General features: G+C 66.2%; 52 protein-coding genes (1 of these 52 running past the window's edge). 30 read left to right on the top strand and 22 right to left on the bottom strand.

Going from position 1 to position 57,452, the window contains the following annotated elements; translation table 11 throughout:
- Positions 1–2,390 carry the 5' portion of a Lon protease family protein gene (locus tag EJE94_RS08525; RefSeq protein WP_243642569.1) on the bottom strand. The gene continues 28 nt to the left of window position 1, outside the view, so only the first 2,390 of its 2,418 coding nucleotides appear in the window; the start codon lies at positions 2,388–2,390; the stop codon falls past the left edge of the window.
- A gap of 102 nt (positions 2,391–2,492) precedes the next feature.
- On the opposite strand from EJE94_RS08525, the gene EJE94_RS08520 reads away from it, so the two are divergent.
- The 4 genes from EJE94_RS08520 to EJE94_RS08505 all read left to right on the top strand — a co-directional run bounded on the left by EJE94_RS08520 (position 2,493) and on the right by EJE94_RS08505 (position 6,695).
- Entirely contained in the window at positions 2,493–3,701 is a 1,209-nt protein-coding gene (locus tag EJE94_RS08520) for an ABC transporter permease (RefSeq protein WP_121243326.1), read from the top strand.
- A 124-nt stretch (positions 3,702–3,825) separates the two neighbouring features.
- On the top strand, positions 3,826–5,031 hold the full coding sequence (locus tag EJE94_RS08515) for an ABC transporter permease (protein ID WP_306307953.1): 1,206 nt from the start codon (positions 3,826–3,828) through the stop codon (positions 5,029–5,031).
- A 28-nt stretch (positions 5,032–5,059) separates the two neighbouring features.
- Positions 5,060–6,238: an MFS transporter gene (locus EJE94_RS08510; RefSeq protein WP_121243327.1), complete on the top strand. Its 1,179-nt coding sequence runs from the start codon at positions 5,060–5,062 to the stop codon at positions 6,236–6,238.
- A gap of 46 nt (positions 6,239–6,284) precedes the next feature.
- Positions 6,285–6,695, top strand: a complete 411-nt coding sequence (locus tag EJE94_RS08505; protein WP_121243328.1) for a hypothetical protein — start codon at positions 6,285–6,287, stop codon at positions 6,693–6,695.
- 1 nt (position 6,696) lies between these two features.
- Here the strand turns inward: EJE94_RS08505 and EJE94_RS08500 are convergent, their stop codons facing one another.
- Positions 6,697–7,485: a hypothetical protein gene (locus tag EJE94_RS08500; protein WP_121243329.1), complete on the bottom strand. Its 789-nt coding sequence runs from the start codon at positions 7,483–7,485 to the stop codon at positions 6,697–6,699.
- Positions 7,482–8,294 carry a HoxN/HupN/NixA family nickel/cobalt transporter gene (locus EJE94_RS08495; protein ID WP_121243330.1) on the bottom strand — a complete coding sequence of 271 codons (813 nt, stop codon included), beginning with the start codon at positions 8,292–8,294 and terminating at the stop codon, positions 7,482–7,484. The genes EJE94_RS08500 and EJE94_RS08495 overlap by 4 nt, the downstream gene beginning before the upstream one ends.
- A gap of 204 nt (positions 8,295–8,498) precedes the next feature.
- Here EJE94_RS08495 and EJE94_RS14595 point away from each other — a divergent pair, with 204 nt between their 5' ends.
- Together EJE94_RS14595 and EJE94_RS14590 are read left to right on the top strand one after the other, a co-directional pair.
- Positions 8,499–8,690 (top strand): hypothetical protein, encoded by a 192-nt coding sequence (locus tag EJE94_RS14595; protein WP_165904792.1) that lies wholly within the window; start codon positions 8,499–8,501, stop codon positions 8,688–8,690.
- Positions 8,691–8,785: 95 nt separating this feature from the next.
- Complete coding sequence (locus tag EJE94_RS14590) at positions 8,786–9,253, top strand: Fic family protein (RefSeq protein WP_165904791.1); 468 nt, start codon at positions 8,786–8,788, stop codon at positions 9,251–9,253.
- 6 nt (positions 9,254–9,259) lie between these two features.
- Here EJE94_RS14590 and nikR read toward each other — a convergent pair whose 3' ends face one another.
- From nikR to EJE94_RS08415, 15 genes are all read right to left on the bottom strand, one after another.
- Positions 9,260–9,733, bottom strand: coding sequence for a nickel-responsive transcriptional regulator NikR (nikR, locus tag EJE94_RS08485; RefSeq protein ID WP_121243332.1), 474 nt, complete (start codon positions 9,731–9,733; stop codon positions 9,260–9,262).
- A 5-nt stretch (positions 9,734–9,738) separates the two neighbouring features.
- Positions 9,739–10,119, bottom strand: coding sequence for a hypothetical protein (locus EJE94_RS08480; RefSeq protein ID WP_121243333.1), 381 nt, complete (start codon positions 10,117–10,119; stop codon positions 9,739–9,741).
- Between the two features lie 38 nt (positions 10,120–10,157).
- Positions 10,158–11,207, bottom strand: a complete 1,050-nt coding sequence (gene hypE, locus EJE94_RS08475; protein WP_121243334.1) for a hydrogenase expression/formation protein HypE — start codon at positions 11,205–11,207, stop codon at positions 10,158–10,160.
- Positions 11,204–12,316: a hydrogenase formation protein HypD gene (gene hypD / locus EJE94_RS08470; protein ID WP_121243335.1), complete on the bottom strand. Its 1,113-nt coding sequence runs from the start codon at positions 12,314–12,316 to the stop codon at positions 11,204–11,206. The genes hypE and hypD overlap by 4 nt, the downstream gene beginning before the upstream one ends.
- 216 nt (positions 12,317–12,532) lie before the next feature.
- On the bottom strand, positions 12,533–12,760 hold the full coding sequence (locus tag EJE94_RS08465) for a HypC/HybG/HupF family hydrogenase formation chaperone (RefSeq protein WP_121243336.1): 228 nt from the start codon (positions 12,758–12,760) through the stop codon (positions 12,533–12,535).
- 1 nt (position 12,761) lies between these two features.
- A complete protein-coding gene (gene hypF, locus EJE94_RS08460; protein WP_121243337.1) occupies positions 12,762–15,032 on the bottom strand; it encodes a carbamoyltransferase HypF in 2,271 nt (756 codons plus the stop codon).
- A complete protein-coding gene (hypB, locus tag EJE94_RS08455) occupies positions 15,029–15,886 on the bottom strand; it encodes a hydrogenase nickel incorporation protein HypB (protein ID WP_121243361.1) in 858 nt (285 codons plus the stop codon). Before hypB ends, hypF begins: the two co-directional genes overlap by 4 nt.
- Before the next feature lie 6 nt (positions 15,887–15,892).
- Positions 15,893–16,225, bottom strand: coding sequence for a hydrogenase maturation nickel metallochaperone HypA/HybF (locus EJE94_RS08450; RefSeq protein ID WP_243642568.1), 333 nt, complete (start codon positions 16,223–16,225; stop codon positions 15,893–15,895).
- 1 nt (position 16,226) lies between these two features.
- Positions 16,227–16,709 (bottom strand): [NiFe]-hydrogenase assembly chaperone HybE, encoded by a 483-nt coding sequence (hybE, locus tag EJE94_RS08445; protein WP_121243339.1) that lies wholly within the window; start codon positions 16,707–16,709, stop codon positions 16,227–16,229.
- The gene (locus EJE94_RS08440) at positions 16,693–16,962 is read right to left on the bottom strand and encodes a HypC/HybG/HupF family hydrogenase formation chaperone (RefSeq protein ID WP_121243340.1); all 270 of its coding nucleotides are present in this window, start codon (positions 16,960–16,962) and stop codon (positions 16,693–16,695) included. Before EJE94_RS08440 ends, hybE begins: the two co-directional genes overlap by 17 nt.
- Positions 16,963–16,964: 2 nt before the next feature.
- Positions 16,965–17,411, bottom strand: coding sequence for a HyaD/HybD family hydrogenase maturation endopeptidase (locus tag EJE94_RS08435; RefSeq protein ID WP_121243341.1), 447 nt, complete (start codon positions 17,409–17,411; stop codon positions 16,965–16,967).
- 318 nt (positions 17,412–17,729) lie between these two features.
- Positions 17,730–19,433 (bottom strand): nickel-dependent hydrogenase large subunit, encoded by a 1,704-nt coding sequence (locus EJE94_RS08430; RefSeq protein WP_121243342.1) that lies wholly within the window; start codon positions 19,431–19,433, stop codon positions 17,730–17,732.
- A gap of 13 nt (positions 19,434–19,446) precedes the next feature.
- Entirely contained in the window at positions 19,447–20,586 is a 1,140-nt protein-coding gene (gene hybB, locus EJE94_RS08425; RefSeq protein WP_121243343.1) for a Ni/Fe-hydrogenase cytochrome b subunit, read from the bottom strand.
- Between the two features lie 2 nt (positions 20,587–20,588).
- Positions 20,589–21,629 carry a hydrogenase 2 operon protein HybA gene (gene hybA, locus EJE94_RS08420; protein ID WP_121243344.1) on the bottom strand — a complete coding sequence of 347 codons (1,041 nt, stop codon included), beginning with the start codon at positions 21,627–21,629 and terminating at the stop codon, positions 20,589–20,591.
- 1 nt (position 21,630) lies between these two features.
- The gene (locus EJE94_RS08415) at positions 21,631–22,815 is read right to left on the bottom strand and encodes a hydrogenase small subunit (protein WP_121243362.1); all 1,185 of its coding nucleotides are present in this window, start codon (positions 22,813–22,815) and stop codon (positions 21,631–21,633) included.
- A gap of 198 nt (positions 22,816–23,013) precedes the next feature.
- Here EJE94_RS08415 and EJE94_RS08410 point away from each other — a divergent pair, with 198 nt between their 5' ends.
- Complete coding sequence (locus EJE94_RS08410; RefSeq protein ID WP_121243345.1) at positions 23,014–23,496, top strand: cyclic nucleotide-binding domain-containing protein; 483 nt, start codon at positions 23,014–23,016, stop codon at positions 23,494–23,496.
- A 12-nt stretch (positions 23,497–23,508) separates the two neighbouring features.
- On the opposite strand, the gene EJE94_RS08405 is transcribed toward EJE94_RS08410, so the two are convergent.
- Positions 23,509–24,354 carry an endonuclease/exonuclease/phosphatase family protein gene (locus tag EJE94_RS08405; RefSeq protein ID WP_121243346.1) on the bottom strand — a complete coding sequence of 282 codons (846 nt, stop codon included), beginning with the start codon at positions 24,352–24,354 and terminating at the stop codon, positions 23,509–23,511.
- A 102-nt stretch (positions 24,355–24,456) separates the two neighbouring features.
- Here EJE94_RS08405 and EJE94_RS08400 point away from each other — a divergent pair, with 102 nt between their 5' ends.
- The 12 genes from EJE94_RS08400 to EJE94_RS08345 all read left to right on the top strand — a co-directional run bounded on the left by EJE94_RS08400 (position 24,457) and on the right by EJE94_RS08345 (position 39,182).
- Positions 24,457–26,343, top strand: a complete 1,887-nt coding sequence (locus EJE94_RS08400) for an NAD(P)H-dependent oxidoreductase subunit E (protein WP_121243363.1) — start codon at positions 24,457–24,459, stop codon at positions 26,341–26,343.
- A 19-nt stretch (positions 26,344–26,362) separates the two neighbouring features.
- Entirely contained in the window at positions 26,363–27,070 is a 708-nt protein-coding gene (locus EJE94_RS08395; protein ID WP_121243347.1) for a 2Fe-2S iron-sulfur cluster-binding protein, read from the top strand.
- Entirely contained in the window at positions 27,067–27,630 is a 564-nt protein-coding gene (locus tag EJE94_RS08390) for an NADH-quinone oxidoreductase subunit B family protein (protein ID WP_121243348.1), read from the top strand. The genes EJE94_RS08395 and EJE94_RS08390 overlap by 4 nt, the downstream gene beginning before the upstream one ends.
- 12 nt (positions 27,631–27,642) lie before the next feature.
- Positions 27,643–29,148, top strand: coding sequence for a Ni/Fe hydrogenase subunit alpha (locus EJE94_RS08385; protein WP_121243349.1), 1,506 nt, complete (start codon positions 27,643–27,645; stop codon positions 29,146–29,148).
- The gene (locus EJE94_RS08380) at positions 29,145–29,591 is read left to right on the top strand and encodes a hydrogenase maturation protease (RefSeq protein WP_121243350.1); all 447 of its coding nucleotides are present in this window, start codon (positions 29,145–29,147) and stop codon (positions 29,589–29,591) included. Before EJE94_RS08385 ends, EJE94_RS08380 begins: the two co-directional genes overlap by 4 nt.
- On the top strand, positions 29,588–30,190 hold the full coding sequence (locus tag EJE94_RS08375; protein WP_121243351.1) for a hypothetical protein: 603 nt from the start codon (positions 29,588–29,590) through the stop codon (positions 30,188–30,190). Before EJE94_RS08380 ends, EJE94_RS08375 begins: the two co-directional genes overlap by 4 nt.
- A 94-nt stretch (positions 30,191–30,284) precedes the next feature.
- On the top strand, positions 30,285–31,694 hold the full coding sequence (locus tag EJE94_RS08370; protein WP_121243352.1) for a bifunctional enoyl-CoA hydratase/phosphate acetyltransferase: 1,410 nt from the start codon (positions 30,285–30,287) through the stop codon (positions 31,692–31,694).
- Positions 31,691–32,878 carry an acetate/propionate family kinase gene (locus EJE94_RS08365; protein ID WP_121243353.1) on the top strand — a complete coding sequence of 396 codons (1,188 nt, stop codon included), beginning with the start codon at positions 31,691–31,693 and terminating at the stop codon, positions 32,876–32,878. Before EJE94_RS08370 ends, EJE94_RS08365 begins: the two co-directional genes overlap by 4 nt.
- A gap of 307 nt (positions 32,879–33,185) precedes the next feature.
- Positions 33,186–36,065: an adenosylcobalamin-dependent ribonucleoside-diphosphate reductase gene (locus EJE94_RS08360; RefSeq protein ID WP_121243354.1), complete on the top strand. Its 2,880-nt coding sequence runs from the start codon at positions 33,186–33,188 to the stop codon at positions 36,063–36,065.
- Between the two features lie 168 nt (positions 36,066–36,233).
- Positions 36,234–36,512, top strand: coding sequence for a YlcI/YnfO family protein (locus tag EJE94_RS08355; RefSeq protein WP_121243355.1), 279 nt, complete (start codon positions 36,234–36,236; stop codon positions 36,510–36,512).
- On the top strand, positions 36,509–36,808 hold the full coding sequence (locus EJE94_RS08350; protein ID WP_121243356.1) for a type II toxin-antitoxin system RelE/ParE family toxin: 300 nt from the start codon (positions 36,509–36,511) through the stop codon (positions 36,806–36,808). Before EJE94_RS08355 ends, EJE94_RS08350 begins: the two co-directional genes overlap by 4 nt.
- A gap of 241 nt (positions 36,809–37,049) precedes the next feature.
- The gene (locus EJE94_RS08345) at positions 37,050–39,182 is read left to right on the top strand and encodes a peptidase domain-containing ABC transporter (protein WP_243642567.1); all 2,133 of its coding nucleotides are present in this window, start codon (positions 37,050–37,052) and stop codon (positions 39,180–39,182) included.
- 2 nt (positions 39,183–39,184) lie between these two features.
- Here the strand turns inward: EJE94_RS08345 and EJE94_RS08340 are convergent, their stop codons facing one another.
- Both EJE94_RS08340 and EJE94_RS08335 read right to left on the bottom strand, forming a co-directional pair.
- Complete coding sequence (locus EJE94_RS08340; protein ID WP_121243358.1) at positions 39,185–39,514, bottom strand: BrnA antitoxin family protein; 330 nt, start codon at positions 39,512–39,514, stop codon at positions 39,185–39,187.
- Positions 39,474–39,767 carry a BrnT family toxin gene (locus tag EJE94_RS08335; RefSeq protein WP_243642566.1) on the bottom strand — a complete coding sequence of 98 codons (294 nt, stop codon included), beginning with the start codon at positions 39,765–39,767 and terminating at the stop codon, positions 39,474–39,476. Before EJE94_RS08335 ends, EJE94_RS08340 begins: the two co-directional genes overlap by 41 nt.
- Before the next feature lie 60 nt (positions 39,768–39,827).
- On the opposite strand from EJE94_RS08335, the gene EJE94_RS14735 reads away from it, so the two are divergent.
- The 10 genes from EJE94_RS14735 to EJE94_RS08290 all read left to right on the top strand — a co-directional run bounded on the left by EJE94_RS14735 (position 39,828) and on the right by EJE94_RS08290 (position 54,874).
- Entirely contained in the window at positions 39,828–40,367 is a 540-nt protein-coding gene (locus EJE94_RS14735) for a hypothetical protein (protein WP_207855842.1), read from the top strand.
- 199 nt (positions 40,368–40,566) lie between these two features.
- Positions 40,567–41,055 (top strand): hypothetical protein, encoded by a 489-nt coding sequence (locus EJE94_RS14585; protein ID WP_147435845.1) that lies wholly within the window; start codon positions 40,567–40,569, stop codon positions 41,053–41,055.
- Between the two features lie 779 nt (positions 41,056–41,834).
- Positions 41,835–43,574 carry a calcium-binding protein gene (locus EJE94_RS08325; RefSeq protein ID WP_165904790.1) on the top strand — a complete coding sequence of 580 codons (1,740 nt, stop codon included), beginning with the start codon at positions 41,835–41,837 and terminating at the stop codon, positions 43,572–43,574.
- Positions 43,571–44,269, top strand: coding sequence for a hypothetical protein (locus EJE94_RS08320; protein ID WP_121243398.1), 699 nt, complete (start codon positions 43,571–43,573; stop codon positions 44,267–44,269). Before EJE94_RS08325 ends, EJE94_RS08320 begins: the two co-directional genes overlap by 4 nt.
- A gap of 10 nt (positions 44,270–44,279) precedes the next feature.
- Positions 44,280–46,874 carry a hypothetical protein gene (locus tag EJE94_RS08315; RefSeq protein ID WP_121243397.1) on the top strand — a complete coding sequence of 865 codons (2,595 nt, stop codon included), beginning with the start codon at positions 44,280–44,282 and terminating at the stop codon, positions 46,872–46,874.
- Positions 46,871–47,581 (top strand): hypothetical protein, encoded by a 711-nt coding sequence (locus EJE94_RS08310; RefSeq protein WP_121243396.1) that lies wholly within the window; start codon positions 46,871–46,873, stop codon positions 47,579–47,581. The genes EJE94_RS08315 and EJE94_RS08310 overlap by 4 nt, the downstream gene beginning before the upstream one ends.
- Before the next feature lie 9 nt (positions 47,582–47,590).
- A complete protein-coding gene (locus EJE94_RS08305; RefSeq protein WP_121243395.1) occupies positions 47,591–50,329 on the top strand; it encodes a hypothetical protein in 2,739 nt (912 codons plus the stop codon).
- On the top strand, positions 50,326–50,946 hold the full coding sequence (locus EJE94_RS08300; protein WP_124962422.1) for a hypothetical protein: 621 nt from the start codon (positions 50,326–50,328) through the stop codon (positions 50,944–50,946). Before EJE94_RS08305 ends, EJE94_RS08300 begins: the two co-directional genes overlap by 4 nt.
- Positions 50,943–54,272 (top strand): calcium-binding protein, encoded by a 3,330-nt coding sequence (locus EJE94_RS08295; protein WP_124962421.1) that lies wholly within the window; start codon positions 50,943–50,945, stop codon positions 54,270–54,272. The genes EJE94_RS08300 and EJE94_RS08295 overlap by 4 nt, the downstream gene beginning before the upstream one ends.
- On the top strand, positions 54,272–54,874 hold the full coding sequence (locus EJE94_RS08290) for a hypothetical protein (protein WP_121239458.1): 603 nt from the start codon (positions 54,272–54,274) through the stop codon (positions 54,872–54,874). The genes EJE94_RS08295 and EJE94_RS08290 overlap by 1 nt, the downstream gene beginning before the upstream one ends.
- A gap of 293 nt (positions 54,875–55,167) precedes the next feature.
- Here the strand turns inward: EJE94_RS08290 and EJE94_RS14730 are convergent, their stop codons facing one another.
- Positions 55,168–55,674: a hypothetical protein gene (locus EJE94_RS14730; RefSeq protein ID WP_207855840.1), complete on the bottom strand. Its 507-nt coding sequence runs from the start codon at positions 55,672–55,674 to the stop codon at positions 55,168–55,170.
- Positions 55,675–55,752: 78 nt separating this feature from the next.
- On the opposite strand from EJE94_RS14730, the gene EJE94_RS14950 reads away from it, so the two are divergent.
- Positions 55,753–57,452, top strand: a 1,700-nt coding sequence (locus EJE94_RS14950) for a calcium-binding protein (protein ID WP_275540521.1), incomplete at its 3' end; no start/stop codon positions are given.

The following is a 57,452-nucleotide window of genomic DNA, read 5'->3' as shown; positions in this document are numbered from 1 at the left end:
TTGCCGTGCGCCGCTGCGCCGTAGGCCTGGCGCAGCGCCGATAGCTCGGCCAGCTGGGTGGCGACGAGGTAGTTCATGCTGCCCTCGGGCACCTCGCCCTTGTCGTTGGGCACGCCCGCCGGCACGCCGGTGAGCAGTTCGATCGCCTCGTCGACATCGGCGACGGGCCAGATGCGGAAGCGTCCCTCGGCGCAGGCGGCGACGACGTCCTCGCGCAGCATCAGGTGCACGACGTTGGCGGCCGGAATGACGACGCCCTGCTCGCCGCTCAGGCCCTTGGCGGCGCAGATGTCGAAGTAGCCCTCGATCTTCTCGTTGACGCCGCCGATGGCCTGGACGCGGCCGAACTGGTTGACCGAGCCGGTCACCGCCAGCGACTGTTTGATCGGCACGCCCGACAGCGCCGAGAGCAGCGCGCACAGCTCGGCCAGCGAGGCCGAGTCGCCCTCGACCGGACCGTAGGACTGCTCGAACACCAGGCTAGCGGAAAGCGACAGCGGCAGCGCGCGGGCGTAGCGCGCGGCGAGGAAGGAGGTGAGGATGAGCACGCCCTTGGTGTGGATCTCGCCGCCCATTTCGGACTCGCGCTCGATGTCGACCACGTCGCCCTCGCCGATGCGCGCCGTGGCGGTGATGCGCACGGGATGGCCGAAGCGATACTCGCCGAGGTCGAAAACGGCCAGGCCGTTGACCTGGCCGGCGTGGCTGCCGGCGACGTCGATCAGCCGCACGCCGCGCAGGATCTGCTCGTCGCCGGCCTCGCGCAGGCGGTCGGCGCGATGGCGCCGTGCCGCCAGCGCCGACTTTATGTCGTCGGCCTCGACCGTGGCGCGCCCGGCCTCGCCGGCGCGGTGGTCGGCCTCGACCATCAGGTCGCGGATGCGCCGCGTCGCCGCCGACAGGCGCTCGGCATCATCGGCCAGACGCGCCGCGTGCTCGATCACCCGCGCCACTGCGGCGGCGGCGAACGGCCGCAGGCCGTCGGCATGCGCCAGGGTGGCGATGAAGCGGGCATAGCGCGCCGTGTTGTTGGCGTCGCGCACCACCTCGTCCTCGAAGTCGGCGGCGACCTTGAACAACTCGTCGAACTCGGGGTCGTATTCCTTCAGCAGGTAATACACCAGGCGCTCGCCGACCAGCACCACCTTGACCGCCAGCGGCATCGGCTCGGGCTCGAGCGACAGCGTGCTCATCAGGCCATAGACCTGGCCCAGCGACTCGATGCGCACCTGCGCCGATTTCAACGCCCGCTTCAGGCCCTCCCAGGCGTAGGGCTGGGTCAGCAGCTTGTCGGCGTCGAGCACCAGGTAGCCGCCGTTGGCGCGGTGCAGGGCCCCGGCCATGATCATGGTGAAGTTGGTGACCAGCGTGCCCATGTGGGCGATGTGATCGACGCGGCCGACCAGGTTGGGGTAGATCGGATTGTCCTCGGTCACCACCGGCGCCGCCGTCGTCGCCGCGTGATCGACCAGCAGGTTGACCTGGTAGCGCGCCAGCGGCAGGCTGCCGCTGATGACGACGCCACTGACATCGCCTTCGCTCTTCGGCGTCTCGCGCAGTTCCTCGGCGCTGTCGACGACGTCCTCCAGCACCTGGTCGAGGAACCCGGCGACGTTGGCGAGATCGGCGTAGTTCTCCTTGAGTTCCTCGACCAGGTGGCCGACGGCGAAGCGCATGGTGTCGCGGCTGACATCCTTCAGCCGCGCCTGCATCTCGCGGCGCCAGCGCGGAAACTGGTGCATCAGCTTCTGCAGCTTCTCGCCGTGCTCCTCCATGATCTTGCCGTAGCGCTCCTTCTCATCGTCCGGCAACGCCTGGAATTCCTCCGAGCTCATGGTCTCCTCGCCCTTGATCGGGGCGAAGACGAAGCCGTGCGGCGTGCGCAGCAGCGCGATGCCGACTTCAGACGAGGCCTGGCCCAGCGCGCGCAGCGCGCCCTCCTCCCGCTCCTTGAACTCCTCCTGGATGGCCTCGACGCGCGCCCGATACTCGTCGCTCTCGAAGGCCGCGGTGATGGCCTTGGCCAGCTCGGAGACGAACTGCTGCATGTCGGCCTTGAGCCGCGCACCGCGCCCCGCCGGCAATTGCAGCAGCCGCGGCCGGTTGGGCTCGGCGAAGTTGTTCACGTAGCAGAGGTCGCCGGGGATGGCTTCGGTGGCGGCACGGGCCTCGAGCAGGCGGCGCACGGCGGAGTGGCGGCCGCTGCCCGGCTCGCCCAGCACGAACAGGTTGAAGCCCGGCCGCTTGACGGCGATGCCGAACTTGACGGCATCGATGGCGCGCGTCTGGTCGACGATGTCGACGGTCTCCGTGACGTCGGCGGTGGTGGCGAAGCCGAGCGCTTGCGGATCGCAGCGGCGGCAGAGCTGTTCGGGCAGGAGCGGATTCATTGCACGAAGCCTAGCACCGGACGTCGCGCAGGATTTGACTTCCATCAAAGGTGGCGGCGCGGGACACACCGCGTTCGCGGCCGATGGCGCATACTTTCACCCATGCGCTTCCCCGATCTGCTCGACTTCGCCTGGCAGGTCGTGCGCGGCAACCGCGCGCGCACGCTGCTGATCCTGCTCGCCATGAGCATCGGCGTCGCCGCCGTGGTCGTGGTCAGCTCGCTCGGCGAGGGCGCGCGACGTTACGTGCTCGACCAGTTCGGCTCGCTCGGCACCAATCTCCTCATCGTGATCCCCGGGCGTACCGCCACCGGCGGCGTCTCGCCCGGCATCGTCGTCGGCAAGACCCCGCGCCCGCTGACCCTGGACGACGCCTACGCGCTGCTGCGGAGCCGCGCCGTGCGCAAGATCGCGCCGCTGATCGTCGGCGCGGGCGACGTGCGCTGGGGCTCGCGCATCCGCGAGTCGGTGGTGCTCGGCTCGACCGCCGAGCTGCTCGACGTCCGCCGCATGGAACTGGCCCAGGGCAAGTTCCTGCCGCCGGGCGACCCGCACCACGCCGAGCCGGTCTGCGTCATCGGCAGCACCGTGGCGCGCGAGATCTTCGGCGCGACGCAGCCGCTCGGCGAATGGCTGCGCATCGGCGACCGCCGCTTCCGCGTCATCGGCCTCATCGCCAGGCAGGGACAGTCGATGGGCTTCAATACCGACGAGGTGGTGATCGTGCCGGTGGCGTCGGCCGAGGCGCTGTTCAACACCGATTCGCTGTTCCGCATCCTGTTCGAGGCCAAGAGCCGCGAGCAGATCGAGCTGGCCAAGGAAGAGGCGATGACCATCCTCGCCGCGCGCCACGAGGGCGAGCACGACGTCACGGTCATCACCCAGGACGCCATCCTCGCCACCTTCGACCGCATTCTCACCGCGCTGACGCTGGCCGTGGGCGGCATCGCCGCCATCAGCCTCGCCGTCGCCGGCATCCTGATCATGAACGTGATGCTGATCGCGGTGTCGCAGCGGCGGCGCGAGATCGGCCTGCTCAAGGCGCTCGGCGCCAGCGGCGTGCAGGTCCGCGCCATCTTCTTCACCGAGGCCGTGCTGCTCGCGCTGGGCGGCGGCGCCGTCGGCCTCGTCGCCGGCAAGCTCGGCCAGCTGCTGATCGGCCAGCTCTATCCGACCATTCCGTTCACCGCGCCGTGGTGGGCGGTGATCGCCGCGCCACTCACCGCCATCGGTACCGCCGTGCTGTTCTCGGTGGCTCCGGCGCGGCAGGCCGCGAAGCTCGATCCGGTTCTCGCGTTGTCTCGCAGATGACCCATATGGCCCCCCACGCTCGCAAATCCGGCTTATTTCCCCGGCGCAGCCAGGGACGGTATCCCCTGCGGACGCTGCCCCCCACGGGGGGGCGCATGCCCTCTTGGGGCGGCCCGGCGAGGGCATGATGCGCACCGCCGACTTCGTCCGTTTCGCCTGGCTGTCGCTCAGCGCGCACCGGCTGCGCACCTTCCTCACGGCGCTGGGCATCGCCGTCGGCATCGCCGCCGTCATCCTGCTCACCAGCATCGGCGAAGGCCTGCACCGCTTCGTCATCGACGAGTTCACCCAGTTCGGCACCAACCTCATCGGCATCCAGCCGGGCAAGACCAGCACGCACGGCGGCGGCGGCCTCGGCGCCATCAACACCGTGCGGCCGCTGTCGATCGAGGACGCCATCGCCCTGCAACACGCGCCGCACATCCTGCTTTCCGACCCGATGGTGCAGGGCAACGCCGACGTCGAGCATGCCGGCCGCTCGCGCCGCGTGACCCTCTACGGCACGGGCCACACCTTCCACCAGACGCTGCGCATGAAGCTCGCCGTCGGCGACTTCCTCCCCGCCGACGATCCGCGCGCGGCGCGCGCCTTCGTCGTCCTCGGCGCCAAGGTGGCGCAGGAACTGTTCCCCGACGAAAATCCTCTCGGCGCACGCATGCGCGTAGGCGGCGAGCGCTACCGCGTCGTCGGCGTCATGGCGCCCAAGGGCCAGGTGCTCGGCTTCGACCTCGACGACACGGTTTACATCCCCGTCGGCCGCGCCCTGGAAATGTTCAACCGCGAGAGCCTCGCGGAAATCCACGTCACCTACGAGCCGACCGCGCCGCTGGCCGAGGTCGAGGAAGGCATCAAGCGCGTGCTGACCGCGCGCCACGGGCGCGAAGACTACACCGTCACGCCGCAGCAGAAGATGCTCGAGGTCTTCGGCACCGTGCTCGACGCCATCACCTTCGCCGTCGCCGCCATCGGCGGCATCTCGCTGCTGGTCGGCGGCGTCGGCATCCTCACCATCCTCACCATCGCCGTGTCCGAGCGCACCGCCGAGATCGGCCTGCTGCGTGCCATCGGCGCCACGCAACGCCGCATCATGCTGCTCTTCCTCGGCGAGGCCGCCGTGCTCGCCGCGCTCGGCGGTGCCGCCGGCCTCGCGCTCGGTTCGGGCATCGCCGCCATCCTCGCCGTCGCCGTGCCGGCGCTGCCGGTGCACACGCCCTGGAGCTATGCCGTGGTGGCCGAGATCAGCGCGATCGTCATCGGCCTCGTCGCCGGCGTCCTGCCGGCGCGCCATGCGGCCCAGCTCGACCCGCTCGAGGCGCTGCGCTCGGAATAACGGCCGCAGTCGACTAGACTGCGGGCCGATGAATCCCACCCACCGCAACATCCTCCTCCTCGCCGTCGCGCAGGGCTTCCTGCTCACCAACGGCGTCACCCTCGTCGCCGTCAACGGCCTGGTCGGCGTGTCGCTGGCGCCGACTTTGTGGCTGGCGACCTTCCCGGTCACCGCCTATGTCATCGGCGCGGCGCTGACCACCCTGCCGGCCGCCTTCTTCATGAAGCGCCACGGCCGCCGCGCCGGCTTCATGCTCGGCTCGACGCTGGGCATGGCCGGCGCGCTGACCAGCGCCTACGCCGTCTCCATCGGCAGCTTCTGGACGCTCTGCGCGGGCACCCTGCTCGCCGGCGCCTACAACGCCTTCGGCCAGCAATACCGTTTCGCCGCCGCCGACGCGGCCGAGCTGACGTGGAAGAGCCGCGCGATCTCGCTGACGCTCGCCGGCGGCATCCTCGGCGGCGTGATCGGGCCGGAACTCTCGAAGCACACGCGCACGCTGCTCGAGCCGACCTTCATGGCGAGCTACCTGGTGCTCGCGGTCTTCGCCTTCCTCTCGCTGCTGCTCGCCAGCCGCCTCGACATCCCGCCGCTGTCCGCCGCCGAACGGCAGGCCAGGGGCCGGCCGCTCGGCGAAATCGCGCGCCAGCCGAAGTTCCTCGTCGCCGTCCTCGCGGCCGCCTGCGGCTACGGCGTGATGAACCTGCTGATGACGGCGACGCCGATCGCCATGGATCTCTGCCGCTACCCCTTCGCCGAGGCCGCCTTCGTGCTCGAATGGCACGTCATCGGCATGTTCGCGCCCTCCTTCTTCACCGGCCACCTGATCAAGCGCTTCGGCACATTGCCGATCATGCTCATCGGGGCGCTGCTCAACTTCGCCTGCATCGCCGTCGCGCTGTCCGGTGCCTCGGTGATGCACTTCTGGTGGGCGCTGACCCTGCTCGGCGTCGGCTGGAACTTCCTCTACATCGGCGGCACCACCCTGCTCACCGAGACCTACCGCAGCGAAGAGAAGGCCAAGGCGCAAGGCTTCAACGACTTCCTCGTCTTCGCCGTGCAGGGCGTGACATCCCTTTCCAGCGGCGTGTTGATCACCGGCGAGGGCTGGAACACCCTGAACCTGATCGCCCTGCCGGCGGTGGCCGTCACGGCCATCGCCACCCTCGTGCTCTGGTGGCGCCAGCACGCCGCTGCGGCGACCTGACGCGAATCAAGGCAGCGGTGCCCGCCCTGCCCCATGCTCGCGGGCCATGAAAGCGTCCATCGCCCTGATCGCATTGCTTGCCATCGGCATCGCTCACGCCGATGACGCCCCGTCCGCAAGGGATACCGTCCCCGGCGCGGCCGGGAACATAAAGGAAGTCCCCTTGGGGGGTGTCGAGCTGGAGAAACTCTGCGCCGCGTCGGGCGGCCAGATAAAGCGCGCCGCGGTCAGCGGCGTGCAGCGCCTCGATTGCGCCGGCACCGGGGTCGCCTGGTTCCGCGTGCTCACCGGCGGCAACAGGATCGTCGGCCATTACGAGGCCACGCGCGAGGGCGCATGGCGTCCGGCGCTGGATGCCGGCTTGGCCGATATCGCGGTGATCTGCGGCGAATTGCCGCCGCAGCTGCAGTTCGACCGGCACAGGCTGATCGCCGACTGCGGCAGCGACCTGAAATAGTTCAGGCGATCTCCAGCTCCCAGGGGACGCAGGGATCGAGCGCCATCACCAGGCGCTCCGCCGTGGCGGCAGCGCCGTCCCCTTGGATACCGCTTCGCATAACTTTTCCCAGCCCCAGCAACAGCCCGGGCAGCGGGCCGTCCTGGCGGAACAGGCGGTCGGTGGGTGCCTCGATCGCGTAGCTCGCGATGCGATCGCCGTCGAGCGCGATCTCGTGGCGCAGCCCGCCGCGCGCCGTCATCACGTCGGCCATACCCCGCCCGGGCTCGAGCGCGGTTGCGGCGACGCTTCCGGCCGGCGTCGGCCTGCCTTCCAGCAGCGCCAGCAGTTCCGCCCCGCGCGCGGCGATGCGTTCCGCCAGCAGCGCGTCACCGCCGCCCGCGAACACGGGCTTCGCCCGAAGCTCCGCCGCCAGCGCGCCGCCCGTTCCCGGGGCGGTCCTGGCGACGCGCACGAACAGGGCTTCGTCGGGCGCCAGGCCCAGCGCCTTCGGCCAGTCGACCAGCAATTTCCAGGCATGCTCGCGCAGCGCCTCGGCGGCGACGCGGGCATCGACATGCGGCGCCGTCGCCTCGCCGCGCGCCGCAGCCAGCGCAAGGCGCGCGGCGATGCCCTGGGCCTGGCCGCAGAGGGAGTAGATCAGGGGGACCAGCGTCACCACCTCGTCGGCAGGCCGGCCGCGCAGCGCGGCGGCGACGTCGGGGCGCTCGCAGGCAACGTCGACCGCGGAGACGATGCCATCCGCCAGCGACAGCCGGACACGGACGCGCCCGGCATCGAAACCCGTCATGCCTTGACGGGCCGCCGCGCCAGGCGCAGCGCGGCGACGAAGGCCAGCGCGATGGTCAGCATCACGGCCGTGCCGAAGGCGAGTTCCTTGCCCTCGCCCCAGGCGTCGACCGCCGGCAGCGTCCATTTGGCAAGCCCGAATGCGGCGACGCCGAGGCTCAGCAGGGAGACCGCCACGCCCATCACGCGCGAGGCGATGCGCGCCACCTCGTCGCTGCGGCGGATCAGCCGCGAAATCCACAGGCCGTTGGCGCCATCGGTGACGAGCATGCCGAGCATGAACAGCAGGCCGAGCAGCGCCGCCTCGCGCCAGCCGCCGAAATGCTCGGCCGTGACCGCGAACAGCGCAGCCTGGCTGACGGTGTCGAAGGACAAGGCGAACAGGGCGCCGACGGTCATGATCAGCAGCGGATGCGAGCTTTGTGCGAGGCCGCCGAGCCAGCGCCCCTTCAGTCCGACCGGGCGCACCACCTCGTGCGGCGCCGCGCTCAGCACCGCGTGCAGGTTGAGCAGGCCCAGCGCGGTGAGGAACAGCACCGAGATCGCCATGCCCGAGGCCTCGAGCCATGCCGGCGCCTGCCAGTGGGCGGCGACGAGGCTGACCATCAGCGCGATCGCCACCACCACGATGCCGTGGCCGAGCGAAAACAGCATGCCGCACAGCCGCGCCAGCCGCGGCTTGCTGCGCGCGTTGAAGCGCGTGAGGCCGTCGATGGTGGCGAGGTGGTCGGCGTCGAAACCGTGCTTCATGCCGAGCACGAACACCAGCGCGCACAGCGCAGCCCAGTCGCGGGGAAGATCAATTTCCATGACGCCACCGCGTATGCAGAGTTTGCATATTCTTCACACGCGGCAGTGTGCCCGAGCTGCGGCGCACCGTGTTGAGGCAGATCAATCATTTGCCCCGGGCGCAAAGCGTTTGCTGCTACAACATGCGCCGTATAAGATCATGTCCTATGCCGCGATCTCGCTCACCGCTTGCACCCCCTTCCGCGCCATGCGACGATAATTGCCATGACACCTCGCCAAATCCAAAAAATCGAGCAACGTCTGAGCCAGTGGCGTGCCCGCCACGCGGACGCGGCCAGCCTGCGCGCCGCCTATCGGGCGAAAGTGCTGGACTTCACCCTGAGCTCGATGGCGCTGGAGAACGAGCCGGTGGATCGCACCCGAGTGGCGGCGCTGCGGACTCGACCCGGCCGCTAGACGCCACGCGCGAGCTGGCCAGCGCGGCCGGCACGCTCACTTACGGCGAAGTCGCCGAGCGCCTCGCGGCCAAGGTCGCCGACTGCCTCGACGAGGTGCTCGATACCGAACCCGCCGCCATCGAATTCTCGGCCGACTGGCTGCGAGACATTCACCGCTGCATCGCCGGCGAGCTGTTTCCGGACTGGGCCGGCGGCTTCCGCAGCACCGACGTGCAGGTAGGCGCCCACCTGCCGCCGCCGGCCTTCGAGGTGCCGGTACAGGTCCGCAATTTCTGCCTCGATCTCGAGGAACGCACGCGCCATGTCGCCGGCGTGGAATCCATCGCGGAATTGCTGGCCTGGGCCGACTGGCGTTTTCAGTGGATACACCCGTTCAAGGATTTCAACGGCCGCGTCGGCCGCATCCTGCTGGTGGCGCTGGCCTACCGCCTGGGACTGCCGCCGCTCGACCCGGCGGCAGGCAACGCCGAGCGCGCGGACTACTTCGCCGCGCTGAGGGCCGCCGATGCAGGCGACAGCGGTCCGCTCAAGGAGCTCTGGCTCGTGCGCCTGAGCGGCTAAGCGGCGTCAGCTCTTCGGCTTGAAATGGCTGTGCGCCGCCACCTTGCCGCGCGGCGCGTAGCCGTGGTCATGGCTGCCGCGGTCGACCTCGACGGCGACGACGTTGAGAATCCCGTGGCGCACGCCGCGCTCGGCCGTCAGCGCCGCGGCGAAGGCGCGCACCTGCGCGGCCGGCCCCTTGAGGATCACGCTCTCGAGACAGTTGTCGTGGTCGAGGTGGGCATGCATGGTGGCCACGGTGAGGTCGTGGTGGCCGTGCTGCAGGGCCGTCAGGCGCTCGGCCAGGTCGCGCTCGTGGTGGTTGTAGACATAGGAGAGGTTGGCGACGCAGTGGCCGGCGTCGGCCGGCCGCGCCGCCTCGAGCTGTCCGCGCAGCAGGTCGCGCACCGCCTCGGAGCGGTTCTGGTAGCCGCGCTCGGCGATCAGGCGGTCGAATTCACGGGCGAGATCGTCGTCGAGCGAGATGGTGAAGCGCTGCATCGCGGCTAGCCCTCGCGCAACCAGTTCAGCGCCGGATCGTAGTCGCTGAACAGCCGCATCAGCGGCAGTCCGTTGTTGAAGGCGACGTCCTCGAAGAAGCGGTAGTCCTGCGTCTTGGGATCGGTCGCGGCGATGACGATCGCCACGCGCATGCCCGCCTCGACGCCCATCGCCTTCAGTTGGCGCGGCCATTCGTAGATCTCGATGAAAGCGAAGTCCAGTTCCATCCGGCGGTGGTCGACGATGAACTTGCGGCAGCCACGCCGGCCGGCCTCGGCCAGCCCTTCGCGGATCCAGACCGCATGCTCCGCGGGACCTTGCCGACCCTCGGTGATGATGCGTACCACCCGATCGTCATCGAGGCAGTCGATGCGGTAGTTTCCCAAGTTCCTCCTCCTTGTCGCGGGAAATCATACCCGAGACGTCAGCAGATGCGCGGCAGCTGGTCGCCGGTGAGCCAGTCGACGATGCGGCGGCCGCCCAGGCCGGTGGTCATCTGCACGAAATGGTGGTCGTCGGCGACGACTTCGCCGATCAGGGCCGCGCGGCTGCCTTGCGGGTGCGCACGCATCGCCGCGAGCACCGTGTCGGCATCGGCGGCGGCGACGATGGCGACGAGCTTGCCTTCGTTGGCGACGTAGAGCGGGTCGAGGCCGAGGAACTCGCAGGCCGCGGCCACCTCGCCATTGACCGGGATCGCCGCCTCGTCGAGCATGACGCCGACGCCGGACTGCCGGGCGATCTCGTTGATCGTGGTCGCCAGCCCGCCGCGAGTCGGATCGCGCAGGCAGCGGATCTCGGCGTCGGTGGCCAGCATGGCCGCGATCAGGCCGTGCAGCGCGGCGGTGTCGGAGACGATGGGGGCGGCGAAGCCGAGGTTCTCGCGCGTGGCCATGATGGCCATGCCGTGGTCGCCGATGCTGCCAGAGAGCAGCACCACGTCGCCCGGGCGGGCGCGGTCGCCGGACAGCGTGAGGTCCTCGGGCACCATGCCCACGCCGGTGGTGGTGATGAAGACGCCGTCGGCCTTGCCGGCCTCGACCACCTTGGTGTCGCCGGTGACTATGGGCACCCCCGCCTCCTTCGACGCCCGCGCCATCGAAGCGACGATGCGATCGAGATCGGCCAGGGGAAAGCCCTCCTCGAGGATGAAGCTGGCGGACAGCCACAGCGGCGTCGCCCCCATCACCGCGACGTCGTTGATGGTGCCATGCACCGAGAGGCAGCCGATGTCGCCGCCGGGGAAGAACAGCGGCGAGACGACGTGGGCATCGGTAGCCATCACCAGCCGGCCGCCGGCCGGAGGCAGCAGTGCGCCGTCGTTGCCCTGGGCCAGCCACTCGTTGGCGAAATGTCGCGCGAACAGTTCCTCGATCAGCTGCACCATCGCCCGCCCGCCGGAGCCGTGGGTCAGATCGACGCGGCCGTTCTTGATGTCGAGTGGGCGGACGTAGCCTTCGCGAACTTTCGTCATTGCTTGTAGCGTCCGTAGGTGTAGTGCGCCGCGCAGGCGCCTTCGGACGACACCATGCACGAACCCATGGGGTTCTCGGGCGTGCACACGGTGCCGAAGATGGCGCAGTCCTGCGGCCGCTTGACGCCGCGCAGGATGGCGCCGCACTCGCAGGCCTTGTTGTCGGGAACGACGCTGTAGGCCAGCGGAAAGCGCCGCTCGGCGTCGAATTCGGCGTATTCGCGGCGCAGCGCCAGCGCCGACTTTTTCATGACGCCGAGGCCGCGCCACTCGAACTCGTCGCGCAGCTCCAGCACTTCGGCGACGATGGCCTGCGCCTTGGGGTTGCCGTCGCGCGTGACGGCGCGGGTGAATTCGTTCTCGATCTCGGCGCGGCCGTCATTCACCTGCTTGAGCAGCATCAGGATGGCCTGCATCACGTCGAGCGGCTCGAAGCCGGCGATGACCACCGGCTTGCGGTAGTCGCTGGCGAACACCTCGTAGGGCCGGCTGCCGATCACCGTCGACACGTGGGCCGGTCCGACGAAGCCGTCGATGGCGATGTCGCTCGGCTGGCGAGTGGCGAGGATGTGGTGCATGGCCGGCGGCGTCAGCACGTGGCAGCAGAGCACGCTGAAATTCTTCAAGCCGAGCGCGGCGGCCTGTTTGACCACCACCGCCGTCGGCGGCGTCGTCGTCTCGAAACCGATGGCGAAGAACGCCACCTGCCGCGCGGGATTGTCCTGCGCGGTCTTCAGCGCGTCGGCGGCCGAATAGACCATGCGGATGTCCCCACCCCGGGAGCGGGCCTTCATCAGCGACAGCCCGTCCGAAGCGGGCACGCGCAAACAATCGCCGTAGCTGCAGACGATGGCCTGGTGCCTGAGCGCCAGCTCGATCGCCATGTCGATGCGGCCGATGGGCAGCACGCACACCGGGCAGCCCGGGCCATGCACCATGCGCACGTTGGCGGGCAGCAGGTCGGTGACGCCGTAGCGCGAAATGGCGTGGGTGTGTCCGCCGCAGAACTCCATGAAGGCGTAGTGCCGCTCCGGCCGCGCTTCGCGCGCGATGGCGGCGGCGAGACCCTGCGCCAGCTTCCCGTCGCGAAACTCGTCGACGTATTTCATGCGGCCGCCTCCGAACCGTTATCGCGTACCGTCCCGCCGCGTTGTCGGCGGCAGGCCGCAATCGCGGGCGGTCGCATCCCCGCGCGGCGGGGCCCCTGCTTCCTGCTCATGCGGCCGCCTCCGGATCATCGTGGCAACTGGATCCACCGCGTTGTCGGCGGCAGGCCGCAATCGCGGGCGGTCGCATCCCCGCGCGGCGGGGCCCCTGCTTCCTGCTCATGCGGCCGCCACTTGCCCGATCTCGGCGAACAGCGCCAAAGTCTTCTCGGCCTCGTCCTGGTCGAGCTTGTTCAGCGCATAGCCGACATGGACGATGACGTAGTCGTTCACCGCGACATCGCTGACCAGGGCCAGCGAGATTTCCTTGCGCACACCGCCGAGATCGATCACGGCCTGGTCGTCCGGCAGCAGTTCGACGACTTTGGCGGGTATGGCGAGGCACATGTCAGTCTTTACCTTTCATTGCGATCCAGGCCTGGCCGAGGCTCAGGCCACCATCGTTGGGCGGCACCTGCCGCGCTTCCAGCACCTCGATGCCGGCATCCTCGAGCGCGCGGCGCACGCCGGCGGCCAGTATCCGGTTGAGGAAGCAGCCGCCGCCCAGCGCCACGCGCCTGATGCCGGTCGCCATCGCGGACTGCAGCGTCCATTTTGCCAGCGCCTGCGCCAGCGTGGCGTGGAAAAGTGCGGCGCCAAAGCCGGCGTCCTTTTCGTCGCATAGCCGCGCCAGCAGCGGCGCGAGATCGAGCGCCCCCGCCGCATCGATAGCGTAGCCATCCGCCAGCGGTGCCACCGCGCCATGAACCTCGGCCAGCCCCTCCAGCAGCATCGCCGCCTGCCCCTCGAAGGCGGCGACATCGCGCACGCCGAGCAGGCCTGCCGCCGCGTCGAACCAGCGGCCGCAGCTCGAGGTCGGCGGGGAGTTCACACCGCGTTCGAGCATCTGACGCAGCGACGCCTTGCCGGAGTAGCGTTGTTCGATCTCGTCGCCGCGACCGAGCAGATGCAGCGCCGCCGCCGCCATGCGCCAGGGTTCGCGCGCGGCGCGGTCGCCGCCGGGCAGGCGAATTTCGCGGAGGTGGCCGAGCCGTTCGAATTGCCTGCCATCGACGCGCAACAGTTCGCCGCCCCAGATGCCTTTGTCCGTCCCCAGTCCGACGCCGTCGAGCGCGAGGCCGAGCAGGGGTTGCCCGATGCCATGCTCGGCGGCGATGGCCGCGATATGGGCATGGTGGTGCTGCACGGGCACGAGCGGCAGCCCGCGCTCGGCCGCGAAGGTCGCGGCATAACGGCTGCTGAAGAAATCCGGATGCAGGTCGTGGGCGACGACCGTGGGCTCGATCTCGAGCAGGTCGATCAGGCGTTCGACCGTCTCCTCCAGCATGGCGCAGGACGGTGCGTTGTCGAGGTCGCCGATGTGCTGGGAAACGAAGGCTTCGTCGTCGCGGGTGAGGCAGACGGTATTCTTGAGATAGCCGCCGACCGCGAGCACCGACGGACCGGCGCTCGCCAGCCTGATCGCCCTGGGGGTGAAACCACGCGCCCTGCGAATGAACTGCGGACCGGGCAACCGCAGTACGCTGTCGTCGCAGCGCGTGACGATGGCGCGGTCGTGGGTGAGGAAGGCGTCGGCGATGCCGGCGAGCCGCCGCAGCGCTTCGTCGTCGTCGCGCACGATGGGCTCGCCACCCGGGTTGGCGCTGGTCATCACCAGCGCCAGCGGCTGCGGCGCGGCCACCCAGTCGATGCCCGCGGGCTGCCCGGCGGCCTCGTGGAACAGCAGCCACTGCAGCGGCGTGTAGGGCAGCATCACGCCGAGCCAGGCCAGCCCGGGGGCGATGCCGGCCAGTCGAGCATCGGCGCCGGCGGCCTTGTGCAGGAGCACGATGGGCCGCTCGGCCGATTCGAGCAGCGCACGCTCCGCTTCGCTCGCCGCGGCGTAGGGGGCGATGCTCGCGACATTGGCGAGCATGGCCGCGAAGGGCTTCTCCTCGCGCTGCTTGCGGCTGCGCAGGGCGGCGACGGCAGCCGCGTTGGTGGCGTCGCAGGCGAGGTGGTAGCCGCCGAGGCCCTTGATGGCGACGATCTTGCCATCCCGCAGCAGCCGCAGCGTCGCGGTGATCGCGTCGCCGGCGAGGGTGGCGCCGCCCGCCTCCACCAGCGCGAGCCGGGGCCCGCAAGCCGGACAGGCATTGGGCTGGGCGTGGAAGCGGCGGTCCGCCGGCGAGTCGTACTCGGCGCGGCAGTCCGGGCACATGACGAATCCCGCCATGCTGGTCTGCGGCCGGTCGTAGGGGAGATTGCGGGTGATGGTGTAGCGCGGGCCGCAGTGAGTGCAGTTGGTGAAGGCGTAGCGCCAGCGCCGATTTTCCGGCCCGAACATGTCGGCGAGGCAGTCGCCGCAGACGGCGCTGTCGGGGCCGATGGCGGTGGCGGCGCGGCCGCTGGCCTCGGTGTGGGCAATGAGGAAGTCGACATGGCCCTCGATCGCCGCCACGCTCGCCGTGACGCTGTCGACCCGCGCCAGCGGCGGCGCCTCGCTTTTCAGCCGTTCGACGAAGCGCTCGACGCCGTCGCCTTCGGCCGCGATCTCGACGCCCTGCGCGTCGTTGCGGACCCAGCCGAGGATGCCCAGTTCAGTGGCGAGACGCCAGACGAAGGGCCGGTAGCCGACGCCCTGGACGATGCCGCAAACCCGGATGCGGACCGCCGTCATTTGGCGGCGGCGTGGCTTTCGATCCAGTCCAGCCAGCCGGCCATGCCTTCGCCGCTGCGCGCCGAGACGCGCAGAACCTCGATCTCGGGATTGACGCGGCGGGCGTAGGCGATCGCCTGATCGACGTCGAAATCGAGATGCGGCAGCAGGTCGCACTTGTTGAGCAGCATCAGCGTCGCCGCGCGGAACATGTCGGGGTACTTGATCGGCTTGTCCTCGCCCTCGGTCACCGAGAGCACCACGACCTTGTGCGCCTCGCCGAGGTCGAAGGCCGCGGGGCAGACGAGGTTGCCGACGTTCTCGATCATCAGCAGCGATTGGGCCGCCGGATCGAGCTGCTGGATCGCGTGGCCGACCATGTGGGCGTCGAGATGGCAGCCCTTGCCGGTGTTGATTTGTATTGCGCTCGCGCCGGTGGCCCTGATCCGCTCGGCGTCCTGGCTGGTCTGCTGGTCGCCCTCGATCACCGCGACGGTCCTGCCGCCCTTGAGCGCCGCTATGGTCTTGACCAGCAGCGTGGTCTTGCCCGAGCCCGGACTGGAGACGAGGTTCAGCGCGAAGACGCGGCGGCCGGCGAGGAAGGCGCGGTTCTCGCGGGCGTAGGCGTCGTTCTTGGCGAGGATGTCCTGCTCGATCTGCACGCGGCGCGACTGCGGCACGCCCGGGGCATGGCTGTGGGCGGGAACGTAGGCATGCGCGTGGCCATGGTCGTGGCCTTCGCCGTGGGCATGGTCGTGGGGATGGCTGTGGATGGTGCCGTCGGCATGAGTGTGCTCGTGCCCATGCTCAGGATCAGGCACCGCCTGTCCGTCGATTTTCGTTTCACCCTGGCCGCAGCCGCACGTCGTGCACATCGTCATTCACTCCACATCGAGTTCGCGGACCCGCATCTCGGTGCCGCCGGTTACTCTGACCGGCGCGACGCCGCAATGTTCGCACGGATCGTACACCGCCTCGAGCATCGTTTCGCGGCCGCAGTCGAGACAGAAGCCCGTGCCCGGCACGGCGATGATTTCCAGCCGCGCGCCGGCCGCGATGCTGTCGCGCGCCACGGCGTCGAAGCAGAAGGCCATCGCCTCGGGCTCCACGCTGGAGAGACGGCCGATTTCCAGGAAGACCGTCCTTACCCTGCCGAACCCCTCGCGCCGCGCGGCATCCTCGATCAGGTCGAGGATGCCTTCGGCCAGACTCATTTCATGCATTGCCGGTCAGGAATTTGCGTCGAGCCGGAGAGGATAGCGCCTTTTGTGCCAGCTGCGAGGCAGGCTCCTCCGGAGCACGGATCAGCGCGAGCAGCGCCGCGTGCGCCGTCAGCACGGCATCGGACTGGCTGGCGAATTGCGACATCGGCGAGAACAGCGCGCAACTCTGGTATTCGCCGATCTCGGGTTCTTCACTGCCGAGGAAGGCGAAGTCGCCGGCGGGGAAGCGGTGGAAGATGCGTGCGTTTTCGGTCGCCGCGATCCAGGTGCCGGCGCTGCCCGGCAGCAGCAGCAGGCTCATGCACCAGGGGGCGATGACGATGCCGAGCCAGTGATCGGCCCAGCGCTGGAAGCCTACGGTCTCGACCGCGAGTTCCTCGTTGTGGACCGGCAGGCCCGCCATGCGCTCGCGCTCGATGCGACGATAGGCCGAGGCGACGAGCGCGGCCGGATCGCGCTCATGAATCAGCAGCATCTTGGTCAAGCCCCAGTTGCCGGGCGCTGTCCGGATGCTCGAGCAGGTCGCACATCAGCGCCAGCGACTCCTCGGCACGCTCCGGCTCGACGCGCTCGAAGGCAAAACCGCCGGCCTGGATCAGCAGGTAGTCGCCGACCGCCACGTCTTCTTCCATCAGCAGCAGGCTGACCTCGCGCTGCTGGCCGAAACACTCGGTCAGCGCGATGCCGTTGCGGACTTCGATGACCTTCGACGGGGCGGCGAGGCACATGATCAGATCTCGGCCAGCACCTGATTCACCAGGTCCGGCACGCGCGCCGCGACCAGCGGCGTCAGTTCCATGCCCAGTTCCATGGTCTGCGGCTGCACGCCGAGGATCACCATCTTCTTCGGCGCGGCGCCGAGAAACTCGAGGCTGGCCATGACATCGGGCAGCCCGATCTGGTGCGGCGACAAACGGGTGCGGAAAAAACTCGGCACGTCCTCGCCCTCGATGCGCAGCAGCGTGCCCGGCGGCTTGCCGGCGTTGATGGCATCGACCACGATCAGGTGATCGAGGTCGGACAGCTCGTCGAGCATTTCCATCGCCGAGGTGCCGCCGTCGACGACCGTCACGCCCTCGGGCATTTCATGGTCGCGCTGCAGCGCCTCGACCACGCGCACGCCGACGCCCTCGTCCTGCATGATGAGGTTGCCGATGCCGAGGACGACGGTTTTCATCTCGGATGCTTCCGCATGAAACATCTGGGGCTGGGAGACGCCAAGGGCGACGGGTGGCCGACGCCGCTCATGTCCCCCGGGCCGGGCTGCGCCCGCCCCTCCTCCTTTACTTCGCCGCGTCGGCCACCCGCCACCCTTGGCGGCATGCGCCGGTGCTGCCCGGCCGCCACACACCCGCGGCGTTCCCCGATCGGGACGGTGGGGTGCTCTGCGCAGCGAAGTAAAGGGGGAGGCGCCGGCCGAAGGCCGACGCCGGAGGACATGAGCAGCGCAGAGTACCCTGCCGGCCCGATCGTGTTCCGAACCCCGAATTGCATCTCAAACCACTTTCACCGTCACCACCTGATCGTTCTCTTCGTCGGTGAGATGGATCGCGCAGGCGATGCAGGGGTCGAAGGAATGGATGGTGCGCAATACCTCGAGCGGCTGCTCGGGATTGGCGATGGGGTTGTCAAGCAGCGAGGCCTCGTACGGGCCGGGCTCGTCCTTCTCGTTCCTCGGGCAGGCGTTCCAGGTCGAAGGCACGACGCACTGGTAGTTCTTGATCTTGCCGTTGTCGATGACGACCCAGTGGGAAAGCACGCCGCGTGGCGCCTCGTGGTAGCCGACGCCCATCTGCTCGCCTTTCGGGAATACCGGGCGGTTGAAGGTCTTGGTGTCGCCCTTGGCCATGTTATTCACCAGCGCCGTCCACTGTTCGCCCAGCATGTCGACCATCACGGCGCAACGCACCGCGCGCGCGGCATGGCGGCCGATGGTGGAATGCAGCGCATCGATGCCGACCTTGGTCTTGGCCAGCGCCGATACCGTGTCGAGCGCCAGCGTCGCGTATTTCTTGGTCGGCTCGTGGCCGGCGGCGTACATGCACAGCACGTTGGCCAGCGGCCCGACCTGTGCCACCTTGCCGTAGAAGGTCGGCGACTTGAGCCAGGAATACTTGCCGTCGGCCTGGAAGTCGGTGTAGTTGGGCTTGGTCTCGCCGGCATAGGGATGCAGCGGCTTCTTCTCGCCGTAGTCGTACCACGAATGCTTGACCGATTCCTCGACGCCCTTGGCCCAGTACTCGTCGTTGAAGCCCTTGATCGGCTTGAACTTGGAAATGTCGCCGCCCTCGATGTAGCCGCCGGGCAGCGCGAACTGCGTGCCCTTGGTATCCATCGGAATGTCCGGCACGCACAGGTAGTTGGTGACGCCCTTGCCGTACTTGGTCCAGTCGGCATAGAAGGCGCCGACCGCCGCGACGTCGATCAGATAGACGTTCTTGACGAAGTCGGCCAGTTCGTCGATCCAGCCCTTGACCGCCATCAGCCGCTCGACCGTCAGCACCGACTGCGAGTCGGTGGCGATGGGGTTGGCGACGCCGCCGACCGCGAGGTTCTGGATGTGCGGCGTCTTGGAGCCGAGGATGGAGACGATCTTGTTCGCCTTGCGCTGGATGTCCAGCGCCTGCAGGTAGTGCGCCGTGGCCAGCAGGTTGACCTCGGGCGAGAGCTTCATCGCCGGATGGCCCCAGTAGCCGTTGGTGAAGATGCCGAGCTGGCCGCCGCCGACGAAGTTCTTCAGCCGTTCCTGCACCGCCTTCATCTCGTGCTTGCCGTTGAGATGCCACGACGACAGGCTCTCGGCCAGGCTTGCGGTCTTGTCCGGGTCGGCCTTGAGCGCCGAGGTGACGTCGACCCAGTCGAGCGCCGAGAGGTGGTAGAAGTGCACGATGTGGTCATGCACCGCATGCGCCAGGATGATCAGGTTGCGGATGTACTGGGCGTTGAGCGGCACCTCGAGCTGCAGCGCGTTTTCGACCGCGCGCACCGAGGCGATGGCATGCACGGTGGTGCATACGCCGCAGATGCGCTGGGTGATGGTCCAGGCGTCGCGCGGGTCGCGGCCCTGCAGGATCAGCTCGATGCCGCGAAACATCTGTCCCGAGGACCAGGCCTTCTTCACCCGGCCGCCGTCGACATCGACGTCGATGCGCAAATGGCCTTCGATGCGGGTGATGGGATCAATGGTGATGCGTGCCATTTTTCTTCTCCTGTCAGGCTTCGCGCGGCAATACCGGGAAGCGGCGGGTAACCACAACGTAGATCAGCACTTCGGTGGCGAACATGCCCATCGTCACCAGGATCTCGGGCAGCGCCGGGAAGTAGCGGAAGCCAGGACCCGTGTCGTAAGCGATGAGGAAGCCGTTCATGCGCAGCAGCGAGCCGCCGAGCATCAGCAGGATGCCGGCGACGAAAAGCCGCGCCGGGTTGCGCCGCTGCGCCTCGGTGCCGATGATCAGGAAGGGCGCGACGAAGCAGGCCATCTCGAGCCAGAACATCAGGCCTTCGAGGCTGAGGTGGAAGGAGCGGCCGATGACGCCGCGGAAGATCACGTCGCCCAGCCGCACGGCCAGGTAGGCGGCGACGACGCCGAGCATGATCTTGGCCATGGGATTGAGCAGGCTGACCTCGATGCTGCGACGATAGGCGCTTGATGCGATGCAGGACTCGAACAGCACCACGGCGTAGCCCATGATGATGGCGGTGAGCAGGAACAGCGCCGGGACGAAGGGCGTCTGCCACAGCGGATGCACCTGCGGCCCCAGCACCACCCACAGCGTGCCGAGCGAGGACTGGTGCATCATCGGCAGCAGGGTGCCGAGCGCGACGATGACGAAGAGGAAGCGGTTGAGCTTCTTCTTGAGGTCCTTGAGGCCCAGCTTCTCGAGGAAGACCGGCGCGAACTCGATCCACATCACCACGATGTAGGCGGTGATGCAGACCGCCACCTCGAACATCACCGAGTTCGGGTTCGCCGACCACGGCCAGTACATGTTCCAGACGTTCCACCAGCGGCCGAGGTCGAAGATGACGCCGGCACCGGCCAGGGTGTAGCCGAGCAGGCTGGCCAGCAGGGCCGGGCGCACCAGCGGGTGATACTCGCCCTTGTTGAAGATGTAGACCAGCATCGCCACCGAGAAGCCGCCGCAGGCGAAGGCCGAACCGATCATGACGTCGACCACGATCCAGATGCCCCACGGATAGCCGTCGCTGAGGTCGGTGACGGCGCCGAGGCCGAAGATGAAACGGTAGAGCAGGATCGCCGCCATCAGCGCGATCAGCGCGCCGGCGATGAAGGTGGTCTTGTTGAGCAGCGGCCCGCCGACGGGCACGGGAGCAGTGTGAGTTGTCATGATCAGCCCTCCTCTCCGTCATCGGGTTTGACGTTGCGCTTGGCGACCCAGCTCAGCGCGCCGAGCACGGCGATCGGCATCAGCAGCCCGCCATAAAGGGTGTGCTGGATGGTCTCCGAGGTCGCCGCCGAGGAATAGGGCGGCAGATCGGGCATGCCGACCTTCTCGAAGGGCACGGCGGAGAGTTTGAGCACCTGGGTGCCGCCGTATTCCTTCTCGCCATAGACGTGCTGCACATACTTGCCGACGGTACCCTCGTAGATCTGGTCGGGCTCGTCGCGCCAGCCGTGGCGGCGTTTCTCGCCCTTGCCGTCGGCCTGGCCCTGCAGCATCTTCTCGGTCGCCGGGCGCAACCGGCCGCGCGGGAACTTGGCGACCGTGCCGGGCTTGAGCGCAAGGCGCCGTTTCGCTTCGGCCAGCAGGTCCTCGGTGCGGCCGAACAGCGTCGCGCCCGTCGGACAGACCTCGGCGCAGGCCGAGTAGTGACCGTCCTTGTGGCGATGGCGGCAGAGCTCGCACTTGCCGATGCGGCCGAGCGGATCGTCGAACTGGTATTTCGGGATGCCGAAGGGGCAGGCGACGACGCAGTAGCGGCAGCCGATGCACTTGTCCGGGTTGTAGCCGACGATGCCGGTGACCGGGTCCTTGGTCATCGCCGACACCGGGCAGGCCGAGACGCACGACGGGTCGGCGCAGTGCATGCAGGAAGTCTTCATGAAGGCGTAGCCGTTGATCTCGGCGTCCTTCTCCAGCATCGTGCCGTTGCGGTACATCTTGATGATGTTGAAGGTGTGGCCGCTGGTGTCGAGCGGCGTGTCCCACAGCTTGTCGACGGTGTTGAATTCCGGCGGGTTGTTGTTGGCCTCCTTGCACGCGGCCATGCAGGCCTTGCAGCCGACGCATAGCGTGGCATCGTAGAGCAGGCCCATCGCCTCGGGCGGACGCGTATAGGTGTCGCGCGCCTGGACCGGCGTGGCGCCGGCGCCGACCATCGCGCCGGTCGCGGCCAGCGCGCCTTTCAGGAAATCGCGTCGGGATGACATATCACACCTCCGCTTTGTTCTTGCCTGCCTTGTCCTGGGCCTTTTCGAGTTCCTCGGCCTTGTGCGACATGCCCAGGTTGCGGGTCAGCATCGCGGCACCGCCGGCGGCGGCACCCGCGATCGCCGCGAGTGCGGCAGCCGAGGCGAAAGTCGCGCCGCGACCCTGTTCCTCGACGATGCGCGCGTATTGCAGCGGCGGTGCGACATTGAGCATCTTGGCCACGGCATGGATGGGCTTGGCGAAGCCGACGCCCTTCTCGGTGCAGCCGATGCAGGGGTGGCCGCAACCGACCGGCCAGGACACCTCGCCGGCGTCGCCGAAGCCCAGCGTCGGGCAGTTGGCATAGGTCTCGGGACCCTTGCAGCCGAGCTTGTAGAGGCAGTAGCCCTTGCGATGGCCCTCGTCGCCGAACTCCATGGCGAAGCGGCCGGCATCGAAGTGGGCGCGCCGCTCGCAGTTTTCGTGGATCAGCCGCGAGTAGGCGAACAGCGGCCGGCCGAGCTTGTCGGTCGCCGGCAGCTTGCCGAAGGTGAGGAAATGCACCACCGTGGCGAGGAAGTTGTACGGGCTGGGCGGGCAGCCGGGAATCGTCACCACCGGTTTGCCCAGCACCTCGCCGACGCTGGAGGCACCGGTCGGGTTCGGATCGGTCGAAGGCATGCCGCCCCAGGAGGCGCAGGAGCCGATGGCGATCACCGCCGCCGCGTCGGCCGCGCATTCCTTGACCAGGTCGACCGCGGTGTGGCCGCCGACCTTGCAGTAGATGCCCTTGTCCTTGGTCGGGATCGCGCCCTCGACCACCAGCACGTACTTGCCCTTGTTGGCGGCCATCGCGTCCTTGCGCGACTTCTCGGCCTGGTGGCCGGCGGCGACCATCAGCGTCTCGTGATAGTCGAGCGAGATGATGTCGAGGATGAGTTTTTCGAGCGTCGGGTGTTCGGCGCGCAGCAGCGACTCGGAGCAGCCCGTGCATTCCTGGAAGTGCAGCCAGATCACCGAGGGCCGCTTGGCGGCCTCAACCGCCTGGGCGATGGCGGCCTCCGCCCCCGCCGGCAAGCCCAGCGTGGCGGCCACGCCGGAACAGAACTGCAGGAATTCGCGCCGGGAGATCTGCAGGCGACGCTCGATGACGGCAGCGGCGGCTTCGGCAGCCCGGTTCGTTTCTTGGTTGAAAGCCTGTTGCATGATGCCCTCCATACCTCGGCCCGGAATGCCGGCATTCAACGCCCCTATGGGAAAGTGGTTTTTGCGTTAGATCAATGAACCCTAATATTCCCGAAGCGTGCGCTGCGGACAGGGCGTGCGACGGCCGTCGCCGATTGCAACGGCGTCGCGCCTTCCTATACTGGGTGCAGTCTTCTTCAAAACGGAGTGAGGTTCACCATGGCAAACACATGCGCTGAAATGGTCGGCACGTCGCCGCTGGTCGCGGAATTGAACGAGGAGCAGAAGGCGATGCTGGCAGACCTGGTCACCTGCCGCACGCTCGCCGACGGCGAGGTTCTGATCCGCGAGGGCGAAGTCAGCAACGAGCTCCATGTCATCGCCGCCGGCGGCCTGGCCGTCACGCGCAACACCGGCAGCGGCGACTGGGTGACGCTGCACGTGCTGCGGCCGCGCGACATGGCGGGAGAACTCGGCTTCCTCGACAATCTCGAACACAGCGCCACGCTGCGCGCGGTGGGTCCGACGCAGGTGTTCAGCCTGCGCCGCGACAAGCTCGAGGAATTGCTGACGTCACAGCCGCTGATCGTCTACCGGGTCATGCGCGCCATCGTGCGCGAGGTACACGGCATCCTGCGGCGCATGAACGTCCAGTACGTCGAGCTGACCAACTACATCACCAAGCAGCACGGCCGCTACTGACACGCGCCGCGCTCACGCCAGCGTCAGCAGCACCGGCTGGTGATCCGACGCCGGCGTGAGGACGTCGACGTCGAGGCCGGCGACGCGCGGCGCCAGGTTGTCGCTGACGAAGCAGAAGTCGTAGGCTGCGGGCGCGGCGAGAAAACCGCGGTCGTGCACGCCAAATGTCGGCGCTGGCGACACGCCGGGGTGGGCGATGCTCCAGGCATCGACGAGGCGCGGCACGTCCGGGGCGATGGCGGCCTGCATGCGCGCGTGCTCCGATGATCCGGCCGGACAGTTGAAGTCGCCGCAGAAGACCGAGAATTCTCCGCGCGGCAGCACGGCGAAGGGCGGGTCGGTTTCCGCGTTCGACCGTGGCGCTACGGCGTGACGATGGGCAGTGGCCTGCAGATCGCGCAGGAACTCGACCTGCGCCGCGCGCTGCAACGCCGAGTAGTACTCGAGATGGGTCGTCACCACGCGCAGGGGACCGAACGGCGCATCGATGACCGCCTCCACGGCCACCCGCTGCATGCTCGGCACGGCCGGATCGGCCGGCCACGGCAGCAGATGGCGGAACACCTGCAGCAGTGGCAGCCGCGACAGGATCAACTCGCCGAAGAAGCGCCGGCCGCCCTTTCCATCAGGCAGGTCGCTGCCCGCGGCGAAGACCGCCGCATGGCCCGGCAGCAGCGCGCACAGCCGCGCCACCTGGTCCTCCCCTGCCCCACCCGGCAGGCCGGGGTGATTGACGGCCACTTCCTGCAGGCAGACCACGTCGGCGTCGCAGCCGCGGATCACCGCCGCGGTGCGCGCGAGGTCGACGCGGCCGTCGATGCCACGCCCCCATTGAATGTTCCAGCTCAGCACACGCATGTCCCGGCCACTCCGTGAAAAAATCGCCTTTGATCCAGCGCAAGAAACTGTAACGTTGTTGGACTATGCTGTGATCGTGTTGCAATGCAACAGGAGATCGGGATGCAAGCCTCTTCGTCGCCCCAGGAAATCTCGACCGCCCTGCCCGCCATTCTCGCGCGGCACGGCCATGACGGCACCCGGCTGATGCAGATTCTGCGCGAAGCGCAGGAAGCGGAGGGCTGGCTCTCGCCGGCCCTGCTGACCGAAATCGCCCGCGCCGTCGGCCGCCCCCGCGCCGAGGTGGAAGGCACCGCGGCCTTCTACAGCTTCTTCCACACGCGGCCGCGCGGCAAGTACTGCGTGCTGTGGTCGGACAACATCACCGACCGCATGCTCGGCAACCGCGAGCTGCTGAAAGCTCTGTGCAGCAAGCTGTGGCTCGAACCCGGCCGTCTGTCCGAGGACGGCCTGGTCAGCGTGAACACCACCTCCTGCACCGGCATGTGCGACCAAGGACCGGCCGTGCTGGTCAATTACCGCGCCATCACGCGCATGACCATGGAACGTGTCGACGCCATGGCCGAGTTGATCCGTAACCAGGTGCCGCTGGCCGAGTGGCCGGCCGAATGGTTCGCGGTCGAGGACAACGTCCGCCGCGCCGACATCCTGCTGTCCAGCCGATTCGAGCCCGGCTCGGCGCTGCGTGCCGCCGTCGCCCGCGCCTCCGCCGACGGCCTCGTGGCGTCCAACGACCGCTCGGTCAGGGAGTCGCTGCCGCATGGCCTCGTCGGGCCGACGGCGCTGCTCGACGAGATCCGCCTGTCGAACCTGCGCGGTCGCGGCGGCGCCGGCTTCTCGACCCGCCTGAAGTGGGAAGCCTGCCGCAACGCCCCCCTGAAGGAAGGGCAGACCCGCATCGTCATCTGCAACGCCGACGAAGGCGAGCCGGGCACCTTCAAGGACCGCGTGCTGCTGACATCCCACGCCGACCTGGTGTTCGAGGGCATGACCGTCGCCGCCTACGCGGTCGGCGCGACCCGCGGCTTCGTCTACCTGCGCGGAGAGTACCGCTACCTGCTCGAACCCCTGCAGGAGGTGCTCGCCCGCCGTCGCGCGGCCGGCCTGCTCGGCCGGAACATCCTCGGCATCCCCGGTGCCGACTTCGACATCGAGGTTCATCTCGGCGCCGGCGCCTACATCTGCGGCGAGGAATCGGCACTGATCGAGTCGCTCGAGGGCAAGCCGGGGCGTCCGCGCATCCGCCCGCCCTTCCCCGTCACCCACGGCTATCTCGAGCAGCCGACCATCGTCAACAACGTCGAGACCTTCGCCTGCGCGGCGTTGATCGCGCTCAAGGGCGGCGAGTGGTTCGCCACCATCGGCACCAGGCAATCGACGGGAACCAAGATCCTCTCGGTGTCGGGCGACGTCGAGCGGCCCGGCCTCTACGAGTACCCGTTCGGCGTCAGCGTCGCCGAGGTGCTGCAGGACTGCGGCGTCACCAACTGCATCCAGGCGGTGCAGGTTTCCGGCCCGTCGGGCGTGTGCATCGGCCAGGACGAGCTCGACCGCAAGATCGGCTTCGAGGACATCCCGACCGCCGGTGCCCTCATGGTGTTCGACTGCACCCGCGACATGTTCGATGTGGCGCACAACTTCGCCCACTTCTTCGCCCACGAATCCTGCGGCTTCTGCACGCCCTGCCGCGTCGGCACCCAGATCGTGGCGCGGCTGATGGACAAGCTCGCCAGCGGCCACGGTTCGCCCTACGACATCAACGAGATGTTCAAGATGCATCGCCTGATGCAGGGCGCCAGCCATTGCGGCCTCGGCAATACCGCCTGCAACCCGATGATCGATACGCTCACCAAGTTCAAGCCGGCCTACGAGCGGCGCCTCAAGTCGCTCGACTTCGTGCCGGGCTTCGACCTCGACGCCGCGCTGTCGCAGGCGCGGCAGATGACGGGACGCGACGACGCCGCGGCGCATCTGGCCGGGACCGACTGAGCGGAGGGACGACACCATCATGAGCGAACAGAACAGCTTCCTCCTCGACGGCGAGGAAATCCCCTTCAGCCCGGGCCAGACCGTGATCCAGGCGGCGAAGGCCGCGGGCAAGTACATCCCGCACCTGTGCTGGCATCCCGATTTCGCGCCGCACGGCTCGTGCAAGCTGTGCACCGTCAAGGTCAACGGCCGCTTCGGCTCGGCCTGCACCACCGCGGCGACGGCCGGCATGAACGTGGACAACCGCACGCCCGAGCTCGACGACAAGCGCCGCACCCTGCTGCAGTTGCTGTTCGTCGAGGGCAACCACTTCTGTCCCTCCTGCGAGAAGAGCGGCAACTGCCTGTTGCAGGCCACGGCCTACGACCTGGGCATGATGAGCCCGCACTTCGACCACTTCTTCCCCGATCGCCCGGTCGATGCCTCGCATCCCGACATGCTGCTCGACTTCAACCGCTGCATCATGTGCGCGCTCTGCGTTCAGGCCTCGCGCGAGGTCGACGGCAAGAACGTGTTCGCCATGGGCGGGCGCGGCATGCGCGGCCGCCGCGTCATCGTCAACAGCGAATCGGGCCGGCTGGCCGACACCGACTTCGCCGCGACCGACCGCGCCGCCAACGTCTGCCCGGTCGGCGTGATCCTGAAGAAGCGCGTCGGCTTCGCCGTGCCCATCGGCCAGCGCACCTACGACAAGGCGCCGGCATCCATCGTGGAGGTGGTCAAGTGAACGCGACGACTCCCCCGGCCAAGCCCAAGCTGCGCGTGGCGACGACCTCGCTGGCCGGCTGCTTCGGCTGCCACATGTCCTTCCTCGACATCGACGAGCGGCTGCTGCAGCTGCTCGAGCTGGTCGAGTTCGACCGCTCGCCGATCACCGACATCAAGCACTGCGGCCCCTGCGACCTCGGCATCATCGAAGGCGGCGTCTGCAACGCGGAGAACGTGCATGTGCTGCGCGAGTTCCGCAAGAACTGCAAGGTCCTCGTCGCCCTCGGCGCCTGCGCCGTGAACGGTGGCCTGCCGGCACAGCGCAACCACCTCGACCTGCGCGACATCCTCGAGGCGGTGTACGAGACCGAGGGCGGCCTGGCGCAGGGTGCCCACATTCCCAACGATCCCGAGCTGCCGCTGCCGCTCAACAAGGTGCACCCCATTCACGAGGTGGTCAAGGTCGACTACTTCCTGCCGGGCTGCCCGCCGCCGGCTGACGCCATCTGGAAGTTCCTCACCGACCTCCTCGCCGGGCGCACGCCGCATCTGGGCCACGGCCTGCTGCATTACGACTGAGAGACCACGATCATGCCTTTCGAACTCGAAACCGCCGCCCATCCCGAAAAGCTGAAGCGCGTCGCCATCGAGCCGGTGTCGCGTGTCGAGGGCCACGGCAAGGTCACCCTCCTCCTCGACGACGACAACCACGTCATGCAGGTGCGCCTGCACATCGTCGAATTCCGCGGCTTCGAGAAGTTCATCGAGGGCCGCCCCTACTGGGAAGTGCCGGTGATGGTGCAGCGTCTCTGCGGCATCTGCCCGGTCTCGCATCACCTCGCCGCCTCCAAGGCGATGGACCAGATCGTCGGGGCGACGCTGACGCCGACGGCCGAGAAGATCCGCCGCCTGATGCACTACGGCCAGATCCTGCAATCGCACGCCCTGCACTTCTTCCACCTGTCCTCGCCCGACCTGCTGTTCGGCTTCGGCGCCGACGTCGCAACGCGCAACATCGTCGGCGTCGTCGCCGCCGCACCGGAGATCGCCAGGCAGGGCGTGCTTCTGCGCAAATACGGCCAGGAAGTCATCCGCATGACCGCCGGCAAGCGCGTGCATGGCACCGGCTCGATCCCCGGCGGCGTCAACAAGTCGCTGTCGGCGGAAGAACGCGCGACGCTGCTCAAGGACATCTACCAGATGGTGGCGTGGTCTCGCTCCGCCGTGGAGATCATCAAGGGACTGTTCCAGAAGAACCTCGCGACCTACAACGCGTTCGGGCGTTTCAGCGCCCACACCATGGGCCTGGTCCGTGCCGACGGTGCCATGGATCTCTACCACGGCGGCCTGCGCGCGCGCCGTGCCGACGGCACGACGCTGTTCGACCACTACGACTACACCCACTACTGGGACGTGATCCTCGAAGACGTCAAGTCGTGGAGCTACATGAAGTTCCCCTACTTCCGCGAGATGGGCAATTCCGACGAGGGCTGGTACCGCGTCGGTCCGCTGACGCGCGTCACCCAGTGCGACTTCATCCCGACGCCGCTGGCCGACAAGGAGCGCGAGGAGTTCCTCGCCTTCGACAACGGCTCGGCCACGGGCGCAACGCTCGGCTACCACTGGGCGCGGATGATCGAGATGCTGCACGCGGCCGAGAGCATCAAGGACCTGCTGCACGACGACGACATCGTGGGCACGGATCTCGTCGCGACCGGCCAGCGCTGCGACCGCGGCGTCGGCGTGATCGAGGCGCCGCGCGGCACCCTGATCCACCACTATCGCGTCGACGACAACGACCAGGTGATCCGCGCCAACCTCATCGTTTCCACCACCCACAACAACCAGGCGATGAACGAGGCGATCCGCGTCGTGGCCAGGCAGTACCTCGACGGCCAGGAACTGACCGAGGGCCTGCTCAACCACATCGAGGTGGCGATCCGCTGCTTCGACCCCTGCCTCTCCTGCGCCACCCACGCGCTCGGGCGCATGCCGCTCGAGGTCGAAATAGTCGGCGCTGGCGGTACGGTGCTCGACCGCATGACGCGCGACAGCCACGGCGTCTGCCAGCGACCCGGCTTGCCCGAGCAACCTTGAGCGTCGCACCGATCCTGATCTTCGGCTGGGGCAATCCCTCGCGCGGGGACGATGCGCTGGGGCCCTTGTTCGTCGAGCGCATCGAGGCCCTTGGACTCGCCGGCGTCGAATGCCAGACCGACTTCCAGCTGCAGGTCGAGCATGCCCTCGACCTCGAGAATCGCCACCGCATCCTCTTCGTCGATGCCAGCATCGAGGCGCCCGCACCTTTCGCCGTCACGGCGCTCGAAGCCTCGCGCGATGCCAGCTTCAGCACCCACGCGATGACGCCGGAGGCCGTGATGCAGGTCTACGTGGAACTCCACGACGAGCCCCCGGCCCCCTGCACCCTGCTGGCGATCTGCGGCGAGCGCTTCGAACTCGGCGAACCGCTGTCTCCCGGCGCGGCGGCACATCTCGACGCCGCGCTGGCGTGGGCCCGGCAATGGCTGGTGGCGCCATGAGCAACGCGCGCAGCCTGCCGCCGGGCCTCGCCGCGCTGGCGCTGCTCGCGCTTTCGTCACCGCCGGCCGGCGCGCAGCCGCCCGCCTCGATCGCGACCATCGTCCAGTTCCACACCGTCTGCAGCAACTGCCACGAAGGCGAATGCAGCGGCCGCATGAGCTTCGATTCGGGCGCTGCGGCGACGCGCGCGCACATGGAGCGCCACCTCGGCACGGCGCACAACGTTCAGGTCGCCGCGCTGTTCGACATGCTGCGCCACGTCAAGGAGACCTGCGGCCACTACCCGGCGGTGCCGGTCCGGCCGGCGGTCGGGACCTGGGAGGCCGAGGAACTGGCTCCCTGGCGCAACGCGGTGGCCGGGGCCTATTTCATTCCGCTGGGCAGCCTCGCTGCGGGCCGGCGGCAACTGCAGCTCGAGTTCGACGGTCCGGCCGAGGGCAGCGCACGCATCGACGACGAGCGCATGGAGACCGTGGCGGACGAAAGGCTTTGCGGCGACACGGCGAAGTCCGTGGCGTTCGATGCCGCGACCGGCACGAGCTATTTCCTGCATCTGAAATCGGGCCCTGCGACCCTGAGGCGCATCGTATTCCGCTGACCGAGAATCGGGGCCGTGCAGCCCCCTGTCCAATACTTGTTGCACCGCATCAATTCGTGGCGCAAAATTCGCACGAGGCACCACAGGAACGGCCATGGCCACACTCGAAACCCTCGATTACATCGAAAACCGCACCTACGACGAGATCAAGGTCGGCGACAGCGCTTCCCTGACGCGGACGATGCGACCCGAAGACATCCAGATGTTCGCCATCATGTCGGGCGACATCAACCCGACGCACGTCGATCCCGAATACGCCCGCTCGTCGATGTTCCGCGAGGTCGTCGCCCACGGCATGTGGGGCGGCATGCTCATTTCCAACGTCCTCGGCACCGAGTTTCCCGGCCCCGGCACCATCTATGTCGACCAGGCGCTGCATTTCGCGGCGCCGGTACGCATCGGCGACACCCTCACCGTCACGGTCACCTGCCAGCGCAAGTTCGACCACAACCACCACATCGCCTTCGACTGCCAGTGCGTCAACCAGGAAGGCGAGAAGGTCATCCACGGCAACGCCGAGGTGCTGGCGCCGACCGAGAAGATCCGCCGGCCCAAGGTGACCCTGCCCGAACTGCGGCTGTCGGAAACGAAAAAGGCGCGCTACGAGCACCTGCTCGAGATCACCAAGGGCCTCGCGCCGATCCCGATGGGCGTCGCCCATCCCTGCGATGCCGAATCGCTGCGCGGCGCGCTGCTGGCGCGCGATCGCGGCCTGATCGTGCCGACCCTGATCGGCCCGGAAGACAAGATTCGCAGCCTGGCCGAGCAGCATCGCCTCGACCTCGCCGGTACGACGATCATCAACGTGCCGCACAGCCACGCCGCCGCCGAGACCGCCGTTCTGATGGCGCGCGACGGCACGGTCGAGGCGCTGATGAAGGGCTCGCTGCACACCGACGAACTGATGAGCGAGGTGGTGAACAAGACCACCGGCCTGCGCACCGCGCGCCGCATCACCCACGTCTTCGTCATGGACGTGCCGACCTACCCGCGGCCGCTGCTGATCACCGACGCCGCCGTCAATGTCGCGCCGACGCTCGAAGACAAGGTGGACATCGTGCAGAACGCCATCGAGCTGGCGCAGATGCTCAAAGTGGCCGAGCCCAAGGTGGCGATCCTCGCCGCCGTCGAGACCGTGAACCCGAAGATGCAGGCCACGCTCGACGCCGCGGCGCTGTGCAAGATGGCCGACCGCGGCCAGATCACGGGCGGCCTGCTCGACGGCCCGCTCGCCTTCGACAACGCCATCTCCATCGTTGCCGCGCGCACCAAGGGCATCAAGTCGGCCGTGGCCGGCCAGGCCGACATCCTGCTGGTGCCCGACATCGAATCGGGCAACATGTTGGCCAAGCAGCTCGAATACCTCGCCGACGCGCTCGCCGCCGGCATCGTGCTCGGCGCCCGCGTTCCCATCGTGCTGACCTCGCGCGCCGATTCCGCCGAGACCCGCACCGCCTCCACCGCCGTCGCCCTGGTGATGGCCCACGCCCGCCGCAAAAAATGAACAAAGCCATCCTCACCATCAACGCCGGATCGTCGTCGATCAAGTTCGCGCTGTTCGCCGACAATGAAGTCATTCCGCCCAAACCCGAAATGGTCGGGCAGATCGACGGCATCGGCGCCAAACCCCACCTCAAGGCCAGGAACGCCGCGGGCAAGGTGCTGGACGACAGCGACCTCGAGCTTGCCGACGCCCCGGAATCGCAACATCGCGCCGCGCTGGCCTTCCTCGTGCGCTGGCTGCACGAGCACGAAGCCGGCTGGGAGATCATCGGCGTCGGCCATCGCGTCGTCCATGGCGCGCAGGACTATTCGCATCCGATCCGCCTCGACGATGCCACCGTCGCCCGCCTCAAGACCTTCATCCCGCTGGCGCCGCTGCACCAGCCGCACAACGTCGCCGGCATCGAGGCGATGCGCGAGGCGCTGCCCGGCATTCCGCAGGTCGCCTGCTTCGACACCGCCTTCCATCGCACGCAGCCCGGCGTCGCGCAGCTGTTCGCGCTGCCGCGCCACATCACCGCCAAGGGCGTGCGCCGCTACGGTTTTCACGGGCTCTCCTACGAATACATCGCCGACGTGCTGCCGCAACATCTCGACCCGGCGCGCGCCAATGGCCGCGTCATCGTGGCCCACCTCGGCAACGGCGCCTCGATGTGCGCCATGCTCGAACGCAGGAGCCAGGCCTCGACCATGGGCTTCACCGCCGTCGAAGGGCTGATGATGGGCACCCGCACCGGCAGCCTCGATCCCGGCGTGCTGCTCTTCCTCATGGACTACGGCGGCATGGACGTCAAGGCCCTGACCCGGCTGCTCTACAAGGAGTCGGGCCTGCTCGGCGTATCCGGCATCAGCCAGGACATGCGCGAGTTGCTCGCCTCCGACAAGCCCGAGGCGGCCGAGGCGGTCGATCTGTTCTGCTACCGCATCGTGCGCGAGATCGGCTCGCTCGCCGCCGCTTTGGGCGGGCTCGACGCGCTGGTGTTCACCGGCGGCATCGGCGAGCATGCCGCGCCGGTGCGCGAAAGGGTCTGCGCGCAGCTCGGCTGGCTCGGCATCGAGTTCGACCCCGCCGCCAATGCCGCCGACGCCAAGGTGATCTCGACCGCCTCGAGCCGCACCGTCGCCATGGTGCTGCCGACCAACGAGGAATGGATGCTCGCGCGCCATACGGCCGAGCTGATCTAGCCCCGAGCCGGGCGTCTCACGCGCCCGAACCTGGTGGCCGGGCATCCGACCATCTATAAATTGATTTACTACTACTTTTGGGCCGGTAAATCCGCCCCAAGGCCCTGATTTTTGGGGAATATTAGCGACCTCTAACCTACTACATATAGTGGCTCGCGCCCGATGCCCCTACTAGGAAAAGTTTTAAGTAACTGATTTATAAAGCTCTCTCTTTTTGATGTTTGCATTTTTTTCGAGGGGAGTATCGTCACGCCCGCTGCCCCGTCAAAAACGCCAGCAGCCCCTGCCAACTCTTCGGAAATAAAACATGACAACGACGACCGAGACAACCGAGGAAATAGTTAATCATCAACAACTTGGCCTGCTTCTGCCGCAGGAGATCTCCGGCGAGGTGCTGATCGAGAAGTACGCCAAGGGCAACGAACGCGACGTCCGCGACGTCCGCACCCGCGTCGCCCGCGCCCTGGCCTCCAAAGAGGCCGAAGACAAGCGCGCCTATTGGGAGGCGAAATTCCTCGAAGCCCAGGAAAACGGCTTCGTCCCCGCCGGCCGCATCAATTCCGCCGCCGGCACCGACCTCTGCGCCACCCTGATCAACTGCTTCGTGCAGCCGGTCGGCGACTCGATTTCCGAGATCGTCGACGGCCGCCCCGGCATCTACACCGCCCTGCTGCAGGCCGCAGAAACCATGCGCCGCGGCGGCGGCGTCGGCTACGATTTCTCTTCCATCCGCCCGGTCGGCGCCCATGTGAAGGGCACCCAGTCGCGCGCCTCCGGCCCCGTCTCCTACATGCGCGTGTTCGACCGCTCCTGCGAGACCGTCGAGTCCGCCGGCAGCCGCCGCGGCGCCCAGATGGGCGTGCTGCGCTGCGACCACCCGGACATCGAGGACTTCATCCACGCCAAGGATGCCGGCGACCTCACCAACTTCAACATCTCGGTCGGCGTCACCGACCCCTTCATGGCGGCCGTCGAAGCCGACGGCGAGATCGAGCTGACCCACCGCGCCACGCCCTCGGCCGACATCCTCGCCGGCGGCGCCTACCAGCGCGAGGACGGCCTCTGGGTCTATCGCAAGCTCAAGGCGCGCGACCTGTGGGACCAGGTCATGCGCTCGACCTACGACCACGCCGAGCCGGGGATCCTCTTCCTCGACCGCATGAACAAGGACAACAACCTCTACTACTGCGAGACCATCGAGGCCACCAACCCCTGCGCCGAACAGCCGCTGCCCCCCTACGGCTGCTGCTGCCTGGGCTCGATCAACCTCACCAAATTCATCAAGCGGCCGTTCGAGAAAGACGCCGAGTTCGACTTCGCCGCCTTCGGCGCGGTGATCGACACCTCCGTGCGCATGCTCGACAACGTCCTCGACGCCACCCACTGGCCGCTCGAACAGCAGGCCAAGGAAGCCGCCGCCAAGCGCCGCGTCGGCCTCGGCTTCACCGGACTGGGCGACGCGCTGATCATGCTCTGCCTCAAGTACGACACGCCGGCCGCCGGCGCCATGGCGACGAAGATCTCCGAGTACATGCGCGACCGCTCCTACCTCTACTCGGTCGAACTGGCCAAGGAGCGCGGCGCCTTCCCGCTGTTCAACGCCGACCTCTACCTCTCCGGCGGCAACTTCGCCTCGCGCCTGCCGCAGGAAGTCAAGGACACCATCCGCAAGCACGGCCTGCGCAACTCGCACCTGCTGTCGATCGCGCCCACCGGCACCATCTCGCTCGCGTTCGCCGACAACGCCTCCAACGGCATCGAGCCGCCCTTCTCCTGGACCTACACGCGCAAGAAGCGCATGGCCGACGGCACCTTCAAGGAGTACGCGGTCGAGGACTACGCCTGGCGCCTCTACAAGCACTCCGGCGGCGACGTCACCAAGCTGCCCGACTACTTCGTCACCGCGCTGGAAATCTCGGCGCAGGCGCACAAGGACATGGTCGCGGCCGTCGCCCCCTACGTCGACACCTCGATCTCGAAGACGGTGAACGTCCCCGAGGACTACCCCTACGCCGACTTCGAGGACCTCTACATGACGGCATGGAAGGCCGGCCTCAAGGGCCTCGCCACCTACCGTCCCAACAAGGTGCTCGGCTCGGTGCTGTCGGTCGAGCCCAGCAGCAGCCACAACCAGAAGCAGCCGCAGGACGTGGTGCTCGACGGCGCCAACCGCCGCCTGAAGATCGGCTCGCTGCCGGCCCCGGTGCTGTCCTCGCTGCGCTGGCCGGGACGCCCGCGCATGCACGAGGGCAACCTGGCCTGGAGCTACATGATCGAGACGCCGCACGGCGAGTTCGCGCTCTTCGTCGGCCAGATCGAGAACGGCATGGGCCGCGCCGTACCCTTCGAGATCTGGGTCAATGGCGTCGAGCAGCCGCGCGGCCTCGGTGCCGTGGCCAAGACGCTGTCGATGGACATGCGCGCCAACGACAAGGCCTGGCTCAAGCTCAAGCTCGACGTGCTGGCCAAGACCGTCGGCGAGGAATCCTTCGAGATCCCCTTCCCGCCCGTCGGCGAGCGCCGCCTCGTCCCCGGCGCCATCTCGGCCCTGGCCCAGGTGGTGCGCTACCGCTGCGAGCAGTTGTGCCCGCTCGACGGCAACGAGCCGACGCCGGTGCTCGACTGCATGTTCTCGCGCGACGAGCCCAAGACCGGCACCGACGGCACCCTGTCGTGGACGGTCGACATCTCCAACCCGGCCTCGGGCGAGGAATTCGTGCTCGGCCTCAAGGAGATCACCCTGCCCGACGGCGTCACCCGCCCCTACTCGGTCTGGCTCTCCGGCAACTACCCGCGCGCCCTCGACGGCCTCACCCGCCTGCTCTCGCTCGACATGCGCGTGATGGACCCGGCCTGGATCGGCATGAAGCTGCGCAAGCTGCTCAACTACCCCGAGCCGCTCGGCGACTTCATGGCCAAGGTGCCCGGTTCCAACAAGCAGCAGAACTGGCCCTCGACCGTCGCCTACATCGCGCGCCTGATCATGCACCGCTACGCCATGCTCGGCATCCTCGACGAGAACGGCTACCCGACGCGCGAGATGGGCATCCTCGAAATGCCGCGCGAAAAGGGCGAAGTCAAGATCACCCAGGGCTCGCTCTGCGCCGAGTGCGGCAACATGACGGTGATCCGCAAGGACGGCTGCGACTTCTGCACCGCCTGCGGCGCGGTGGGCAGCTGCGGCTGAGCGACGCACGCCCCGCGCCAAGGCGCATGCCGGGTTCTCCGGCATGCGCCTTTTTCTTTGGTACATCCGGAATCCAGTGCAGAAAGCTCCTGACCATATTCGTTCCGATTTGCATATCCCGTGAGACCCTGCCATACTGCATTGCAAATGCAACGCACTGGAGCCCCCATGAAAACCGCAACCATTCCCTCGCTGCGCGTCGATCCCGAACTGCGCCACGCCGCCGAAAGCGTGCTCCAGGATGGCGAAAGCCTTTCGAGCTTCGTCGAGCAATCGATTCGCTCCAATATCGAACACCGGCGCATGCAGAAGGAGTTCATCGCTCGTGGCCTGGCCGCGCGCGATGAAGCGCGCCGTACCGGCGAGTACTACTCTTCCGACGAGATCCGCGACGAGCTGGATGCCATGTTGCACGAGGCGACCGCTCGAGCCAACGTCTCTCGATGACCTTCCGCGTTCGCTACACCAAAGGCGCACGGGACGATTTGCGGCGGCTTTACGGCTTTTTGCTGGAGAAGGACATCGGCGCGGCAAGGCGCGCGCGCCACGCGATCGTCAAGGCGGTCGACTTTCTGAAGAACTTCCCGTTTTCCTGCCGCAAGGCAGATCCGGACAACCCCTTTCTTCGCGAGCTGGTGATCTCCTTCGGCTCGACCGGCTATGTCGCCTTGTTCGAGATCGAGGACCAGTCGACGGTGACCATCCTGGCGATACGGCACCAGCGCGAGGACGACTACCACTGATCGCTTGATTCGACAGTCGGCTCCGGTCCGCAGGCAAGCGTCTTTCGATCCCCCGCGCGTGCGACAAATCGCCGCCTATTACTTTCGCTCAATATACATCCGACATCGGCTCGGATAGCATCCTCCCCGTTGCCATTCCCGCATAAAAACACCGGCGAAACAGCCGCAGCGGATGGCGCCACGACAACAGCCGCGGGCCCTCCCGACCGGAGCCACGCGGCAGGTGCAGGGGACAAAGGCGTTGGACCAACACAGCTTCTCGCAGGAGCAGTTCGCCTGGATGCTGGGCGCTGCCTGCCATCTGCATCGCATTCCCTTCGACCCGCGCCTCGCGCTGCAGCAATTCCCGCCGCCTCACACCCTCGACGGCCTGCGCGCCGCCCTTGCCGCGCTGGGCCTGCGCGAAGGCCTCGCCGCCCTCTCCGCCGATGAACTCATCGACGCATTTGCCAACGGTGGCGGCCCCTGCTTCGTCGCCCTGAAGGGCGCCGAGGACGACACCGACTTCGCCCTGCTGCTGCGCTGCGACGGCAGTCGCGCGCTGCTGGTCCGGCCCGGCAGGATCGAACCCGAGGAAATCTCCTTCGTCGATCTCGAGCGCGACTACGCGGGCCTATGCCTGCAGTTCGCCCCCGAGCCCAAGTCGCTCAAGGACGATGACGCGACGGAGGCCGAAGACGCCGCCGCTGCCGCATCTCCAGACAAATTCGGTTTCCGCTGGTTCGTCCCCGAGCTGCTCAAGCACAAGGCCGTCTGGCGCGAGGTGCTGGCAGCCAGTCTCGCCATCCAGCTCGTCGGCCTGGCCACGCCGCTGTTCACCCAGGTCATCATCGACAAGGTGGTGGTGCACCAGACGCTGTCGACGCTGGCCGTGATCGGCATCGGCCTCTTCGTCTTCATGGTGTTCAACGCCGCCATGAGCTGGGTGCGGCAGTACCTGCTGCTGCACACCGGCAACCGCGTCGATGCCGTGCTCGGCACCCGCGTCTTCGAGCACCTGCTGGGGCTGTCGCCGCGCTACTTCGAGCACCGCCCCACCGGCGTGGTCGTCGCCCGCCTGCACGGCGTCGAGACCATCCGCGAGTTCGTCAGCGGCGCGGCGGTGAGCCTGCTGCTCGACCTGCCCTTCCTGTTCATCTTCCTCGCGGTGATGTTCTGGTACTCGTGGCAGCTCTCGCTCATCGCCGTCGTCCTGCTCGGCGCCGTCACCTTCCTCAGCGTGCTGGTCACCCCCGTGTTCCGCAGCCGCCTCAACCGCCAGTTCCTGGTCGGCGCGCGCAACCAGGCCTTCCTCACCGAATACGTCGCCGGCTTCGAGACGGTGAAGTCGCTGCAGATGGAACCCTTGTTGAAAACGCGCTACGGCGACTACGTGGCCGAATACCTCGCCGCCGCCTTCCGCACCCGGCAGCTCTCCAACACCTATTCCACCGCCGCCAACAGCCTCGAGCAGATGATGACCCTGGCCATCCTCTGCGTCGGCGCCTGGCTGGTGATGCAGAACGACGGCTTCACCGTCGGCATGCTGGTCGCCTTCCAGATGTTCGCCGGGCGGCTCTCGCAGCCGCTGCTGCGGCTCGTCGGCCTGTGGCAGGAATTCCAGCAGGCCGGCATCGCCGTCAAGCGCCTCGGCGACATCATGAACGCCCCGGTCGAGCCCGTCTCCCTCGTCCCCCAGCGCGGCCGCGCCGAGGCCGGGCAGGTCGACGTCGAAGGCATCAGTTTCCGCTACGGCCAGGACCGCCCCTTCCTCTACCGCGATCTCTCGCTCAGCCTCAAGCCCGGCCGCGTGCTGGCCCTGATGGGCCCTTCCGGCTCGGGCAAGAGCACCCTGGCCAAGCTGCTGCAGGGCTTCCACTTCCCCGAGGAAGGCCGCATCCTCGTAGACGGCCGCGACATCCGCCACCTGCCCGCCAACGAGCTGCGCGCCCCATTCGGCGTCGTGCCGCAGGAGACCATCCTCTTCTCCGGCACCCTTTACGACAACCTGATCCTCGCCAACCCCCACGCCACCTTCGAGCAGGCCGTGCAGGCCTGCCAGTGGGCCGAGATCCACGACACCATCGAGAAGCTGCCGCAGGGCTACCAGACGGAAGTGGGCGAACGCGGCGTCGGCCTATCCGGCGGGCAGAAGCAGCGCATCGCCATCGCAAGAGCCCTACTCAGACAACCGCGCGTCCTCATCTTCGACGAGGCCACGGCCAACCTCGACCCGCAGACCGCCGAACACTTCGCCAGGACCATCAACAAGCTCAAGGGCAAGGTGACCATGCTGTTCATCGCCCACCAGTTGCCGAAGGGCCTGCAGGTGGATGAGATGGTGACGCTCGGGGAGCATGGGGCGAAGGTGGCGGTGGTGAGGGAGGGCGAATGACCTCAGGCAGCCGCCTTCTTCAGCTCCTCGCGCAGGATGCGGCGCAGGTCGAGCTCGATGTGCTCGCCCTCGACGGCGCGGCGCAGGGTGTCGTTGATCAGCGTCTGGTAGCCGCGCTCGCCGGCCAGTGCCTTGAAGTGCTCGACGATGGGCACGTCGAGCATGATGTTGATGCGCTTCTTTTCCACGCGCGCCCGCACCGCCGCCTGCCAGTCGGCGCGAGCCACCTCCTTGCCGCCGACAACGAAGCGCGCCCGGTCGAAATCCTTCTGCCGCAGCTTCGGCGCCGCGTCAGAAGTAGCCGGCGTTTTGGAAGTAGAGGTCCGTTTCATCGCTGTCCGCCTTACTCATGGAAATGATTCGAATGCGATCGGGGGCTTCCACATGAACCACCACGACCACCAGCGCACCCAGCAGGCCGACGCTGATCAGGCGCTGTTCGCCATAGTCGGCCCGGTCATCCTCAAACAGCACCTTCGGCCCGGCAAACAGCCGCTCCGCGTCCGCGAAGTCCAGCCCGTGCTTCTTCAGGTTGCCCTTGCGCTTGGCTTCGTACCAAGTGAACCGCATGGGAACATTATGCATATTTTGATGTGTATTTCAACTCCCGGTACCGAGTGGCTCCTACTGGCGCAGCAGCAACCTGTGGGAAATCTGTGGGACGGGCGCTTCAAGTCCTGCGTGGCGCAGGCCGAAGCCTACCTGCTGGCCTGCATGCGCTGCATCGAGCTCAACCCGGTGCGGGCTGGAAACGACCGGTTCATCGGCACCGCGGGCGGCGCCTTCGTGAACCGCTACCAGGCCGGCCAGCTCGGCATCACCCTGCCCGGCGCCATGACGCCCCCGCCCGAACTCGCCCCCGCGGCCGTCGAGCCCGTGACCAGGACCAGCGCCTGGTACAACCAGGACCATGTCGTCATCGATGCCCGCGGCCTGCCCGCCATGGAAATCCGCGCACAGGGCGACTACGGCGAAGTCTGGGGCTCGGGGCGCCTGTACGGCAACGCTTCGGACAACTACCTGCACAACGGCGAAGGCGACGACGAACTCTACGGCGGCGACGGCGACGACGCATTGCAGGGCGGCGAGGGCAAGTGGAGAGCGATATCAAAAAGTCGGCAGTGGTGGAACGGCGATGCAACGTCAGTACGCATCAACGAGGTGTCATGGAGGGCGGCGGCATGAGCAGGCCCCGACGCATACACAAAGGTCGCACCGAATACCTCCAGACCATTTCACTGCGTCTACTGGCTTCCCGAATTACGAAAGGAGATCGACTGTGTATCTAATTGGCATTCTGATCTGGACATTGGTCTCTTGCGTAGTCGCGTGGCTGCTAGCGTATGGGCTCGCACGTCGCACAAAGGCACACTGGCCGCGATGGGTGACGACCGCGATTCTATTTCCCGTGGTGTTCATTGCACCGCTCGCCGATGAGATCGTCGGCAAGTACCAATTCGAGCGGCTATGCGAGGAAGCGAAGGAGGTCAAGATCTACGGGACGATTCCGGTTGGGGAAGAGCTATATACGCACGAGGGAAAGTGGCGATCAAGCGATACAGGAGACAACGACTTCCAGCTACAAGAGTTTCGAGAGTCTCTTGTCTTGTGGGATTCTGGGGGACCCTTTCCAAAAGAGATTTCGGCCGCAATTCCAATTCGAATGTACCAAACAAAACTCTACGAACGAAAGACCAAGCGATTGCTAGCCGAATGGAAGCAATTCAATACACCTGGCGGCTGGCTTAGTCAGTGGATACCTGGAGGACAAGCGACTTTCTTGACGACAGGGGAATGCATGCCAGAGATAGTTCAACAAAGCAAATTGCAGAAGATCCTTCTACCGTTCAAAAATGCAAGGACGAATGGGTAATGAACATCGAAATTCATGGCGCATTTCTGAATGCCGTTCTGGCCGACTCAAGCTATCAAACCAGTCTGATTAAAGGCGACACGGGAGACGTACTCAGTTCCAAGGTGAAAGTTATTCTTACTGACCGGCTTGCAACCTATGTTGGGACCAACTTTAGAGTAGTTGATCAATGGACGGACCCTAGTTCGTCAGGCTTCTCTGTAACGATATTCGAGGAAAAAGGTACAGGTCGGAAATACGTATCGTTCCGAGGTACTGAGAAGACAGATTCACGGGATTGGTTTACAGACGCTAATGCCTATGTTGGAAGCGGTCTGGCTCAGTCCCAGATTCTGGCAATGGTCAATTGGTACCTGCGGGCCAATGCCCCGCTGGGCATTCCGGTCGTTCAATACTCCGATGCTGGGGGCGGTGTCCTTCGCGATACCGGGCTGGGTTTAGGCGACGGCTCGCTATACAACGCCGGGCCCCTGATGGTCGACGGCCACAGCCTCGGCGGTCATCTCACTACGGTGTTTTCCCGGCTGTTCGGAAATCGAGTCCTAAATAGCTTCACTTATAACGGCTTGGGTGTCGGCCGTGTTTTTCCTGAGAGTTACATCAGCAATGTCGAGAACTCGCTTTCTCTCGGGGTCACGACCTGGCCAGACGCAGTCAAGCAGAAGAACTACTACGCCGAACATGGCATCAACGTCGCCACCACCGATGGTTGGCTGAGTCAGAAAGGGCAGCGTATCCCAGTCTTCAATGAAGAGGGGACCACTTTCCCGAATCACTCCATGTACAAGCTTACCGATGCCCTCGCCTTGGCGGATGTGATGGGCACTCTGGATGAGAATCTGAGTCTTGCATCCGTTACGGCGCTGTTGAATGCAGGTTCCGCTCAACCCGCCTCCTCTCTTGAAAATGTTCTTGACGGCCTGCGTAAGGTCTTTCTCAACCAAACCAACAGCACGCAGATCGGCGACGCCGGTGACGCTACCGCAGCCCGCACCGACTACCACACCAAGCTCGATGCCCTGCGCACCTATGCCGTAACCAATCCCAACCGTTATCGCTTCGAATCCCTTCTCTCCAAATCCGCCGCCACCCTCAAGACTCTCGCCATCGACGGCGACGGCACCGCCGGCAGCGCCCTCGCCTACCGCTACGCCCTGCGCGAACTCAACCCCTTCGCCATCCTCGGTGCCGACTACACCGCGCACAACGCCGACGGCGCCCTCGACCTCTACGACGAAGCCACGGGCACGGGCGAACTGAGCGCGCTCTGGCTCGCCGACCGCGCCGCCCTGCTCACCTGGCGACTGCGCGCCAACACCGACGACATCGCCCCCGTTGGCGGCACGATCCGCTTCGACGGTGCCAAGTACGGCGCCAAGGACACCCGTAACTGGGAATTCAGCGACCTCGGAACGGACGCCGCCGCTGGCCAGAAGATCCTTGTCCAAGGCAGCCTCATGGGTGGCACCAGCAAGATCGTCTTCGGCACCGACCAACGCGATGGCGAGATGGCCGGCGGCTCGGATGCCGACCGCCTCTACGGCAACCTCGGCGACGACACCATCCACGGCAACGCCGGCGGCGACACCCTCGAAGGCAACGGCGGCGACGACACGCTCTACGGCGACGCCGGCACCGACCTCCTGCTCGGCGGCACCGGCGACGACACCCTCGAAGGCGGCAAGGAAGCCGACGTCCTCAAAGGCGGGACGGGCAGCGACACCTACGTCCTCAAGTCCGGCGACGGCTGGGACACCATAGAAGACAGCGACGGCCTCGGCCGCATCACCTACGACGGCATCCAGCTCACCGGTGGCGAGAAGATCGCCGACCAGGTCTGGAAACAGACCGTCAATGGCCAGGCCTTCTATTTCATCCTCACCGACTGGACCGAGGACGGCCAGACCTTCAAGCGCCTGGCCATAGCCGGCACCGCGGGCGGCGCCTTCGTGAACCGCTACGAGGCCGGCCAGCTCGGCCTCACCCTGCCCGGCGCCATGACGCCCCCGCCCGAACTCGCGCCCGCCGCGGTCGAGCCCGTGACCAGGACCAGCGCCTGGTACAACCAGGATCACACCGTCATCGACGCCCGCGGCCTGCCCGCCATGGAAATCCGCGCACAGGGCGATTACGGCGAGGTCTGGGGCTCGGGGCGCCTTTACGGCAACGCTTCGGACAACTACCTGCACAACGGCGAAGGCGACGACGAACTCTACGGCTACGGCGGCCGCGACGTGCTGATCGCGACCGGCGGCGACGACAAGCTCCATGGCGGCGACGGCGACGACGCGCTGCAGGGCGGCACCGGCAACGACCTGCTCGAGGGCGGAGCCGGCGACGATGTCCTGGCCGGCGGTTTGGGCAGCGACCGGCTCATCGGCGGCGCCGATCTGATAATCGACTACTGCACGACTGGCCGGGTGGTGGTATTGAAAAGTCGGCGCTGGCGACACGCCGAATTACGGACATCGCGCCGCAGACACGCCATGAATTACACACTCTGGAGGCGCGCCGCATGACACCGCAAATTTCTATCGTCGGAATCGTCCTGGTCCTGCCGTTCTACTGGCTGGCTTTCCTCGGCTTGCGCAGACTGTGGCGGAAGACTGAAGGCTCCCCCCGACGGGGCGCTTTGCTGCTGCTCGCTCCCGTCCTGCTCGTGTTTCCCTTTGCCGACGAACTGTGGATTGCCTGGCACTTCGAGCGGGCCTGCAAGGAGGCGGGAGTTACGGTGTATCGAATGGTGGAGGCGGAGGGATACGTCGACGCGACCAATGTTGCGCAACGAGATGAGGACTTCGGTGGGCCGAGGCTGTATTACAGCGATCCGGACAGCCTTGTCCAATTTGACAAACGGGGGTACCTCTATCGCGAGAACCTGTACTCCGACGGAAGTGTCATGCACGTGGAACGACATCCGGACGGTGTTTATGTTTCAACGTTGAGGCAACCGCAATCCCGCTACCACTATCGCCGCGCCCACAAGGAGACCTGGGCACCCGCGGGATTTCAGATGGGTCGCAACGAAATGCAGGTCGTGGATAGTCAAACCGGCGAAGTGCTCGGCCGCGAGCTATGGTTCTCCCGCTGGCCTAGCTTCATCGAGGGACTGTGGATTCGCTTTTTGGGGAGCGGCCAAATCATCTGCTACGGGGAATCCGAGATGCGCAAAACTCTCTACGAGGCAATCCTGATTCCGAAGAAAGTCAATTGAGGAAATAGTCATGCCGAGCATTCTCGACTACTATCAGTATTCCCAACTCGCGACCGCTGCCTACATCGACCTGGATAAGGCCCCTCGCACGGACGGCGCGTACCTCGGCTCTACCATTTCCCTGTTTTCCCAAGGTCAAGGCCGCCTTCCAACACCGATTGCGAACCTCCTGTTTGACAAGGACTCCACGGACGCGAAGAAGGCGGGCGTCACATCCGTCTGGACCATCCCCACCAGCGCACTGGCGAACGGCAACTACAACGGCTACTACGGCAACGACGACACGGGATTCGCGGCGACGCTGTTCCAGAAGGACGGCCAGAAGGTGCTGGCGATTCGAGGCACCGAGCCGCCCGGGATCGACCTATTGGTAGCGGATATTGGCCAGATCGGCTACCTCGGCTTTGCGCTGAGCCAGACGGCTTCCATGATCAACCACATCCTCCGGCTGACGACCGCCGCGGATGACATGACGCGACAGTATGGTTGGGCATTTTCGACGACCCGGCCCGACCCTGCCACCTGTCCGAGCGTCCCGGTCAGTGGTGGCATTGGCTACATCTACCTGACGGACAAAGACCCGATGCGCGGGCTCGACTTGATCGGCCCGGGAGAGAAGATCACCGTCACCGGCCACAGCCTGGGCGGACATCTTGCCGTCATGGCGGCACGCCTGTTCCCGAATCTCGTGGACGCGGCCTATACCTACAACGCCCCGGGATTCGATCCGAGCAGTGCGGCGAATGCCTCTCTGGCGGCCTATTTCGGCGCCCTGGCCGTCAGCAACCCCGTCGCCGCCGCCGCCATCGTGGCAGCGGCCGCAGTCGGAGGCACTGTCGCGAACAGGCTGACCGAGCCCTTCGTCCAGCTGATGAAGAGCTACCTGCCCCAACAACCGGCGTCGAGCTTTGCCGGTCTGACGCTCCACAACCTGGACAGCGAGGACAGCGTGCCGGGCGACGACGCGAGTCTCGTCGCCGGGTACTTCACCAACGCCACGATCTACGGCGACAAGACCCTCGTCACGACCGAAGGCAACAGCCACCTGATCGAGCCGCTGACGGACAATTTCGCCGTCCATGCCTTGTTCTATCGCATGAACACGGCGCTCACAATTGCCGACACGAACCGAATCCTTGACGCGGCGTCGGCCAGACCCGAGGATACCGACGAAATCCTCGTCGATGCCCTCTACAAGCTGCTGGTCAATAGCGACTCCGCCAAGCGGCTTGTTCCCGACAACGTCACGAGCCTCGAAGAGAACGACCTTGGTCCCTTGATCGGCAAAGGTCGCATCGAGAAGCGACAGGCCTTTTATTCCGCCGTCCTCGAAATCGAAAACGCGCTCAAGAGCAAAACCGGCCTCACCCTCGTCTCCCTCGCCAACAAGTCTGCCGACGCCCTCAAAGGCCTGGCCGTCAACGGCGACACCGACGCCCCCGCCTACCGCTACGCCCTGCGCGAACTCAACCCCTTCGCCATCCTCGGCGACAACAGCCTCTACACCAAGTTCAACCAGAACGGAGAACTCGACCTCTTCAACGCCACCACCGGCCAGGGCGAACTCACCGAGGACTGGCTTTCCGACAGCGCCAAGTTCCTCCACTGGGCCAACATCGCCAACACCGCCGACAGCACCAGCCTCGACGGCACCCGATACGGCTACCGCGACACCCGCAACTGGCGCTACCGCGACGAGGCCCGCGACTACTCCGTCCTTATCCGCGGCCAGGGCTTTCCCGGCACCGCCCCCGAAAGCCAGGTCATCTTCGGCAAGGACGGCGCCGATCCTGACCTCAAGGGCGGCGACCAGGGCGACCGCATCCACGGCAACCTTGGCGACGACACCCTCCACGGCAACGGCGGCGGCGACACCCTCGAAGGCAACGGCGGCGACGACACGCTCTACGGCGATGCCGGCACCGACCTCCTGCTCGGCGGCACCGGCGACGACATCCTCGAAGGCGGCAAGGAAGCCGACATCCTCAAGGGCGGCCTCGGCAGCGACACCTACGTCCTCAAGTCCGGCGACGGCTGGGACACCATCGAAGACAGCGACGGCCTCGGCCGCATCACCTACGACGGCGTCCAACTCACCGGTGGCGAGAAGATCGCCGACCAGGTCTGGAAACAGACCGTCAATGGCCAGGCCTTCTATTTCATCCTCACCGACTGGACCGAGGACGGCCAGACCTTCAAGCGCCTGGCCATAGCCGGCACCGCGGGCGGCGCCTTCGTGAACCGCTACCAGGCCGGCACGCTCGGCCTCACCCTGCCCGGCGCCATGACGCCCCCGCCCGAACTCGCGCCCGCCGCGGTCGAGCCCGTGACCAGGACCAGCGCCTGGTACAACCAGGACCACACCGTCATCGATGCCCGCGGCCTGCCCGCCATGGAAATCCAGGCCGTCGGCGATTACGGCGAAGTCTGGGGCTCGGGGCGCCTGTACGGCAACGCTTCGGACAACTACCTGCACAACGGCGAAGGCGACGACGAACTCTACGGCTACGGCGCACGGGACACGCTGGCGGGAAAAAGTCGGCGCTGGCGGGACGGCAACATTCCATCCTTGAGCGCCCCTGCCACCCTCAGGAGAGCAGCATGATCATCAGCCCCATCGGAATCGTCCTGATCGCAATCTATTCGGCGATCGTCGTCGTTGTGCTCGCATTGCCGCTAAGGAAGCTCCTCGCGCGCTTCCGCTGGAAATGGGCGGCGATCGCGCCGCCGGTGGCGGTCTTGCTCGCCTTGCCGTGGGCCGAGGAGGCGTGGATCGCCTGGCACTTCAAGCAGGCCTGCACGGATGCGGGGGTGCATGTGGGGCGGAAAGTCGAGGTGGAGGGGTTCGTTGACGACACCAGCCGCACCCCTCGAAACCAGATCAGAAAGGGCAACTGGAATTTCGATGCAAAATCCCTTGCCGATTGGGATGCGCGAGGCTACCGGTATAAGGAGAACATGCTCACGGATGGTGGGGTCGTTCACTTGGAGCGGACACCCGAGGGTATCGTCGCCTCGATCCTCGACCAGCCCACCGCCCGTTACCACTACAAACATGCCTACCAGCCGACGCCTCACAAGATCGAAGAGCCCATCGGTTGGAGGTTGGAGAAGATCGAATGGCAAGTCGTCGATTCGGCGACTGGCGAAGTGCTCGGGCGAAACACGCTGATCAAGCGCCGTGCAAGCACTGTCGAAAGGCTCTGGATCCGACTGCTCGGCAGCGATCTGACGATATGCCCCGATCCCGACAGTGGCCCGAAGCAGCAACCGTTCCTCGAAGCAGTCCTCGTGCCCGCCATCAAGCGATAGGAGCCCCTTGTGCCCACCATTCTCGACTACTACGAATTCGCCAAACTTTCGACGGCCGCCTATGTCAATCTTAAAGAATTTACAGGGGGCATGATTGCAGCGGCGGCCAACTCCCAAGAGCGCCTTCCCATCAAGCTCGCCGAGCAGATGTTCGATCCGGAGAACAGCGGCGGCCAGGCCGTCTGGACCGTCCGTCCCGCCGGCTATCACGGCAACGACGCCACTGGTTTCGCCGCGACCTTGTTCGAGCGCGCCGGACAGAAGGTACTCGCCATCCGGGGTACCGAGCCGACGGCGGGATCCGGCATCGACCTCTTTCAGGCGGACCTTGCCGGCATCGGCATCGTCGGCCTGGCGATCACCCAGGCCGTCGAGCTGGTCAACTTCATCCGCGAACTCACGACGCCCGCCGGGCAGGATTTCCAGCGGCTAGACCTGCATGCGGACCTCACGGTACCGTCGGTGCCCAGCGTACGCGCCGCCGGCAAACTACCCGGGCAATCGGTCTATTTCTACTTCACGACCGAACAACGGAAAGGCTCCGGGCTGATCGGCGAGAACGAAAGGATTGTGGTCACGGGCCACTCGTTGGGCGGCCACCTTGCTGCCCTCGCGACGCGGCTCTTCCCGTCGCTCGTCACCGACGCCTATATCTACAATGCCCCCGGTTTCGACCCTTCGTCAGTCAATCTCGCCGGCGTCGTAATACCCGGCTTGAGCACCGGCTTGCTCGAGCACCTCGCCTTCGGTGTTGGCCCCGAAGTGCTTCTGATGTCGGGCAGCGCGCAAAAGCTCACCGACGAATTCGCCAATCTCTTCAACCGCCACCTGGGTTTCGGCGCTGCCGACACCTTTGCCGAAGTCGGGTCGCGCATCCACAACCTCGAAAGCGAGAACCTCGCGCCCGGGGACGACTGGAGTGCCGTCGCCGGCACCTTCACCAACGCAGGGGCCCTGCCGAAGGAAACCCCCATCGCCACGGAGCGCAACAGCCATCTCATCGAGCCATTGATGGACAGCCTGGCGATGCACGCCTTGCTCTATCGGCTCGATCGTACGCTGACGCTGCGGGACATCACCCGCTATTACGAAGCCGCGTCCGTCCAAATCGGCGACACCCTGGAAAAGCTTACTTTGGCGCTACACAAGGCGATCGTCGGCGGAAGTTCGCCAACGGTAACCACCGTGGATATACCGGAGGCAGGCACGCCATGGGCGCCCAATCTTTGGTCGCTCGATGCCGGCGACATCAACGGTCGGCGCGAATACTACGCGGCGATCGGCGCAATAGAGAACGCCCTCAAAGACAAATCCGGCCTCACCCTCGTTTCCCTCCTCGGCAAATCCGCCGACGCCCTCAAAGGCCTCGCCGTCAACGGCGACACCGACAACCTCGCCTACCGCTACGCCCTGCGCGAACTCAACCCCTTCGCCGTTCTCGGCGACAACAGCCTCTACACCAAGTTCAACCAGAACGGAGAACTCGACCTCTACAACGCCACCACCGGCCATGGCGAACTCACCGACGACTGGCTTTCCGACCGCGCCAAGTTCCTTCACTGGGCCAACATCGCCAACACTACCGACAAGACCGTCCTGTTCGGACCGACCTACGGCTACGGCGACTTCCGCAACTGGAGCTATCGCGACGAAGCCAGGGGCGTCACCCTCCACATCGCCGGGCAGAGAAACGGCTTCCCCAGCAGCGATCCGGAAAACCAGGTCATCTTCGGCAAGGACAGCGCCGATCCTGACCTCAAGGGCGGCGACCAGGGCGACCGCCTCTACGGCAACCTCGGCGACGACACCATCCACGGCAACGGCGGCGGCGACACCCTCGAAGGCAACGGCGGCGACGACACGCTCTACGGCGACGCCGGCACGGACCTCCTGATCGGTGGCACCGGCGACGACACCCTCGAAGGCGGCAAGGAAGCCGACATCCTCAGGGGCGGCCTCGGCAGCGACACCTACGTCCTCAAGTCCGGCGACGGCTGGGACACCCTCGAAGACAGCGACGGCCTCGGCCGCATCACCTACGACGGCGTCCATCTCACCGGTGGCGAAAAAATCGCCGACCAGGTCTGGAAGCAGACCGTCAATGGCCAGGCCTTCTATTTCATCCTCACCGACTGGACCGAGGACGGCCAGACCTTCAAGCGCCTGGCCATAGCCGGCACCGCGGGCGGCGCCTTCGTGAACCGTTACCAGGCCGGCCAGCTCGGCATCACCCTGCCCGGCGCCATGACGCCCCCGCCCGAACTCGCCCCCGCGGCGGTCGAGCCCGTGACCAGGACCAGCGCCTGGTACAACCAGGACCACACCGTCATCGATGCCCGCGGCCTGCCCGCCATGGAAATCCGCGCACAGGGCGACTACGGCGAGGTCTGGGGCTCGGGGCGCCTGTACGGCAACGCTTCGGACAACTACCTGCACAACGGCGAAGGCGACGACGAGCTCTACGGCTACGGCGGCCGCGACGTGCTGATCGCCACGGGCGGCGACGACAAGCTCTATGGCGGCGACGGCGACGACGCATTGCAGGGCGGCGACGACGATGACGAGGGCTCCGGCGGCAACGACACGGCAATCCTAGCGGGCCTACGTAATGTTCGTTTCATGGATCAATTGGAGACGGACATCATCTTTAGACGGCGTTGGCGCATCCGCAGCCGAGAAAGTCGGCGCCGGCGTGACGGATACACATTACGTCGGGCAGGCTATCGGACTGAATGGAGGCATGCATGATCGGATTGTTGATTCTCGGCACCGCGGCGATCCTGTTGGCCGCCTACATCTGGCTACTGCGAGCAACTGCACGAACGGTCAAGCGCCGCACTGGATCGAACCGCTGGGCGGTGATGGCCGTGGTAGGCATCCTGGTGCTCACTTTCGGCGATACCGTTTTCAATCGCTGGTATCACAAGGAGGTGTTATGCAAGCGCGATGACGTGGGTGCGAAGGTATTTGAAACGGTGGAGGTGCCCGAGGAGAGCTGGAATCGGAATTTCCGTCGCGCAGAGATTAGTGACCGGAATACACGCCAAACGCCCTTTCTCCGACGCTACGCGGTCATCGAAGCGTACACATCAGGCGGCTGGTATCCGCTAACTCGCTATCAGCGCTACGAATATGCCATTGTCGATATCAAGACCGAAAGGCTTTTGGGTCGCTTCGCCAATTACGAGCCGGCTGGCGGCCTGTGGTGGACGCTCCCGCTCGGATTGTTCGGCGAGAACACACTCATAGGCTGGCTTTCAAGCCGGGGGCGTTCGTCCGGCTGTTTTGACAATCCGAATAAGCCTGGCCCATTGGATGTGATTCACGGTGCGTTCATGCTTTCAAAGAATGGAGACGCAAAATGAGTTCTTCCTTCCAAGCGTATTACGACGGTGCCGAATTGGCTCTGGCCGCGTACTCCGACTTCAGCACGGTGGACAGAGGATCGGATGGAGCACTCGATCCAATCGGGGTCACGAAGGCCCTTACCAAACTCGACAACCCGCTCCTTCCCTGGTCCGAAAGGACCTCCGACTTCTCCGCGACCGAAGCACAGAAATTCATCGAGCGTTTCGACGCCCTCGATCAATACACCACCGACCCGACGACCAACGGATTCTCCGCGACGCTGTTCCGCGAAAGGGCCACCGGTAAGCTCTACTTCGTCAACCGCGGCACTTCGGGGGCTGATGCGGGCGATCTCGTTACTGACGCCGTGCTGGCAATCGGCGGCAAGCCGATGAACCAAATTCTCAGCATGGTCAATTACCTTCTGCGACTCCAGGCCGGAAAGGGCGACGTGGCGCAGCAGGTTGCTGTTGGTGTTGGCGACGGCGCCCAAGCATTCCGGTATTACTGGGGTGAGCCAGTGCAGGGCGTTGGGCCGGGTATTGGCGGAACCGCCGTCACTGTTGCCGGTCATTCACTGGGTGGTTATCTCAGCACCATTTTCGGCTATGTGTTCGGCGGCGCGACGTCCGCCGTCGCTACCTTCAATGCACCCGGCTCGTGGGGCGTCGAGGGAACGCTTCGCACGCTTGCCCAGTTCTTGGGAAATGCGGATCCATCCTACGCCGAGAACCGGCAGACCAATTTGATCGGTGACTATCTTGTCTCCAGCGTGCCAGGCCATCGTGGCACCGACATCCGTATTTTCGAGGAGGGCAATGCCCACAGCCAGAAGGTCGTGACCGACTCGCTTGCCATGATGAATCTGATGGCGTTGCTTGATCCTGGCTTAGGGACAACGGCCATGACGAACATCATGAGGGCCGCCAGTGTGATCGATGGCAGTTCCATTGAACAGACGCTCGACGCTCTGCGCCGGATGGTTCTTGGTAATGGAACCGCGCCGACGAAAGTACTGCCGGTAGCCGATTCTCAAACAAGCCGCGAGGCGCTTTATGCCAATCTCTATGGCCTTACGAGTTCCCCGCTGTTCGTGGCCGTTAAAGGACGAAATGGCTGTGTCATCGATCTTTCGAACAAACCCGCCGACACCCTTAGGTCCCTCGCCTTGACCGGCGACGGCACCGCCGGCAGCGCCCTCGCCTACCGCTACGCCCTGCGCGAACTCAACCCCTTCGCCATCCTCGGTGCCGACTACACCGCGCACAACGCCGACGGCGCCCTCGACCTCTACGACGAAGCCACGGGCACGGGCGAACTGAGCGCGCTCTGGCTCGCCGACCGCGCCGCCCTGCTCACCTGGCGACTGCGCGCCAACACCGACGACATCGCCCCCGTTGGCGGCACGATCCGCTTCGACGGTGCCAAGTACGGCGCCAAGGACACCCGTAACTGGGAATTCAGCGACCTCGGAACGGACGCCGCCGCTGGCCAGAAGATCCTTGTCCAAGGCAGCCTCATGGGTGGCACCAGCAAGATCGTCTTCGGCACCGACCAACGCGATGGCGAGATGGCCGGCGGCTCGGATGCCGACCGCCTCTACGGCAACCTCGGCGACGACACCCCCCACGGCAACGGCGGCGGCGACACCCTCGAAGGCAACGCCGGACAGGACAAGCTATTCGGCGACGCCGGCGCTGACACCCTTGTTGGCGGAACCGGAAACGACGAACTCACCGGCGGCAAGGACACCGACACCCTCCTGGGCGGTGCAGGTACCGACACCTACATCTTCACCTCCGGCGACGGCTGGGACTGGATCGACGACAGCGATGGAACGGGCAGCATCCAGTACGACGGCGTGACGCTGGGCACAGCCATCACGAAGCAATCCACCAACGTCTGGCGGCAGACCGTCGATGGCAAGACCTTCACCTACAGCCTATATGACTGGACCGAAGACAACCAGACCTTCAAGGTGCTGTCCATCGTCGGCGGCAGCACCACGGGTGGGGGCATGTGGGTCAAGCGCTGGCAGAACGGCCAGCTCGGCATCACCCTGCCCGGCGCCATGACGCCCCCGCCCGAACTCGCGCCCGCCGCGGTCGAGCCCGTGACCAGGACCAGCGCCTGGTACAACCAGGACCACACCGTCATCGATGCCCGCGGCCTGCCCGCCATGGAAATCCGCGCACAGGGCGACTACGGCGAAGTCTGGGGCTCGGGGCGCCTGTACGGCAACGCTTCGGACAACTACCTGCACAACGGCGACGGCGACGACGAGCTCTACGGCTACGGCGGCCGCGACGTGCTGATCGCCACCGGCGGCGACGACAAGCTCCATGGCGGCGACGGCGACGACGCGCTGCAGGGCGGCGATGGCAACGATCTGCTCGAGGGCGAGGCCGGCGACGATGTCCTGGCCGGCGGTTTGGGCAGCGACGTGCTCGATGGCGGCGACGGCGACGACTACCTCAATGGCGCATCGGCTCTCGAAGCGCTGCGCCCAGATTGGAGCGTCGTCAAGCAAGACCACCTGCGGGTCTTCCAGGGCTTCACCGGCCTGGGCGACTTGCCCGGCGATGGCGCCAACGTGCTGCGGGGCGGCGCGGGCAACGACCGGCTCATCGGCGGCGATGGCGCCGACCTGCTCGACGGCGGCGATGACGACGACAGCCTGGTCGCCGGTGCCGGAGCGGACAAGCTGCTGGGCGGCGCGGGCGCCGACCGGTTGTTCGGCGATGGTGTCCCCGGCCTGCCGGCCGATCACGGCAACGACATCCTCGACGGCGGCGACGGCGCCGACACCCTCTATGGTGAGGGCGGGGCGGACGAACTCTACGGCGGTGCCGGCGACGACCTGCTCGTCGGGGACGCCGATACCGTCCCGATCGAATACCAGGGCGCAGACACGCTCTTCGGCGGCGATGGGGCCGATACGCTCTACGGCTACGGCAAGAACGACACCCTCTTCGGTGGCGCGGGCAACGACATCCTCGAGGGCGACTCAAGCACCGTGGCCTACGCCGACCATGGCAACGACACGCTTTTCGGCGAGGATGGCGACGACTCTCTCCAGGGCGATGGCGGCTCGGACATCCTCTTCGGCGGCAGCGGAGCCGACCGACTCTTCGGCGACACCGACGATACGCCCGTGGCCAACCAGGGGGCGGACTGGCTCGATGGATCGGACACTGGGTTCATGGGTGCGATAGGACTGGAATCGAGAGAAAGAAAAAGTCGGCGCTGGCAGGACGGTGATGGGATGGGGCAAATGCATCGGCCGAGCACCAGCGCCGACTTCTGCGCGGCGAATGATTCAACTGAAAGGAAGGTGGCGTAATGGGCCTCGTCGTATTTGGTGCGATGGCGTTGTATTTCCTGCTTTCAATTGCGGTGGTGATCGGCGCAATCGTGCACGCACGCAAGCGCGGCAGGAGCGCGGCCCACTGGGGAAGCGGCGCGGCGCTGGTGATGTACATGCTGGTTTTCTGGGATCACATTCCGACCGTCGTGGCACACAGGTACTACTGCGAGAAAGACGCAGGGTTCTGGGTCTACGAGACACTGGATCAGTGGAAGAAAGAGAACCCAGGGGTGATGGAGACGCTGGTGGCGAACAAGGAAGCCCCCTCCCGCGATGAGATGTTCGATGGCGGGCGTGGTACGACTACTACTTATTTTATAAACGACCGGTTTAACTGGCTCGTCAGAGTCAACGGACCGTCCTTTCCAAATCGGTGGCGGCATGAGCAAGAAGTGGTCGATGGCAAGACTGGGGAAGTCTTGGCCCGTTACATCGATTTCTCCACAGCACAGGGTGCATATGGCGCCGGCTGGTACGGCTGGAAGTTCTGGTTGCGAAGTGGACATTGCAGCGGTGGGGAGCGGAACGATAGCCGTATGTGGCAATTTACGAAACAATTCAAAGGAATCGAGAAATGAGCACGATCCAAGACCTGTTTCAACAAGCCCAACTGGCCGAAGCCGCCTACGCCAACCTTTGGGATGCCGATCTGAAACAGCCAATTTCAGACAACGAGAAATTAATCGCCGCCCTGCGTGGCCCAGAAAATAAAGACTTCTCCGATTCCCAAGCTCGCGCCTTCGTCCTCGACTGGCAAGTCATCGACCATCTTCCCGACACTGCGGCAGGCTTCTCCGCAACGATATTCAAGAATCGGCACACGGGCGCCTATCACCTGGCGATACGTGGCTCCACGGATTTTCCTGATTTCTCAGCCGATGCCGCGCTGATTGCAACCGATGGCATTGCAGTGCGCCAGCTTGTCGATCTTTACAATTTCTGGCAGCGCGCTACGACAGCTGAAGGTCAAACCTATGCAGTCGGGCGCCTTGTCCCTTACGACAGTTTCGGCGACCTGCCACTCGGCGCGATTCCGATCGACAACTACCCCTTCGGTATCGTCATGGGGGATTCCTCGGCACAACCTGCCGAGCTGCGACTTGCCACAGGCAAGATTCCCGCGGGATTGGGTACAGTCAACGTGGCTGGGCACAGCTTGGGCGGCCATCTGGCGATGGCCTTTACCCGACTCTTTCCCGGCATCGCTTCGAACGCCGCGGCCGTGAATGGCCTTGGTTTCAAGATCGGCAATAGCACGGTCGACAGTCTGTTCGCGGCCCTCGGCGGCGCGGCCTCTTTCACGTCTTCGCGTATCCAGAACGTCTACGGCATTGGCGGCCGGGAGTTCGCTGCCATGAACAACGGCATGCTCCAGCAACCCGGTGGCTGGAATGGCATTTACATTGAGGATGATTCATTCCTGCTACCAATGTTTCGGTCGCACAGTTCATCCCAGATGACCGACTCGCTCGCCATCTACAACCTCCTGGCTACGCTCGACGCCAACCTGAACGGTGCTGGCGCGTCAGGTTTGTACCGCATCACACCTCTGCTCGAGGCCTCGGCCAATGTTGCCGACCGCACCCTGGAGAACATGGTCAATGCGCTGGGCAACCTGTTCAAGGCTGGCACCACGATAACCTCCGCCCAGACCGACCAGCGCGAAGCCTTGTACGCCCGCATCAAGGCCATTCAGGACAACCAACTCTTCACCCAATCCGCCGGCCTCGTCAGCGTCCGCGACCTCACGCAATTCAGCAGTACCCAGATCGCCTCCATCGCCCAGAACAACCTCGCCTACCGCTACGCCCTGCGCGAACTCAACCCCTTCGCCATCCTCGGTGCCGACTACACCGCGCACAACGCCGACGGCGCCCTCGACCTCTACGACGAAGCCACGGGCACGGGCGAACTGAGCGCGCTCTGGCTCGCCGACCGCGCCGCCCTGCTCACCTGGCGACTGCGCGCCAACACCGACGACATCGCCCCCGTTGGCGGCACGATCCGCTTCGACGGTGCCAAGTACGGCTCCAAGGACACCCGTAACTGGGAATTCAGCGACCTCGGAACGGACGCCGCCGCTGGCCAGAAGATCCTTGTCCAAGGCAGCCTCATGGGTGGCACCAGCAAGATCGTCTTCGGCACCGACCAACGCGATGGCGAGATGGCCGGCGGCTCGGATGCCGACCGCCTCTACGGCAACCTCGGCGACGACACCATCCACGGCAACGGCGGCGGCGACACCCTCGAAGGCAACGCCGGACAGGACAAGCTATTCGGCGACGCCGGCGCTGACACCCTTGTTGGCGGAACCGGAAACGACGAACTCACCGGCGGCAAGGACACCGACACCCTCCTGGGCGGTGCAGGTACCGACACCTACATCTTCACCTCCGGCGACGGCTGGGACTGGATCGACGACAGCGATGGAACGGGCAGCATCCAGTACGACGGCGTGACGCTGGGCACAGCCATCACGAAGCAATCCACCAACGTCTGGCGGCAGACCGTCGATGGCAAGACCTTCACCTACAGCCTATATGACTGGACCGAAGACAACCAGACCTTCAAGGTGCTGTCCATCGTCGGCGGCAGCACCACGGGTGGGGGCATGTGGGTCAAGCGCTGGCAGAACGGCCAGCTCGGCATCACCCTGCCCGGCGCCATGACGCCCCCGCCCGAACTCGCGCCCGCCGCGGTCGAGCCCGTGACCAGGACCAGCGCCTGGTACAACCAGGACCACACCGTCATCGATGCCCGCGGCCTGCCCGCCATGGAAATCCGCGCACAGGGCGACTACGGCGAAGTCTGGGGCTCGGGGCGCCTGTACGGCAACGCTTCGGACAACTACCTGCACAACGGCGACGGCGACGACGAGCTCTACGGCTACGGCGGCCGCGACGTGCTGATCGCCACCGGCGGCGACGACAAGCTCCATGGCGGCGACGGCGACGACGCGCTGCAGGGCGGCGATGGCAACGATCTGCTCGAGGGCGAGGCCGGCGACGATGTCCTGGCCGGCGGTTTGGGCAGCGACGTGCTCGATGGCGGCGACGGCGACGACTACCTCAATGGCGCATCGGCTCTCGAAGCGCTGCGCCCAGATTGGAGCGTCGTCAAGCAAGACCACCTGCGGGTCTTCCAGGGCTTCACCGG

Source organism: Sulfurisoma sediminicola (assembly GCF_003865015.1).
Taxonomy (GTDB): Bacteria; Pseudomonadota; Gammaproteobacteria; order Burkholderiales; family Rhodocyclaceae; genus Sulfurisoma; species Sulfurisoma sediminicola.
This window is presented reverse-complemented; position numbering and strand designations above follow the sequence as displayed.

What these genes read in the sequence shown, in the direction of transcription:
- EJE94_RS08355 (WP_121243355.1), top strand. Translation starts at nt 36,234, where the DNA reads ATGAAAACCGCAACCATTCCCTCGCTGCGCGTCGATCCCGAACTGCGC.
- hypB (WP_121243361.1), bottom strand. Translation starts at nt 15,886, where the DNA reads ATGTGCACGACGTGCGGCTGCGGCCAGGGTGAAACGAAAATCGACGGA.
- EJE94_RS08430 (WP_121243342.1), bottom strand. Translation starts at nt 19,433, where the DNA reads ATGGCACGCATCACCATTGATCCCATCACCCGCATCGAAGGCCATTTG.
- EJE94_RS14595 (WP_165904792.1), top strand. Translation starts at nt 8,499, where the DNA reads ATGACACCTCGCCAAATCCAAAAAATCGAGCAACGTCTGAGCCAGTGG.
- EJE94_RS08320 (WP_121243398.1), top strand. Translation starts at nt 43,571, where the DNA reads ATGACACCGCAAATTTCTATCGTCGGAATCGTCCTGGTCCTGCCGTTC.
- EJE94_RS08510 (WP_121243327.1), top strand. Translation starts at nt 5,060, where the DNA reads ATGAATCCCACCCACCGCAACATCCTCCTCCTCGCCGTCGCGCAGGGC.
- EJE94_RS08325 (WP_165904790.1), top strand. Translation starts at nt 41,835, where the DNA reads ATGTACAAGCTTACCGATGCCCTCGCCTTGGCGGATGTGATGGGCACT.
- EJE94_RS08365 (WP_121243353.1), top strand. Translation starts at nt 31,691, where the DNA reads ATGAACAAAGCCATCCTCACCATCAACGCCGGATCGTCGTCGATCAAG.
- hypF (WP_121243337.1), bottom strand. Translation starts at nt 15,032, where the DNA reads ATGACGGCGGTCCGCATCCGGGTTTGCGGCATCGTCCAGGGCGTCGGC.
- EJE94_RS08310 (WP_121243396.1), top strand. Translation starts at nt 46,871, where the DNA reads ATGATCATCAGCCCCATCGGAATCGTCCTGATCGCAATCTATTCGGCG.
- EJE94_RS08370 (WP_121243352.1), top strand. Translation starts at nt 30,285, where the DNA reads ATGGCCACACTCGAAACCCTCGATTACATCGAAAACCGCACCTACGAC.
- EJE94_RS08350 (WP_121243356.1), top strand. Translation starts at nt 36,509, where the DNA reads ATGACCTTCCGCGTTCGCTACACCAAAGGCGCACGGGACGATTTGCGG.
- EJE94_RS08465 (WP_121243336.1), bottom strand. Translation starts at nt 12,760, where the DNA reads ATGTGCCTCGCCATACCCGCCAAAGTCGTCGAACTGCTGCCGGACGAC.
- EJE94_RS08415 (WP_121243362.1), bottom strand. Translation starts at nt 22,815, where the DNA reads ATGCAACAGGCTTTCAACCAAGAAACGAACCGGGCTGCCGAAGCCGCC.
- EJE94_RS08495 (WP_121243330.1), bottom strand. Translation starts at nt 8,294, where the DNA reads ATGGAAATTGATCTTCCCCGCGACTGGGCTGCGCTGTGCGCGCTGGTG.
- EJE94_RS08290 (WP_121239458.1), top strand. Translation starts at nt 54,272, where the DNA reads ATGGGCCTCGTCGTATTTGGTGCGATGGCGTTGTATTTCCTGCTTTCA.
- hypE (WP_121243334.1), bottom strand. Translation starts at nt 11,207, where the DNA reads ATGACGAAAGTTCGCGAAGGCTACGTCCGCCCACTCGACATCAAGAAC.
- nikR (WP_121243332.1), bottom strand. Translation starts at nt 9,733, where the DNA reads ATGCAGCGCTTCACCATCTCGCTCGACGACGATCTCGCCCGTGAATTC.
- EJE94_RS08400 (WP_121243363.1), top strand. Translation starts at nt 24,457, where the DNA reads ATGCAAGCCTCTTCGTCGCCCCAGGAAATCTCGACCGCCCTGCCCGCC.
- EJE94_RS08295 (WP_124962421.1), top strand. Translation starts at nt 50,943, where the DNA reads ATGAGTTCTTCCTTCCAAGCGTATTACGACGGTGCCGAATTGGCTCTG.
- EJE94_RS08450 (WP_243642568.1), bottom strand. Translation starts at nt 16,225, where the DNA reads ATGAGTCTGGCCGAAGGCATCCTCGACCTGATCGAGGATGCCGCGCGG.
- EJE94_RS08435 (WP_121243341.1), bottom strand. Translation starts at nt 17,411, where the DNA reads ATGAAAACCGTCGTCCTCGGCATCGGCAACCTCATCATGCAGGACGAG.
- EJE94_RS08405 (WP_121243346.1), bottom strand. Translation starts at nt 24,354, where the DNA reads ATGCGTGTGCTGAGCTGGAACATTCAATGGGGGCGTGGCATCGACGGC.
- EJE94_RS08385 (WP_121243349.1), top strand. Translation starts at nt 27,643, where the DNA reads ATGCCTTTCGAACTCGAAACCGCCGCCCATCCCGAAAAGCTGAAGCGC.
- EJE94_RS08440 (WP_121243340.1), bottom strand. Translation starts at nt 16,962, where the DNA reads ATGTGCCTCGCCGCCCCGTCGAAGGTCATCGAAGTCCGCAACGGCATC.
- EJE94_RS08360 (WP_121243354.1), top strand. Translation starts at nt 33,186, where the DNA reads ATGACAACGACGACCGAGACAACCGAGGAAATAGTTAATCATCAACAA.
- hybE (WP_121243339.1), bottom strand. Translation starts at nt 16,709, where the DNA reads ATGCTGCTGATTCATGAGCGCGATCCGGCCGCGCTCGTCGCCTCGGCC.
- EJE94_RS08395 (WP_121243347.1), top strand. Translation starts at nt 26,363, where the DNA reads ATGAGCGAACAGAACAGCTTCCTCCTCGACGGCGAGGAAATCCCCTTC.
- hypD (WP_121243335.1), bottom strand. Translation starts at nt 12,316, where the DNA reads ATGAAATACGTCGACGAGTTTCGCGACGGGAAGCTGGCGCAGGGTCTC.
- EJE94_RS08520 (WP_121243326.1), top strand. Translation starts at nt 2,493, where the DNA reads ATGCGCTTCCCCGATCTGCTCGACTTCGCCTGGCAGGTCGTGCGCGGC.
- EJE94_RS08500 (WP_121243329.1), bottom strand. Translation starts at nt 7,485, where the DNA reads ATGACGGGTTTCGATGCCGGGCGCGTCCGTGTCCGGCTGTCGCTGGCG.
- EJE94_RS08410 (WP_121243345.1), top strand. Translation starts at nt 23,014, where the DNA reads ATGGCAAACACATGCGCTGAAATGGTCGGCACGTCGCCGCTGGTCGCG.
- EJE94_RS08340 (WP_121243358.1), bottom strand. Translation starts at nt 39,514, where the DNA reads ATGAAACGGACCTCTACTTCCAAAACGCCGGCTACTTCTGACGCGGCG.
- EJE94_RS08335 (WP_243642566.1), bottom strand. Translation starts at nt 39,767, where the DNA reads ATGCATAATGTTCCCATGCGGTTCACTTGGTACGAAGCCAAGCGCAAG.
- EJE94_RS08315 (WP_121243397.1), top strand. Translation starts at nt 44,280, where the DNA reads ATGCCGAGCATTCTCGACTACTATCAGTATTCCCAACTCGCGACCGCT.
- hybA (WP_121243344.1), bottom strand. Translation starts at nt 21,629, where the DNA reads ATGTCATCCCGACGCGATTTCCTGAAAGGCGCGCTGGCCGCGACCGGC.
- hybB (WP_121243343.1), bottom strand. Translation starts at nt 20,586, where the DNA reads ATGACAACTCACACTGCTCCCGTGCCCGTCGGCGGGCCGCTGCTCAAC.
- EJE94_RS08515 (WP_306307953.1), top strand. Translation starts at nt 3,826, where the DNA reads ATGATGCGCACCGCCGACTTCGTCCGTTTCGCCTGGCTGTCGCTCAGC.
- EJE94_RS08375 (WP_121243351.1), top strand. Translation starts at nt 29,588, where the DNA reads ATGAGCAACGCGCGCAGCCTGCCGCCGGGCCTCGCCGCGCTGGCGCTG.
- EJE94_RS08300 (WP_124962422.1), top strand. Translation starts at nt 50,326, where the DNA reads ATGATCGGATTGTTGATTCTCGGCACCGCGGCGATCCTGTTGGCCGCC.
- EJE94_RS08505 (WP_121243328.1), top strand. Translation starts at nt 6,285, where the DNA reads ATGAAAGCGTCCATCGCCCTGATCGCATTGCTTGCCATCGGCATCGCT.